General features: G+C 33.3%; 51 protein-coding genes (1 of these 51 running past the window's edge). 19 read left to right on the top strand and 32 right to left on the bottom strand.

Features of this window, described 5'->3' with window-relative positions; all coding sequences use genetic code 11:
• Positions 1-52: 52 nt before the first annotated feature.
• Positions 53-337 carry a hypothetical protein gene (locus tag ACEN2I_RS01325; RefSeq protein WP_441764317.1) on the bottom strand — a complete coding sequence of 95 codons (285 nt, stop codon included), beginning with the start codon at positions 335-337 and terminating at the stop codon, positions 53-55.
• 132 nt (positions 338-469) lie between these two features.
• On the bottom strand, positions 470-949 hold the full coding sequence (locus tag ACEN2I_RS01320; protein WP_441764316.1) for a Dps family protein: 480 nt from the start codon (positions 947-949) through the stop codon (positions 470-472).
• A gap of 109 nt (positions 950-1,058) precedes the next feature.
• Here ACEN2I_RS01320 and ACEN2I_RS01315 point away from each other — a divergent pair, with 109 nt between their 5' ends.
• Entirely contained in the window at positions 1,059-2,000 is a 942-nt protein-coding gene (locus tag ACEN2I_RS01315) for a LysR substrate-binding domain-containing protein (RefSeq protein WP_441764315.1), read from the top strand.
• Between the two features lie 95 nt (positions 2,001-2,095).
• Here ACEN2I_RS01315 and ACEN2I_RS01310 read toward each other — a convergent pair whose 3' ends face one another.
• The 8 genes from ACEN2I_RS01310 to ACEN2I_RS01275 all read right to left on the bottom strand — a co-directional run bounded on the left by ACEN2I_RS01310 (position 2,096) and on the right by ACEN2I_RS01275 (position 12,026).
• On the bottom strand, positions 2,096-2,836 hold the full coding sequence (locus ACEN2I_RS01310; protein ID WP_441764314.1) for a rhamnogalacturonan acetylesterase: 741 nt from the start codon (positions 2,834-2,836) through the stop codon (positions 2,096-2,098).
• Between the two features lie 18 nt (positions 2,837-2,854).
• Positions 2,855-4,204, bottom strand: a complete 1,350-nt coding sequence (locus ACEN2I_RS01305) for a glycoside hydrolase family 28 protein (RefSeq protein WP_441764313.1) — start codon at positions 4,202-4,204, stop codon at positions 2,855-2,857.
• A gap of 45 nt (positions 4,205-4,249) precedes the next feature.
• Positions 4,250-5,350, bottom strand: a complete 1,101-nt coding sequence (pelA, locus tag ACEN2I_RS01300; protein WP_441764312.1) for a pectate lyase — start codon at positions 5,348-5,350, stop codon at positions 4,250-4,252.
• A 37-nt stretch (positions 5,351-5,387) separates the two neighbouring features.
• Positions 5,388-6,971 carry a glycoside hydrolase family 43 protein gene (locus ACEN2I_RS01295; RefSeq protein WP_441764311.1) on the bottom strand — a complete coding sequence of 528 codons (1,584 nt, stop codon included), beginning with the start codon at positions 6,969-6,971 and terminating at the stop codon, positions 5,388-5,390.
• A gap of 73 nt (positions 6,972-7,044) precedes the next feature.
• Complete coding sequence (locus tag ACEN2I_RS01290) at positions 7,045-8,271, bottom strand: glycoside hydrolase family 88/105 protein (RefSeq protein ID WP_441764310.1); 1,227 nt, start codon at positions 8,269-8,271, stop codon at positions 7,045-7,047.
• A 30-nt stretch (positions 8,272-8,301) separates the two neighbouring features.
• Positions 8,302-9,519 carry a glycoside hydrolase family 88/105 protein gene (locus ACEN2I_RS01285; protein ID WP_441764309.1) on the bottom strand — a complete coding sequence of 406 codons (1,218 nt, stop codon included), beginning with the start codon at positions 9,517-9,519 and terminating at the stop codon, positions 8,302-8,304.
• A 24-nt stretch (positions 9,520-9,543) separates the two neighbouring features.
• Positions 9,544-10,482 carry an alpha/beta hydrolase fold domain-containing protein gene (locus ACEN2I_RS01280; protein WP_441764308.1) on the bottom strand — a complete coding sequence of 313 codons (939 nt, stop codon included), beginning with the start codon at positions 10,480-10,482 and terminating at the stop codon, positions 9,544-9,546.
• A gap of 104 nt (positions 10,483-10,586) precedes the next feature.
• Complete coding sequence (locus ACEN2I_RS01275) at positions 10,587-12,026, bottom strand: glycoside hydrolase family 28 protein (RefSeq protein WP_441764307.1); 1,440 nt, start codon at positions 12,024-12,026, stop codon at positions 10,587-10,589.
• 284 nt (positions 12,027-12,310) lie between these two features.
• On the opposite strand from ACEN2I_RS01275, the gene ACEN2I_RS01270 reads away from it, so the two are divergent.
• Complete coding sequence (locus ACEN2I_RS01270; protein WP_441764306.1) at positions 12,311-13,339, top strand: LacI family DNA-binding transcriptional regulator; 1,029 nt, start codon at positions 12,311-12,313, stop codon at positions 13,337-13,339.
• 28 nt (positions 13,340-13,367) lie between these two features.
• Here the strand turns inward: ACEN2I_RS01270 and ACEN2I_RS01265 are convergent, their stop codons facing one another.
• The 8 genes from ACEN2I_RS01265 to ACEN2I_RS01230 form a co-directional block, all read right to left on the bottom strand.
• Positions 13,368-14,984, bottom strand: coding sequence for a UxaA family hydrolase (locus tag ACEN2I_RS01265; RefSeq protein WP_441764305.1), 1,617 nt, complete (start codon positions 14,982-14,984; stop codon positions 13,368-13,370).
• Positions 14,985-15,014: 30 nt separating this feature from the next.
• Entirely contained in the window at positions 15,015-16,457 is a 1,443-nt protein-coding gene (locus tag ACEN2I_RS01260) for a tagaturonate reductase (protein WP_441764304.1), read from the bottom strand.
• Positions 16,458-16,665: 208 nt separating this feature from the next.
• On the bottom strand, positions 16,666-17,337 hold the full coding sequence (locus tag ACEN2I_RS01255) for a bifunctional 4-hydroxy-2-oxoglutarate aldolase/2-dehydro-3-deoxy-phosphogluconate aldolase (protein WP_441764303.1): 672 nt from the start codon (positions 17,335-17,337) through the stop codon (positions 16,666-16,668).
• Positions 17,338-17,345: 8 nt separating this feature from the next.
• Complete coding sequence (locus ACEN2I_RS01250) at positions 17,346-18,368, bottom strand: PfkB family carbohydrate kinase (protein WP_441764302.1); 1,023 nt, start codon at positions 18,366-18,368, stop codon at positions 17,346-17,348.
• Between the two features lie 10 nt (positions 18,369-18,378).
• Positions 18,379-19,785 carry a glucuronate isomerase gene (gene uxaC / locus ACEN2I_RS01245; protein ID WP_441764301.1) on the bottom strand — a complete coding sequence of 469 codons (1,407 nt, stop codon included), beginning with the start codon at positions 19,783-19,785 and terminating at the stop codon, positions 18,379-18,381.
• 22 nt (positions 19,786-19,807) lie between these two features.
• Positions 19,808-20,599, bottom strand: a complete 792-nt coding sequence (locus tag ACEN2I_RS01240; RefSeq protein ID WP_441764300.1) for a gluconate 5-dehydrogenase — start codon at positions 20,597-20,599, stop codon at positions 19,808-19,810.
• A 5-nt stretch (positions 20,600-20,604) separates the two neighbouring features.
• Positions 20,605-21,444, bottom strand: a complete 840-nt coding sequence (kduI, locus tag ACEN2I_RS01235) for a 5-dehydro-4-deoxy-D-glucuronate isomerase (protein ID WP_441764299.1) — start codon at positions 21,442-21,444, stop codon at positions 20,605-20,607.
• A gap of 122 nt (positions 21,445-21,566) precedes the next feature.
• Positions 21,567-23,012, bottom strand: a complete 1,446-nt coding sequence (locus ACEN2I_RS01230) for an MFS transporter (RefSeq protein ID WP_441764298.1) — start codon at positions 23,010-23,012, stop codon at positions 21,567-21,569.
• 517 nt (positions 23,013-23,529) lie between these two features.
• Here ACEN2I_RS01230 and ACEN2I_RS01225 point away from each other — a divergent pair.
• The 3 genes from ACEN2I_RS01225 to ACEN2I_RS01215 all read left to right on the top strand — a co-directional run bounded on the left by ACEN2I_RS01225 (position 23,530) and on the right by ACEN2I_RS01215 (position 25,911).
• Positions 23,530-24,411 (top strand): alpha/beta hydrolase, encoded by an 882-nt coding sequence (locus ACEN2I_RS01225; protein WP_441764297.1) that lies wholly within the window; start codon positions 23,530-23,532, stop codon positions 24,409-24,411.
• Between the two features lie 84 nt (positions 24,412-24,495).
• On the top strand, positions 24,496-24,798 hold the full coding sequence (locus ACEN2I_RS01220; RefSeq protein ID WP_441764296.1) for an ArsR/SmtB family transcription factor: 303 nt from the start codon (positions 24,496-24,498) through the stop codon (positions 24,796-24,798).
• A 6-nt stretch (positions 24,799-24,804) separates the two neighbouring features.
• On the top strand, positions 24,805-25,911 hold the full coding sequence (locus tag ACEN2I_RS01215; protein ID WP_441764295.1) for an NADH:flavin oxidoreductase: 1,107 nt from the start codon (positions 24,805-24,807) through the stop codon (positions 25,909-25,911).
• Between the two features lie 99 nt (positions 25,912-26,010).
• On the opposite strand, the gene ACEN2I_RS01210 is transcribed toward ACEN2I_RS01215, so the two are convergent.
• The 4 genes from ACEN2I_RS01210 to ACEN2I_RS01195 all read right to left on the bottom strand — a co-directional run bounded on the left by ACEN2I_RS01210 (position 26,011) and on the right by ACEN2I_RS01195 (position 32,094).
• Positions 26,011-27,156 (bottom strand): acyltransferase family protein, encoded by a 1,146-nt coding sequence (locus ACEN2I_RS01210; protein WP_441764294.1) that lies wholly within the window; start codon positions 27,154-27,156, stop codon positions 26,011-26,013.
• 103 nt (positions 27,157-27,259) lie between these two features.
• Positions 27,260-27,907 (bottom strand): DUF1349 domain-containing protein, encoded by a 648-nt coding sequence (locus tag ACEN2I_RS01205; RefSeq protein ID WP_441764293.1) that lies wholly within the window; start codon positions 27,905-27,907, stop codon positions 27,260-27,262.
• Between the two features lie 117 nt (positions 27,908-28,024).
• Positions 28,025-30,241 (bottom strand): glycoside hydrolase family 3 C-terminal domain-containing protein, encoded by a 2,217-nt coding sequence (locus ACEN2I_RS01200; RefSeq protein ID WP_441764292.1) that lies wholly within the window; start codon positions 30,239-30,241, stop codon positions 28,025-28,027.
• 209 nt (positions 30,242-30,450) lie between these two features.
• Positions 30,451-32,094 (bottom strand): DUF6377 domain-containing protein, encoded by a 1,644-nt coding sequence (locus ACEN2I_RS01195; RefSeq protein WP_441764291.1) that lies wholly within the window; start codon positions 32,092-32,094, stop codon positions 30,451-30,453.
• Positions 32,095-32,269: 175 nt separating this feature from the next.
• Between ACEN2I_RS01195 and ACEN2I_RS01190 the strand changes: the two genes are divergently transcribed.
• Entirely contained in the window at positions 32,270-33,136 is an 867-nt protein-coding gene (locus ACEN2I_RS01190) for an EamA family transporter (protein WP_441764290.1), read from the top strand.
• Here the strand turns inward: ACEN2I_RS01190 and ACEN2I_RS01185 are convergent.
• The 5 genes from ACEN2I_RS01185 to ACEN2I_RS01165 all read right to left on the bottom strand — a co-directional run bounded on the left by ACEN2I_RS01185 (position 33,133) and on the right by ACEN2I_RS01165 (position 41,391).
• Positions 33,133-35,394: an acyl-CoA dehydrogenase family protein gene (locus ACEN2I_RS01185; RefSeq protein WP_441764289.1), complete on the bottom strand. Its 2,262-nt coding sequence runs from the start codon at positions 35,392-35,394 to the stop codon at positions 33,133-33,135. The genes ACEN2I_RS01190 and ACEN2I_RS01185 overlap by 4 nt on opposite strands.
• Positions 35,395-35,533: 139 nt before the next feature.
• A complete protein-coding gene (locus ACEN2I_RS01180) occupies positions 35,534-37,405 on the bottom strand; it encodes a M1 family metallopeptidase (protein WP_441764288.1) in 1,872 nt (623 codons plus the stop codon).
• A gap of 243 nt (positions 37,406-37,648) precedes the next feature.
• Positions 37,649-39,109 (bottom strand): glycosyltransferase, encoded by a 1,461-nt coding sequence (locus ACEN2I_RS01175; protein ID WP_441764287.1) that lies wholly within the window; start codon positions 39,107-39,109, stop codon positions 37,649-37,651.
• Positions 39,110-39,427: 318 nt separating this feature from the next.
• The gene (locus ACEN2I_RS01170) at positions 39,428-41,008 is read right to left on the bottom strand and encodes an NADP-dependent glyceraldehyde-3-phosphate dehydrogenase (protein WP_441764286.1); all 1,581 of its coding nucleotides are present in this window, start codon (positions 41,006-41,008) and stop codon (positions 39,428-39,430) included.
• A 71-nt stretch (positions 41,009-41,079) separates the two neighbouring features.
• Positions 41,080-41,391 carry a rhodanese-like domain-containing protein gene (locus tag ACEN2I_RS01165; protein ID WP_441764285.1) on the bottom strand — a complete coding sequence of 104 codons (312 nt, stop codon included), beginning with the start codon at positions 41,389-41,391 and terminating at the stop codon, positions 41,080-41,082.
• A gap of 373 nt (positions 41,392-41,764) precedes the next feature.
• Here ACEN2I_RS01165 and ACEN2I_RS01160 point away from each other — a divergent pair, with 373 nt between their 5' ends.
• Entirely contained in the window at positions 41,765-42,391 is a 627-nt protein-coding gene (locus tag ACEN2I_RS01160; RefSeq protein ID WP_441764284.1) for a Crp/Fnr family transcriptional regulator, read from the top strand.
• 243 nt (positions 42,392-42,634) lie between these two features.
• Positions 42,635-43,420 carry a sulfite exporter TauE/SafE family protein gene (locus ACEN2I_RS01155; RefSeq protein ID WP_441764283.1) on the top strand — a complete coding sequence of 262 codons (786 nt, stop codon included), beginning with the start codon at positions 42,635-42,637 and terminating at the stop codon, positions 43,418-43,420.
• A 206-nt stretch (positions 43,421-43,626) separates the two neighbouring features.
• On the opposite strand, the gene ACEN2I_RS01150 is transcribed toward ACEN2I_RS01155, so the two are convergent.
• From ACEN2I_RS01150 to ACEN2I_RS01130, 5 genes are all read right to left on the bottom strand, one after another.
• The gene (locus ACEN2I_RS01150) at positions 43,627-44,013 is read right to left on the bottom strand and encodes a helix-turn-helix transcriptional regulator (RefSeq protein WP_441764282.1); all 387 of its coding nucleotides are present in this window, start codon (positions 44,011-44,013) and stop codon (positions 43,627-43,629) included.
• A gap of 231 nt (positions 44,014-44,244) precedes the next feature.
• A complete protein-coding gene (locus ACEN2I_RS01145) occupies positions 44,245-44,649 on the bottom strand; it encodes a hypothetical protein (RefSeq protein WP_441764281.1) in 405 nt (134 codons plus the stop codon).
• Positions 44,650-44,995: 346 nt separating this feature from the next.
• Entirely contained in the window at positions 44,996-46,072 is a 1,077-nt protein-coding gene (gene cydB / locus ACEN2I_RS01140) for a cytochrome d ubiquinol oxidase subunit II (protein WP_441764280.1), read from the bottom strand.
• Positions 46,073-46,074: 2 nt separating this feature from the next.
• Positions 46,075-47,421 carry a cytochrome ubiquinol oxidase subunit I gene (locus tag ACEN2I_RS01135; RefSeq protein ID WP_441764279.1) on the bottom strand — a complete coding sequence of 449 codons (1,347 nt, stop codon included), beginning with the start codon at positions 47,419-47,421 and terminating at the stop codon, positions 46,075-46,077.
• A gap of 194 nt (positions 47,422-47,615) precedes the next feature.
• Complete coding sequence (locus tag ACEN2I_RS01130) at positions 47,616-48,209, bottom strand: HD domain-containing protein (protein WP_441764278.1); 594 nt, start codon at positions 48,207-48,209, stop codon at positions 47,616-47,618.
• A gap of 418 nt (positions 48,210-48,627) precedes the next feature.
• On the opposite strand from ACEN2I_RS01130, the gene ACEN2I_RS01125 reads away from it, so the two are divergent.
• The 11 genes from ACEN2I_RS01125 to ACEN2I_RS01075 all read left to right on the top strand — a co-directional run.
• The gene (locus ACEN2I_RS01125; RefSeq protein ID WP_441764277.1) at positions 48,628-50,046 is read left to right on the top strand and encodes an MBL fold metallo-hydrolase; all 1,419 of its coding nucleotides are present in this window, start codon (positions 48,628-48,630) and stop codon (positions 50,044-50,046) included.
• A 156-nt stretch (positions 50,047-50,202) separates the two neighbouring features.
• Positions 50,203-50,772: a YeeE/YedE family protein gene (locus ACEN2I_RS01120; RefSeq protein WP_441764276.1), complete on the top strand. Its 570-nt coding sequence runs from the start codon at positions 50,203-50,205 to the stop codon at positions 50,770-50,772.
• Between the two features lie 10 nt (positions 50,773-50,782).
• Positions 50,783-51,262, top strand: coding sequence for a DUF6691 family protein (locus tag ACEN2I_RS01115; protein ID WP_441764275.1), 480 nt, complete (start codon positions 50,783-50,785; stop codon positions 51,260-51,262).
• 2 nt (positions 51,263-51,264) lie between these two features.
• On the top strand, positions 51,265-51,783 hold the full coding sequence (locus ACEN2I_RS01110) for a GNAT family N-acetyltransferase (protein ID WP_441764274.1): 519 nt from the start codon (positions 51,265-51,267) through the stop codon (positions 51,781-51,783).
• Positions 51,784-52,113: 330 nt separating this feature from the next.
• Entirely contained in the window at positions 52,114-52,575 is a 462-nt protein-coding gene (locus ACEN2I_RS01105) for a MarR family winged helix-turn-helix transcriptional regulator (RefSeq protein WP_441764273.1), read from the top strand.
• 4 nt (positions 52,576-52,579) lie between these two features.
• Positions 52,580-53,212, top strand: a complete 633-nt coding sequence (locus ACEN2I_RS01100; protein WP_441764272.1) for an NAD(P)H-dependent oxidoreductase — start codon at positions 52,580-52,582, stop codon at positions 53,210-53,212.
• Positions 53,213-53,243: 31 nt separating this feature from the next.
• Entirely contained in the window at positions 53,244-53,810 is a 567-nt protein-coding gene (locus tag ACEN2I_RS01095; protein ID WP_441764271.1) for a YceI family protein, read from the top strand.
• A gap of 234 nt (positions 53,811-54,044) precedes the next feature.
• Entirely contained in the window at positions 54,045-55,322 is a 1,278-nt protein-coding gene (locus ACEN2I_RS01090) for a hypothetical protein (protein WP_441764270.1), read from the top strand.
• A gap of 304 nt (positions 55,323-55,626) precedes the next feature.
• On the top strand, positions 55,627-57,027 hold the full coding sequence (locus ACEN2I_RS01085; RefSeq protein ID WP_441764432.1) for an anthranilate synthase component I family protein: 1,401 nt from the start codon (positions 55,627-55,629) through the stop codon (positions 57,025-57,027).
• A 101-nt stretch (positions 57,028-57,128) separates the two neighbouring features.
• Complete coding sequence (locus tag ACEN2I_RS01080; protein WP_441764269.1) at positions 57,129-57,578, top strand: hypothetical protein; 450 nt, start codon at positions 57,129-57,131, stop codon at positions 57,576-57,578.
• Between the two features lie 67 nt (positions 57,579-57,645).
• On the top strand, positions 57,646-57,671 hold the start of the coding sequence (locus ACEN2I_RS01075) for an anthranilate synthase component II (protein WP_441764268.1). 541 nt of this gene lie beyond the right edge of the window; 26 of the gene's 567 nt are visible here — the first part of the coding sequence; it begins with the start codon at positions 57,646-57,648; its stop codon lies off the right edge, out of view.

Here is a 57,671-nt window from a genome sequence, read left to right as displayed (position 1 = left end):
AGAATCTACTGCATTTTCTATAAATACAGTTAGTTTAAAATAATCGGAAGTATTATGCCAAATTTGGAGGGGGAGCAAATATGCTTGGAGAAATATTGTCTAGTTTTACAATATTTTCAGATGCTATTGTCTTTTTTTGAATATAAACCGGCATTGCAACTTCGTGTTGAAGTATTGCGGCATAAACGGCAGCCTTAAGTTCTTTATGAGAATGCTCTTCTTCAGAAAAACTGAAAAACATAGACGTATCATTGCTTTTCTTCATCAAGGTCACAACAGTTGGCGTTGCTAAGAAAGCAATAAATATGAATAATAATATGCGAGCGACTAATTTCATTGTGACAAAAATAACTTTTAACAAATAGAATCAAAGTATCAAGCTAAAAATTTTATAGAAATTTAACATTTATAAAAAAACAGAAAAATCAAATCTGACTCTTCTGTTTGTAATTATTTACTATACAGTAATTTAAAGCTCTTCTTCAAGCCAAGCATTCATCATCCAAATGGTTTTTTCCTGCTCTGCAATAAAGTCACTCATCATCGAATTAGTTCCTTCATCATTAATTTCTCCGGATTTATTCAAAATCTCCCGTTCAATTTTAAGCAAATCCGATAAAGAATGTACTATCAATTGAACTGCTTTTTCATCATTCGAAATATTTTTCCCAACTGTTAGTTTGTTGTTTTTAATATAATCTTCAAAAGTATGTAATGGTGTTCCTCCAATAGTCAAAACCCTTTCAGCAATCATATCAATCTTTAATTGAGAATCAGTGTATAACTCTTCAAATTTCACATGTAGATCGAAAAAGCGTTTCCCACGAATATTCCAATGAATTCCTCTTAAGTTTTGATAATAAACTTGAAAATTGGACAGCAAAACATTTAACTGTTTTACTAATAATTCTGATTCTTTTACTGGTAATCCTAAAATATTTGTTTTCATCTTATATTAATTTTATAGTATGTTTTTTACAAATTTAAAATAACTTCTTCGAAATAATTATAAAAAAAAATTATATTTTCTTATTTTTGCATCACAAAATACTATCAAAATGACTATTACTCAATTACAATATGTTTTAGCAGTAGCCGAACATAAAAATTTTACATTGGCTGCAGAAAAATGTTTCGTGACGCAGCCTACTTTAAGCATGCAGATTCAGAAAATTGAAGAAGAACTTAATATTTTAATTTTCGACAGAAGTAAAAAGCCTATTCAGCTTACAGATATTGGTCAAAAAATTGTAAATCAGGCAAAAAATATTGTTAATGAAGCTGACAGAATAAAAGACATTGTTGAACAGCAAAAAGGATTCATTGGAGGAGAGTTTCGTTTAGGAATTATTCCTACTATTATGCCTACCCTTTTACCCATGTTTCTAAGTAATTTTATAAAAAAATATCCGAAAGTAAAACTTTTAATTGAAGAGCTAAATACAGATGAGATCATTACAAAGCTAAAAAACGGTCATTTAGACGCTGCCATTGCCGCAACGCCTCTTGAAGATGAAAAAATTAAAGAAATCGTCCTTTATTTTGAGCCTTTTGTAGCTTACATCCCTGAACATCATTCCAGTTTTCAAAAAAATGAAATAGAAGTTTCTGATTTAAATATCAATGAAATTTTGCTTTTACAGGATGGCCATTGCTTTAGAGACGGAATTTTGAACTTGTGCAAAAATGGAACTGATATTGACCAAAATAATTTTCAGATTCAAAGTGGAAGTTTCGAAACATTAATAAAATTAGCCGATGAAGGTCTGGGAACAACGCTGCTTCCGTACTTACATACAATGGATTTAAAAGAAACTGATAAATTAAAACTACGTAATTTTAAAGAGCCAAAACCAGCAAGAGAAGTTAGTTTAATTTATCCGAAAAGTGAATTAAAAATGCAGATTATCGATGCTTTAAGAAGTACAATTGCCGGTGTAATAAAAGGTGCAATTGTTTTTCAGAATGTTCAAATTATTAGTCCATTACAAAAGAAATAAAAATAAAACTTAGTCCCTTTAAATAAAAAAATCGTATCCTAAACTTTACAAAAAAGTTAAACGGATACGATTTTTATTTTAGAATATTTAAATTTCTATTTAATTCCTTTCTTAAGTTTTTCAACAGAAGGATCTTCTAAAAGTTTTATTTGATTAACCACTATTTGAGCAATTTCTGTTGCGCCTTTTAACGAAAGATGCGTATCATCATCTTTAGCCTCTTTATAATATGGGGTTTCACCTGCTTTAAAATGCAAATGCAATTGTTTTGATTTCTCAGGACCATAAGATTGTTCCAGCAACTCTGTATAATACTCCAAATCAATAAAAGGAACTTTAAACTCCTGAGCCACTAATCTCGCTTCTAATGGATAATCCCCATGAGTAGCTATTAAAACCCCTTTTTCATTAAAATTTCTTCTTGCAATAGAGCTTAACAAAATAGGAATAGCTCCTTTAGAACGAGTTTCTTTTACAAAACGAATTAAATTATGTCTGTATGCTGTATGTGGATTTGTATAACGCAATGAATCCATATTTTTTTCATCATTATGACCAAACTCAATAAAAACATAATCTCCTTTTTTAAGCTTTCCATACACTTCGTCCCAATGTTTTTCATCAATAAAACTTCTCGTACTTCTTCCATTTAAAGCTTTATTTTCGATTATAACATCGTCTTTAAAAAAAGACTGTAACACTTGAGCCCACCCATGTTCAGGGTTTTTATCCGGATCTTTTTTGTTTGCCATTGTCGAATCTCCAATGGTGTAAACAGTAGTTTTTTGTGAAAAACAAGCTGCTGAAACCAACAGAATTAAAATATACTTTTTCATTTTTTTTATTTTATTAATCTATTTTGCTGCTGAAGGAACTGTAGCTTTCTCTCCAATGAAGACTTCATTAAGAATTACATTTTCAGCATTTGTAGTTGATATGGCGTTTTTAGCCCATTTTATTTCGATGTTGTTCAACGAAATATTTTTGATTTTTTTATCTGGAAATCCCTGGATAACGATTCCTGAAGCTGATGCTTTGTTACATGAAATATCAGAGAAAGAAACATTTGATATCTCAGACTGAAACCCTTTACCTTCTCCGTGATAATTAGCCGTTATATAAAGACAATCTTCGACTTCATCCAATTGAATATTTCGAACAAAAATATTTTTTATAAAACCTCCTCTGTCTGCGTTGGTTTTTAAATAAATTCCTCTTTTCAAATAACCAACTGTTTTGCAATTTTCAACAAACACATTTTGTACTCCGGCAGACATTTCGCTGCCTATAACTACTCCGTGTAGCCCCTTGAAATTGCAGTTTCTAATAACAATGTTTTCACTTGGTGTAACCGAATTAGCTCTTCCTTCATGATCTCTCCCCGCTTTTATCGCTACATTATCGTCACCGTTGTTGAACGTCACATTTTCGATCAAAACATCTTTGGCATACTCAGGATCTATTCCGTCATTATTATAATTTAATGATTTATAACTTATTCCTCTAACTGTTATACTTTCTGATTTTAGCAAATGAAGGCACCAAAAAGGAGAGTTCTCAATACGGATATCTTCAACCAAAATGTTTTTACAGTTAAAAAACTGAATCATTTGCGGACGCAAAAAGTAACCTTCACCAAATTTTCTGTCTTTTAATGGAACAGTGTTATGATTCATTTCACGGCTCAGCTCTTTACCTTTTGCTTCTTGTGCTTTAAAAGTTTTCCAGGTCCTGCCTCCTTCCCCATCAATTATTCCTTCACCAGTTAAAGCAATATTTTTGCAATCATAGGCATAAATTAATGGACTGTAATTATAAAGCATTGTACCTTCCCAACTGGTTAAAACCATAGGCAGATAATCTTCAGGTTTATCACTAAATTTAATTTTTGCGTCTTTTTCGATCTTTAAATTGACATTGCTCACAAAATGGATTGGACCGTTTAAAAGATAAACTCCCTTTGGAACTACAATTGTTCCGCCGTTATTCTTTTTGCACAAAGCCATTGCCTCATCAAAAAAAGGCTTGCTATTGGAAATAGAATCACCTTTAGCTCCCAATTTTACAACGTTAATTTGAAAAGAAGGGATTTTAGGTAACTGAATTCTATTAACAATAGAATCTACTTTTGCTCTTGGAAAATTATGATCCTGAGCAAAAGTAATTGTTGAACATAATGCCAGGAAAAAAAGCCTAATATTCATGATTTTTTATTTTTATAAGCAAGATCTTTATTCATTCTCTAAGAATTATTCTGAATCCGTTTTCTCTAAATTGTTTTTTTTTGCCCATTTTTTATATTTTTTCAAAACTTCCTTTGGTTCATTAGAATACCATGAATATCCATTTCTTCTCTCTTCTCCAATATCCGTTATAAATCTCTTTTTGATTCCGTCGCGGTCACAAAAAATTGCTTCATTAGTGTCAAGCTCAGCAAATCTTGGCCATATAGGCGCTACATCTTCTGTAGGATACATTTTTTTACCTATAATTTTACCATCTTCATCATATATACGCTCTTCTCTAAGATTAGTAATTTTTGTTTTTTCGAACCAGTCATAAGCACTTTTAACAGCTGTTTTCACTTCTGGTGACGGATTTTCAATAGACATTAATAATAATACTACTTTGGCAGATTCTTTACCACTTAACGAAGCAAGTTCATATGCTCTTGCATCAGCAGGTGCAAAAGTAACTTCATCATGCTGTGCGCACCATACCGTTAAAACACCATTTTGTTTATACTGTGTCTTTAAAATGCAATCAATCCCTTTTTCGAAAGCAATTTTAGCTTTATCAACAGTTTCCTTTGGAGGTTTAATACTATAGTAGTTTGTTTCATTACCTATTTCTCTCAATACATTCAAAACATCAACCATTGCATTATCGTTATAAGTGATATGCGTATAATATCCTTTTTTTAATGGAAAGAATTGAGGCCATCCACCATTAGGATATTGTGCTGAAAGTAAATAATCAATTGCTCTTAAAAATGAATCTTTATATTTTTCTTCTTTTGTCTGAGCATACATTTTAGATACAAAAAGTATTTCCTGTGTTGTTGCTCTATTGTCTATGGTACAATCTTTTCCTGTAGGTTTTAGCGCTATTAACTTTTCTTTCTCTTCTTCTGTCAATTCTTTTAACATTTGAATGTTTTTTGGCCAACCACCAATATCTCTTTGGTAAAGCAAGACATTTTCACCTATTTTTTTACCCTCCTCAGAACCAAACCAGGCAGAGTAACTTTTTATAATTAAATCCGGCCACTTTTTGGCCTTTTCTTGTCCGTTAACATAATAGTTGCTACAGATCAAAAGTAATAATACAGTTTTTTTAAGTTGATTCATTAATTAGTTAATTTAGTTATTTATTTATATAGTTTTTTTAGTTTTCATTACTTACTCTGAACCAATCTATAGCAACATTTCCAGCATCATTTATAATACCTTCCCTAAGTGCCAAAAAACCTATTTTAGCACCTATCCACTTACCTTCTCTTGCTGTAAAACTTTCGCCAACAGGATTAAATTTTTGTCCATCTTCACTATAAAGGAAATTACAAATTCCACCTGCTTTGACTTTGACTTGCAGGTAAATTGTATTCTCCTTCACTGTAATTTTCTTACTCTCAGATTCGATTCCTTTTTTATCAGATTTTAAAGCTGTTTTTTGTGAGAGAAATAATTTTCCATCCTCTTGTTTCAGACATAAAAAGCTATAATCCAATCCCATAATTAACAATCCGGTATATTCGCCATCAAATCTTGAATTGAACGTAATTTTTGTTGTAGCCGTAAACTCATTTGCCGGGAGTTTTTGCAAAAGTAAATTGGGAACATCAAACAGATTGTTGTAATCTTTTGGAGCAGGAATGCAATTTAAATTATAATATCCCATTGTAGTCGGAAATCCCCAGGTTATTTGCGGGTTTGAATGCCACTGCCATTGAAGCCCAAGTTTAGGATTATTAAATTCATCGCTTTCAGGTGGAGTTTCAATAGGGAATGTTTTTTTACCGACATTCGGTTTTTTATAAACCATAACTGGCTCACCAATACCGTCATTATCTTGATCAATTCCAATTACAGGCCAATCATTTTGCCACTTCATAGGCTGCAAATGAACTACTCTGCCATAAGCAAACTGATCCTGAAAATGAATAAACCAATCTTCTCCGGTCTGTGTCTGAACCCACCCCCCCTGATGAGGACCATTTACAGACGATTTTCCCTGATCCATTACTTTCCTTTTTTCATAGGGACCATATATATGTTTAGATCTTAAAACCGTTTGCCATCCCGTTGCTACACCTCCTGCTGGAGCGAATATATAATAATAACCGTTTCTTTTGTAAAACTTAGGTCCCTCAATAGTTGGTTCATCTTTATGACCGTCAATAATCATAACGTCATCATTATTTGCTAATAAGCCATCTGGGGTCATTGAACAAACTGCCAATGCACTTTTTATACCTGCACGGCTGCCTGCAAAGGCATAACCTAAATAGGCTTTACCATCCTCATCCCACAAGGGCGTCGGATCAATCAAGCCTTTTCCTTCTTTTACCATAATTGGTTCTGACCAGGGACCCTGCGCTTTTTTTGCTTTAACAACATAAATTCCAAAATCTGGATCAGGATAATAAATAAAAAATTCATTATTATGAAAACGAATACATGGAGCCCAGACACCATTTCCGTGTTGAACTTCATTGTAAACTTCCAAAGGTTTTTGTTTAGAAAGTGCATACCCAATTAATTTCCAGTTAACCAAATCTTTTGAGTGAAGAATCGGCAAGCCCGGAATACAATTGAAAGATGAGGCTGTCATATAATAATCATCCCCAACCCTTATGACATCCGGATCTGAATAATCAGCGTATAAAATAGGATTTTTATATGTCCCATCACCTTGATCAGCAACCCAGACTTTCGAGTAATTATTTTCGTTCTTATCTTGTGCAGTCATATTTAGCATATGACTACTACAAAAAACTAAAACGGCAATTTTAATAATTTTCATTTCCAAAAGGATATATTTCTTATCTGTTTAATTCTAATGCAGCTAAAATAAAGGGCCCTGTAGCTTTTGGGTCGTTATCTTTCCTTTTTTCATTTACATAATATTCGTAAGAACCATCTCTGTATGGATTACCTCCCAAGCCAGCAACCTGACAAGCCTGAGTTAAGGTAATTGTTCCATCAGCATCTACTTTCATTAATTGTGTAGTTAAACCATCAAAAGCTTTATTCGCTAATTTTTTAAATTTTGAAGGTAAATATCCTTTATTAGCACCTTTTGCAAATGCATAAGCAAACATTGATGATCCTGACGCCTCTAAATAATTTCCTTCTTTACCCATTTTATCTGTTACCTGATACCATAAACCTGATTTATCCTGATACTTCGCTAAACTTTCTGAAACATTATTCAAATACAAAACCAATTCTTTTTGTTTAGGATGATCCTTTGGAAAATAATCCAGTGCATCAACCAAAGCCATAACATACCAGCCTAGAGCTCTTGACCAGAAGTTTGGTGAATTTCCTGTTACTTTATCAGCCCACGGCATTTGTTTACTTTCGTCCCAGCCGTGATACAATAAACCAGTTTTTGGATCAGTTGCATGTAATTGGATTTGTTCGAATTGATGCGCAATATCATCAAGATTTTTTCCATTTTCAAAAGTAGCTGTGTATTGAGCATAAAAAGGTTCACCCATATACAAGCCATCTAACCACATTTGATTAGGATAGATTTTTTTGTGCCAAAATCCACCAGATTGCGTTCTTGGCTGTTCTGTTAATTGCTGACGCAATAATTGCATTGCTTTTAAATATTTGTGTTCTTTGGTTTTGTCGTAGGCATTAAAAAGTAGACGACCAGCCACAATCATATCAATATTGTGTTTTTCTATTTCATACGTTTTGATAGTCCCGTCATTTTCAACTAAAGCATCTAAATATCCCTGAACATAGGAGGCGTATTTTGGATCTGGATTTTTTTTATATAGTTCTTCGAATGAATATAAAACAAGACCATGAACATAGTCCCATTTTGGTGCTTTAGAATCGTCAATTTGCCAGGATTCCGGATGACGTTTCATCAAAGTCAAAGCCATTTTATCAGACCATTTCAAATCTTTAGAAACTATTGTTTCAGAATCTGCACTTTTTGCTGCCTCAGACGATCCCGTTTTACAACTAAAAAATGCGAGTGAAACAAAAAGTGTTACGGCTTTTAAAGTGTTGTGTGTGTTGTTTAACATAGTAATTATTTTAACTTTTTTTGGAATTTTTTATTTATCTAATTCTATGGCAGCCAATAAAAAAGCTCCTAAGCCATGAGAATTATCAGTTACAATTTTTTCATTCATATAATATTCAAATGAACCATCCCGGTAAGGATCACCTCCTAATCCGGCACTTTGACAAACTTGTGCAATATGAATCTCACCGTCCTTGTCAACACTAATAAGGCTGTTTATTAAACCATTGAAGCCTTTTTCAGCAACTTTTTCAAATTTAGCTGGCAAATATCCTTTATGAACTCCTTTTGATAAAAAATAAACTAACATTGACGAACCAGAAGATTCCAAATAATTGCCTTTTTTATTTTTCAAATTTGGAATTTGATACCACAATCCAGATTGGTCCTGATATTTAGTAACTGCAAGTGCTAATTCATTTAAATACCCTATTAATTCATTTCGCTTTGGATGGTCTTTTGGAAAATAATCTAATGCGTCAACTAATGCCATACCATACCATCCGAGAGCTCTTAACCAAATATTAGGAGCTGTACCAGTTTCTTTATTTGCCCATGGCATTTGTTTGCTTTCATCCCAAGCATGAAAATAAAGTTTTGTTTTTTTATCAAACGAATGCTTATTCAGCAGCTCAAATTGAAGCGCTACATCATTTAATTTATCTTCATTTTCAAATTCAGCATTATATCTTGCATAAAAAGGCTCTCCCATATACAAACCATCTAACCACATTTGATTCGGATAGATTTTTTTGTGCCAAAATCCGCCAGATGATGTTCTTGGGTAATCGTTAAAATTGTTTCTTAATGTTTTAAGGGCAGTTAAATACTTTACGTCTTTTGTATTATCATACAAATCAAAAAATATTTTTCCTGCGTTTATATTATCAAGACTATGATTTTTAGGATCGAACTTTTTAATAGTGCCATCATTTTCAACAAAAGTATCTGCATAACCTTTTACATAGTCATAATATTTTATATCATTGGTTTTATTGTACAGTCTTTGATAAGCTAACAAAATCATACCAATTTTGTAGTCCCATTTGGGAGCTTCGTGTCCATCAATTCTCCATGCTTCAGGATTTCTTTTCATTATCGACAATGCCATTCTTTCTGACCATTTTAACTGCTCTGAAATACTCAATGCATTTTGAATATTACCCTGAGCCATAGCCTTGCCGTAACCAAAAATCAACAAAACAATTATACTTACATAAAAATTAAATTTTAAAAAGGATCTCTTCATTCTATGATGCCTATTAATTATTACTTATTTAAATATTTTATCCAGAAATTGGGTCGCATAAAGAACTGTTTCATCAAACCATGGATTAAAAAACCAAAATGAATGAGGAGTATCTTTAATTGTATGGACTTCACTATAAATTTTATATTTATTTAAAATCGAGATCATGTCGTCTCGACCTGCATGAAACCGGTTAATACTGCAGTTAACAAACAATATTGGTGGTGCATGTTTATCTGTATGCGTTAAAGCCGAAGCATTTTTCCAGTTTACTGGATTTTCATCAGAAGTTCCATCAAGCCAAAAAGCAGCCATATCTCCCTCTGATGATTCCGGATGTTTAAAAGCTAAAACTCCGTCTACATCAATAATAGCCTGAACTTTTGATGATGATTTACTTTTATTATTTACATCTTCAAAAGCTGTTTTTTTATTTGTTGTACCAATCAAAGCTGCCATTTGACCTCCTGAAGAACATCCTAAAACAGCAACTTTGTCTGGATCTACATTATATTTTTTAGCATTATCTTTTATAAACTTAATAGCATTTTTAATATCATAAACTCCTTGCGGATATTTAGCTTCCAATGAAAGCGTATATTCTATGGCAAAACATGAATAGCCATTTGAAGCAATTTCCTGCGCCATTACTTTCATGTGACTTTTATTTCCAGATCTCCAGCCACCTCCGTGAATCATTACCACTGCAGGATTTTTCTTTTTTGTCTCATTAAAATAAGCGTCCAAATGCAGTATTCTGTTTTTATTTTGTCCATAAACAGCATCAATAATTTCAGTAACATTGGTGTTTTTTAATTCCGGAGCTATTTCTATGAAAGGATATTTTTTTATCAGCTTTGTATAGGTGTTTTTTACAGTATATGAAGAATCAATACTATAATTGCTTTGTGCAAAAAAAGTATTTGAGAAAAAAAACAGTCCTAATAAAAAGATATTCTTCATAACAAAAAAACTAAAATTTAGTTAAGAAAGGAGTTTGGCTAAATACCAAACTCCTTTTTAAATAATTCAAATGATAATAAAGCAATCAAATAATAATTTCAATTTTATTCTTTAATTGATTCTACTTTTTTGTCATTGATATAGGTATTTATAAAATTAAAATTCTTAATATTTTTCAATAAGTATATGGAATCCGCTTTTTCGATGACTACATTTTTTAGCGTTACGTTTTCCACAGGAGAATTTTCATATCCTTCTGCCCTAATTCCATATTGACCTGCCTTTTTCACTTTTACATTCTCTAAACTTATATTTCTGATAACCGGAATAAAATTTCCTGTTTGCGAGCCGTAAACATTATAAAACATATTTAGTTTTAAAACGCATTCTTTAACTGTTCCTACTTGCAGATTTCTTACATAAACATCTTCAATAATCCCTCCTCGTTTAGAATTTGTTTTAATACGAATCGCCCTGTCTAAATTTGGACTATCCATAATACAATTTTCAACAAAAACATTATTAACGCCTCCAGATATTTCACTTCCAATTACAACACCTCCGTGACCATCAATCATTTTACAGTTCTGCACAATAATATTTTTACTAGGGATTCCAACTCTTCTTCCGTCAGCATCTCTTCCTGATTTTATAGCTATACAATCATCCCCGGTATTAAATACACAATTTCTAATTATTACATTTTGCGAATATTCTGGATCACAGCCATCGTTATTAGGACCGTGGCTATTTATCGTAACCCCGTCAATAATTATGTTATTGGATTTCATTGGATGCAAAATCCAGAAAGGGGCATTAACTACCTTGACATCTTTTATTAAAACAGTATTACATTCAAAAAACTCAATAAAATTAGGTCGCAAATAACGACCTTCTCCAAAAACTCTTTCTGTAACCGGGACTCCCTTTTCAGCCATATCAACTAAAACTTCACGATTGTCAGGATCATTTTGCGAAGGAATCCCTTTTTCCCAGCCATATGTTTTACCACCTGACCAAACCCACCAATTATTCGTATTAGCCTGACCATTCAAAGTACCATTACCCGTTATAGCTACATTAGTTTTATTTTTAGCATAAATAAGTGGCGAATAATTCATCAACTCTGTACCTTCCCAAGAAGTATGAACTATAGGATAATCTTTTGGATTTGTACTAAACAGAATTTCAGCATTATCTTCCAGATGTAAATTCACATTACTCTCTAAATGTATGGGTCCAGTTAAAAATTTACCATTTGGAACAATTACTCTACCACCACCTCTTTCTGCACATTCTTTTATAGCTTTTTCAAAAGCTAACGTATTAAATGTTATTCCATCATCAATTGCCCCATAATCTTTAATATTATAATTATTATCTAAAAATTTAGTTTTGACAATATTTTTAGCAATCGAATCCATTTTTTTCCAAGGATTAAAACTTGAAACATCTTTTGTTTTAATACCACATGATAAAAAACACAAAGCAAACGCTGAAAGAAGAAAAACCAAATTATATTTTAAAGCTTTATATATAATCATTTGTTAAAATTTCTATTTTTAAAATTAGGTTCATTACCTATGTAATCGATTACACGAAAATAGATAAATTGATCCAATAGAGCAAATTATTTTCTAAATAATTTATATAATCAATTTTAATTGTAAAATTAATTTACACTTATTACAAAAATTTATATAAATTTTTATTATTGTATCAGCATTCTAACTAAACAAAAGAATTTAGGTAATCGATAACATTTTATATTGGAATATCCAAAAAAAATGTATTTTTGTGTTAAAATAAACAAAATAATTTTTTTTTAATGAGTGAAAAAATAACCATATATGATATTGCCAAAAAGCTAAACATCACTGCTGCAACGGTTTCAAGAGCATTAAATAACAATCCTAAAATAAAAGAAAGTACAAGAGAGTTAGTCCTTGAAACAGCTGCTTCGATGAACTACAAACAAAACAAATTAGCTCTTGCTTTAAAAAGTGGAAAAAGTAATAATATTGGTGTGATTGTTCCCCGCGTTGACAGTAATTTTTTCGCATCTGTAATTAGAGGCATTGAAGAAGAACTTTACCCACATGGTTATCAAGTAATTATTTGTCAAACTCATGAAAATCCTAAGAGAGAAAACGAAAATCTTTATACTTTAATTGATGCTCAGGTTGATGGAATTTTAATGTCTGTTACTGATGTTACGAATGAAAATGATAGTGCTTTTCACAATGTGTTACAAAAAAATGTACCCTTGATATTTTTCGATAGAAGTAAACATATAGATGGTGTAAGTTCAGTCACTATTAATGACTTCAAAGGGGGATACATTGCTACGAAACAATTAATTAATCAGGGATGCAGATACATCGCACATTTATCAGGAGATCAATCTTTGGAAATTTTTAAAAATAGATTTTTAGGATACAAACAAGCCTTATCAGATAGTGGAATCCAATTTAACGAAAAATATGTCATTCAGTCTAAAAGTAGTGTGGAAGCAGGGAAAAACGCAATTAATATTCTATTAGAACTTGAAACTCCACCCGATGCCATATTTTCTTCAAGTGATTTTGCTGCGTTGGGAGCTATTCAGGAATTAAAAGAAAGAAATATAAATATACCGGGAGAGTTTTGCGTTGCTGGCTTTAGTAATGAGCCTTTTACTAAATTCATGGAGCTTTCTATAACTTCTGTTGACCAGTCACCACTTGAAATGGGAAGAATGGCTGCTCGTGTTTTCTTAGAGCAGGTAGGTAAAACGGATGCGGTTAAAATCGAAAAAAAGGTAGTACTTGCACCAGAATTACACATCCGTAAATCTTCAACAAGAACTACCTTTTAATAGGTTTTTTATTTACTAATAAGCTTTATTAAAGCGAAACACCTCTTTTCCAAGGGATAAAATCATTTTGATTTAAAATTGCTGCTTTAGTTTTGATTGTTCCACTAGCAACATCAATAATAAATTCTAACATTTCATCTGCCATTTCATTAATTGATTTCTCACCCGTGATAATTCCACCAGTGTCAATATCAATAATATCAGACATTTTTGTAGCCAATTGAGTGTTAGATGACACCTTTACAACCGGTGCTATTGGATTTCCTGTTGGAGTTCCTAAACCTGTTGTAAACAATACCATATTTGCTCCTGATCCTACCATTGCAGTTGTACATTCTACGTCATTTCCAGGAGTACATAGTAATGTAAAACCTGGTTCATTGATATATTCTCCGTAATCATAAACACCTACGATTGGTGAAGTTCCTCCTTTTTTAGCAGCACCTGCAGATTTCATTGCATCTGTAATCAAACCGTCTTTAATGTTACCTGGAGATGGATTCATATCAAATCCAGAACCTGCATCTACAACTGTTTTTTCGTACCACTGCATTAACTCTAAGAAACGTTTTCCATCTTTATCATCTACGCAACGGTTTACCAATTCTTGTTCTACTCCACATAATTCAGGGAATTCAGAAAGAATTGTAGTTCCTCCTAAAGCAACCAAGTTATCAGATAACACTCCTAATGTTGGGTTAGCAGAAATTCCTGAAAATCCGTCAGATCCACCACACTCCAAACCAATTCTTAATTTTGATAATGGAGCAGGTTTTCTTTCAATTTTATTAGCTTCTTTGATCGCTGCAAATGAATCTTTTACTACAGTACTCAACATTTCTTCGATAGTACCGATTTGTTGTTGGTCGTAAATCAAAACCGGTTTGTTGTAGTCTGGATTAATTGCTTTCATCGCATCCTGAAAAATAGAAATTTGCAAATTTTGACAACCTAAACTTAAAACAGTAGCACCAGCAACATTTGGATTGTTTACATAACCAGCTAATAATTTAGCCAAACTATGAGAATCCTGACGAATACCTCCACAACCACCTTGATGTTGGATAAATTTTACTTCAATATTTTCAAACAAATCTACTTCGGTTGATTTTTCAACAACATCTGCAGCTCCTTTTTCAGTATTAACTAAAGAACGAAGTAACAACTGGTAATCGTTTTCTTTAGGTTTAGACAATTCCTTTTCGAAAATACCTTTTAAGATTTCAATATTTCTGTTTTCACAAAATACCAATGGGAAGAACAACCAAACATTTTCAGTTCCAACTTGTCCATCTTCTCTATGATAACCCATAAAGGTTCTGTCTTTCCATTTATCTACATTAGGAACATTCCATCCAATAGATTCTGTTTTAGCAGTTACTTTTGCACTTTCATGTTTTACATTTTCAGTAGAAAGTAATCCTCCTTTTGCAATTGGAGCACTCGCTTTTCCTACCAAAACTCCATACATAATAATGCGTTCTCCTTGTTCAAAAGGATACATCGCAATTTTATGTTTCATTTTCACATCAGACACGATAGTAATTTCCTCTCCTTCAAAGTTAATAACTTCGCCTGCAACCAGATTAACCAATGCAACAGCTACATTATCAGAAGGGTTTACTTTTATTAATTTTTTTTGCATGATAATAATTTTAGAAAGTATATATTCTAATTAATATTGTTTGCTGAAATTAGCATATCCTTTTTCAATTCCATTGGCTTCAATTTCAGTTAAAGCTACTACTAATGCTTCCGATAAACCGTTAATTTTTGTTAAATCTTCACCCCAGAATTCTGTGTTAGATAAAACATTAGCAACAACTGAATTTAAATCCCCTAATTGCCAAGCATTTTTAAATGCTTCTACTAATTCAGGAGTATCTTTTACCGGTAATACTTCGTTATTCCATGTTCCTTTGTAAAATTGGATTAAAGAAGCCAATGAAAAAGTCAAATTAACAGGCAATTTTTTGTTTGCATTATAATATCCTAATAAACTTGGCAAAACTCTTACTTTGAATTTTGAGATAGAATTTAAAGCAATATCAGCAAGTGCATGTTTGATAAATGGATTTTTAAAACGATCCATTACCTCTTCAGCATAGGCAGTGATTTCATGTTTGTCCATAGCAAGTGTTTCGCTAATTTCACTAATAACATTGTTTACAAACGGCCCAGTAAAATCTCCGTTAACAGTTTCCATTACTAATTTGTTACCGTATAACAATGAAAAAGGAACCATTGCAGTATGCGCACCGTTCAAGATACGAACTTTGATCATTTTGAAAGGACGTATATCATCAACAATTTTCACATTCAAATCTGTTTTATGAAATGGCAATTTTGCTTTTAAATCTTCACCTCCTTCAATAGCCCAAAGGAAAAATGGTTCAGCAGCAACAATTAAATTATCCTGATAGTCTAATTTGTTATTGTATTCTTCAATTTCAGCTCTTGGATATCCAGGAACAATTCTGTCAACCAAAGTACTGTGGTAAGAACAAGCATCTGAAACCCAAGTTTTAAATGCATCTTCTAATTTCCATAGATCAACATATTGCAAGATGATTTTTTTCAGAGTCTCAGAGTTATAATCAATCAATTCACAAGGAATGATGGTCAATCCTTTAGAAGCATCTCCGTTAAAATGTTTGAATCTTTCGTATAATAAAACAGTCAGCTTTGCAGGAAATGAAGCTGGTGGCTGCATATCCGGTGTATCACTTTCAACAAATTCAATTCCGGCTTCTGTGGTATTTGAAACAATAAACTGAAGTTCTTCTTCTTTGGCTAAAGCTAAATAATCTGCAAACTCAGTATATGGGTTTACACCTTTTACAATATTACTAATTAGCTCAATATCTTGTATTTTTTCACCCTTTTTGATACCGTTCATAAACAATGTGTAAAGACCATCCTGATCGTTAATCATGTTTACCATACCATCTTTTAATGGCTGAACAATTGCAATACCAGCATTGAAATCTACTTCTTTATTTAGTTTGTGAAAAGCGTAATCAACGAAAGCTCTTAAGAAATTACCTTCTCCAAATTGAACTACTTTTATTGGAAACTTCTCTTCTAATCCTGTATTTATTCTATTTAATTTTTTCATTTAATTCTTTTGTAAAAGTGTTATAAACAACCCTGATAATACCTTATTCGTTTCTATTATTGTAAAAGAAACATTACACTTGTAAATTTTAAAATAAAGCTTGCTGTGAGGAGTGACAAGCTTTATTTTCAAGCGTAATGTTCAATTACAACCTTTAAAACTCTAAAAAAAACTGCCTTTTAATAAGGAATTAAAAACTGATTATTCCCTATTTATTTCTTATATCTTTTATGATGCTCAAAACATCACTTACTTTATTTTTTAAACCTTCGTAATCTTGTTTCTCTAACAATTCTTTAGAAATTAGCTGAGAGCCAAGACCAACACAAGTTGCCCCTGCATTTAACCATGAAGATAAACTTTCAACAGTTGGATAAACACCGCCTGTAGGCATAATATTTGTCCATGGGCAAGGTCCTTTTATTGCTTTAATAAACTCTGGTCCATAAATATCAGCTGGAAATAATTTTACGATTTCGCAACCTAATTCTTCAGCTTTTGCAATTTCTGTAAGCGTACCACAGCCTGGTGACCATAATACTTTACGACGATTACAAGCAATTGCAATGTCTTCTCTAAAAACCGGTGTTACAATAAAATTAGCTCCTAAACTCATATATACAGAAGCTGCTGCAGCATCAGTAATAGAACCAACTCCCAACATCATACCCGGTAATTCTGCCAAAGCATACTTGTTTAACGCACCAAAAACTTCATGAGCAAAATCTCCTCTGCTGGTAAATTCCATTAATCTGGATCCACCATCATAACAAGCTTTTAATACTTTTTTACTGATTTCAATATCGGAATGAAAAAACAACGGAACCATTCCATTATCTTTCATCATCTGAGCGACTTCAATTCTTGAATACTTTGCCATATTTTTATTTATCTTGATACTAATCCGGCAGAGTTTCCTCCGGCCATATTTTCAACTTCTTTTAACGTAACTAAATTATAATCTCCGGCAATAGTATGTTTTAAGCAACAAGCCGCTACTGCAAAATCTAATGCTTTTTGTTTGTTTTCTTTATATTCAACTAATCCGTAAATTAATCCACCCATAAAGGCATCTCCACTACCTACTCTGTCAATTACTGGAGTAACTTCTTGTACAGCTGCATTAAAAATAGTTTTTCCGTTACATAAAACACCGCCAATTCTTTGGTGAGAAGCACTAACAGAGTAACGTAATGTCGTCGCTACTGTTTTTAAATTAGGACATAGCTCATACAATTTTGAATATAAAGCAGGTAATGATTTTTCGTCCTGGTAATCAGGATTTACTTTAGGAATTCCCAACATAAAATAAGCAGTATCAATATCTCCTAAGATAACATTGCTATATTTCAATAATTCAGGCATAACTTCACTCGGAGTTTTGCCATATTGCCATAATTTTGATCTGTAATTCAAATCACATGAAATAGTTAATCCTAATTCGTGTGCAATCTGAACTGCTTCCAGACAGGCTTCTGCAGCACTTTGAGAAATTGCAGCTGTAATTCCGCTAAAGTGGAACCAAGTTGCTCCTTCTAATACTTTTTTCCAATCAATACTACCTTTCTGAATAGTTGCCATCGAGCTGTGCGCGCGATCATATACCACATTGCTTCCTCTGGTTCCGGCTCCTGTTTCTAAATAATAAGTTCCTAAGCGTTCTCCGCCATAAACAATATTTTTAGACTCAACATTCATTTTACGCATTTCCTGTACTGCACAGAAACCAATTTCGTTTTCGGGTAATCTGGTAACAAACTCAGCATCAATTCCATAATTCGCCAAAGAAACACAAACATTGAATTCACCTCCACCGTAAGATGCCGTAAATGCTTTAGCCTGAGAAAAACGCAAATGTCTTTCTGTAGAAAAACGCAACATTATTTCGCCGAATGCAACTACTTTATTCATTATAACTTAATTAAAATTTAAAATATTCTTTTGCATTGTTATACGAAATATCAGAAACCATTTTTCCAATCCATTCCATATCAGCAGGAAGTTCTCCTCTTTGGATTTCATCTCCTAAAAGATTACAAAGAATTCTACGGAAATATTCATGTCTTGGAAACGACAGGAAACTTCTTGAATCCGTCAACATTCCTACGAAACAACTAATTAATCCCATGTTCGAAAGAGCGTTTAATTGTTTAGTCATTCCATCTTTCTGATCCAAAAACCACCATCCTGATCCAAACTGAACTTTTCCTCTCACGCTTCCGTCATTAAAGTTACCAATCATGGTAGCCATTACTTCGTTATCAGCAGGATTTAAGTTATAAATAATCGTTTTCGTCAATTTATCTTTACTATCTAATGCGTTTAAGAAAGAAGATAATTTTTGAGCCTGTGGATAATCTCCAATAGAATCCCAACCTGTATCAGGTCCTAAAATTCTATGCATACGAGCATTATTGTTACGTAAAGCTCCTAAGTGAAATTGCTGAACCCATCCAAGTTCATGGTATGTTTCAGATAAAAACAACAATACAGCACTTTGGAATTTCAAAACTTCTTCAGGGGTTATTGCCTGATTTTCTCTTTTCTTTTTGAAAATTGCATTTACTTCAGATTCAGTAAAGTTTTCAAAATAAATCTGATCTAATCCGTGATCACTTAATTTACAGCCATTTTCATTAAAGAAATCTATTCTTTTTCTTAATGCATCACGTAAATCAGCATATGTATTAATTGCTACTCCGGACACATCCCCCAATGTGTCCAGGTAAGCATTGTAACCATCATTTGAAATCAAAATGGCTTTATCAGGCCTGAAAGCCGTACTCATTTTAGTTTCAAAAGGGTTTTTATTTAATTTTTGGTGAAACTCCAAAGTATCAATTGGATCTTCGGTAGTACAAACCAGTTCTGCATTTACTTTTTTAAGTAAGTTGCGCGTACTGTATTCAGCTGAATTTACTTTTGCAGAAGCTTGTTCGTAAATACTTTCAGCAGATTTTTCGTTTAATAACTCGGTAATATCAAAATAACGGGCTAATTCTAAGTGAGTCCAGTGATACAATGGATTACGCATTGTATAAGGAACTGTTTTAGCCCAGTTTAGAAACTTATCTTTATCAGAACCATTTCCTGTAATAAATTGTTCATTCACTCCTAATGTACGCATTGCACGCCATTTGTAATGATCACCGTTAATCCATACATTTGTAATATTATCGAAAATTTTATCTTCTGCAATAAACTGTGGATTTAAATGATTATGATAATCAATTATAGGTTGATTTTTAGAGTAATTGTGGTATAATTCTTCAGCGAATTTATTTTCAAGTAAAAAATTATCGTTTATGAATGTCTTATTCGAGCTCATGTTTTAAATATAAAATAGAATATTATTCTTCGTTAGATGGTTTTCCAATTGTTGCCAGAATTCCTCCATCAACATATAAAATATGACCGTTTACAAAATCACTAGCTTTGGAAGATAAAAATATTGCAGCACCAGCTAAATCACTTGGATCTCCCCATTTTGCAGCCGGTGTACGACTAATGATAAAATCATTAAACGGATTTCCATCTACTCTAATTGGTTTTGTTTGTTCAGTAGCAAAATAACCCGGACCAATTCCGTTTATCTGAACATTGTATTTTGCCCATTCCGTTGCCATATTTTTAGTTAGCATTTTCAAACCTCCTTTTGCAGCGGCGTAAGCAGAAACGGTATTACGTCCTAATTCGCTCATCATTGAGCAAATATTGATTATTTTTCCTTGTCTTCTCTCTATCATTCCTTTGGCAACATGCTTTGAAACAATAAAAGGACTTACTAAATCAATATCAATCACTTCTCTGAAATCAGCAACTTCCATTTCCAACAAGGGAACTCTTTTAATGATTCCGGCATTGTTAATTAGAATATCAATTGAGCCCACTTCACTTTCAATTTTTTGAACAGCTGTTTTAACTTCTTCTTCTACGGTTACATTAAATTTATAACCTACAGCATTGATTCCTTCATTTTGAAGTTGTTTTACAGCATCATCAATTTTTTGTTGAGAAGAATTTCCATTCACTACAATTGTTGCTCCTGCCTGACCCAATCCTTTTGCCATTGCCATTCCGAGTCCGTGTGTACTTCCTGTAATAAGGGCAACTTTTCCTTTTATATCAAATAAATCCATCATGATTCTTATCTTAAATCTGTGATTTTACATACATCCATATCTCCGTAATCTAAGTTCTCGCCAGCCATTCCCCAGATAAAAGTGTAATTACTGGTTCCGGAACCTGAGTGAATAGACCAGGGTGGTGAAATAACTGCCTGGTGATTATTCATCCAGATATGTCTTGTTTCCTGCGGCTGTCCCATAAAATGACATACAGCTTGATTTTCAGGAATATCCAAGTAGAAATAAACTTCCATACGACGATCGTGAACGTGAGCAGGCATTGTGTTCCAAACGCTTCCCGGTCTTAATTCCGTCATACCCATTTGTAGTTGACAAGTGGTTACAACGCTTCCAATAATCATTTGATTTACAGTACGGTGATTTGCCGTTTCCATAGTTCCTAATTCTAATTTATTTGCTTCAGCTAAGCTTACTTTTACTGTTGGGTATGTAGTATGTGCCGGAGCAGAATTCAAATAAAATTTGGCAGGATTATTTTTATCATCGCTTTTAAAAATCACTTCTTTGTTTCCACTACCGATATACAAAGCATCTTTAAAACCTAATTGATAAGATGTTCCTTCAACAACCACAGAACCATTTCCTCCAACATTTATTATTCCTAATTCTCTTCGTTCTAAAAAATAAGGTGCTTTAAGCGGATCAATTGTTTCCAATGTTAAATCACCTTTTACAGGAACTGCAGAACCAGTAATATATCTATCATAATGAGAGTAAACAAAAACCATTTCATCTTCCTGCATCAAATCATCAATCAGAAATTCATTTCTCAGCTCCTGAGTATCATATTTCTTTACTGCTTCTGGGCTTGATGCGTATCTGGAACTATATTTTGTCATATTTTTTATTTTAATGTAATCGATTGCACAAAATTATATTTTTATATTTACATTTCATAGTACAAATAAAAAATTATTTGTGTGTTTTTTACACTTAAATTTTTTATTTAAATTATTAGTTTTTAAAGGTCTGTAATAGGAACATATTTAGGAACCAAAGATTTCATAACAATCCACCCTGTTAAGTAACAAACTGCGCATATTGAAAAAATTATAAAATAGCCTGCCTCAATTCCTTCAAAGCCCATAAAGGACATATTTGTATCTTTACTATAATCAAATAATAATCCTGAACCTTTATTTATTATAGTAGAACCAATTCCTCCAGCTAAACCTCCTATACCCGTAATGGTTGCAATTGCTTTTTTCGGAAACATATCACCAACAGTTGTAAATATATTAGCTGACCACGATTGATGAGCTGCACCTGCAATACCAATTATAATTACCGGTAACCAATAACTTATATGCCCTAATGGCTGTGCCACTAAAGCTAATAATGGGAAAAACGCAAAAATCAACATTGCCCTCATTCTGCCTTCATAAGGATTCATCCCTTTCTTTTCAACAAAATAAGTTGGGAGCCATCCTCCAATAATAGAAAGTAAGGTAATCATATACAATACAAACAAAGGAAGAGCAGATTCAGTCGAGTCCATTCCGTAAACAGAACTTAAATAAGCCGGAGTCCAGAACAAAAAGAACCACCAAACACCATCTGTCATAAATTTTCCAAAAGCAAAAGCCCATGTTTGTTTATATTTAAAGCAATCGACAAAAGATACTTTTGTTTTGGTTTCAGCAACATATCCTTCAACTTTACTATCTGCAATATCATCCTGTTGAATGTATTCTAATTCTGCAGCAGAAACTCTTTTATGATTTTCAGGTTTTTCATACATGAACATCCAAAACCCCATCCATATAAAACCTAAAGCCCCAATGATAATAAAAGCCATTTCCCAACCAAAGGCCTCTGCTATAAACGGAATCGTAATTGGTGCAGCCAAAGCACCAACAGTAGCACCTGCATTAAAAATACTTGTTGAAAACGCTCTGTCTTTTTTAGGAAAATATTCTGCTGTAGTTTTAATAGCAGCAGGGAAATTTCCGGCTTCTCCAACAGCCAATACAAAACGGGCAAAAATAAACAAAGTAACACTCACGTTGATTACCATTGCCGTATCGTTTACTGCATGGATCGTTTCTTTTGCCCCTTCAAAGCCAACAAACCAATTTCCAGTTATAATTCCTGAAGTTGCAATTCCGCAAAATGCATGCAGGCACGCACCTAATGACCAAATTCCAATAGCCCACAAAAATCCTTTTTTGGTATCCAGCCAATCCACAAATCTTCCTGCAAATAATAAGGATACAGCATAAAAGATAGAAAACAAAGCAGTAATATTTCCATAATCATTATTGGTCCAGTGAAATTCTGGTGCAATAAAATCGCTCCATGTCAACGAAAGAACTTGTCTGTCTAAATAATTAATAGTAGTTGCAAAAAACAGTAATGCGCATATACTCCAGCGATAATTTCCAATAGATTTGTTGGTTTGACTCATAGTAACTATGTTTGTTTGGTTTTAAAACCTTTTAAATTAATTTAAAAACAAAATGTTTTTGAATTTCAGATAAATAGGTTTTTATTATTAATTATAAATTTCAAAAATAGAATTAATTACAATAAAAACCTAAAAATGTAATCGATTGCACAAATATAAGTTTAAATACTTATATTCCAAATAAATTACTTAAAAAATTATTTAACCCTGTAAATTAAATATATATTACAAAAAATCACATATAAAATTACATAATAAACAATACATTTGTTAAATCAAACATTTCACAAAATCCTTTTAGCGCATTGATATAATATCAAATAAAAGTTATCATCAAGGAGTTTTATTATTGATTTCTCATCAAATAATCCATCCTTTTGAATTATGTGTTAACAAAAAATATCCAGTCACTACAAATTAGTTAAGTATTTAAAAATCTAATACCATTTTAAAATTGAAAACATTCGTAAAAATTTATTTTGAAAAAAGCTTTTACTTGTTCATTTTGTTATTTGGAATGATAACAAATTTGCATTCGCAAAATGAAATTTTGCCACTTTGGAATAAAATACCTGACGAAATAAGTGCTTCTGATTATAACGAAAAGGATGTTGTAAAAGAGGGCAAAATTCAAAGTGCAAGTTTTGTTTCAATACCAACATTAAGTGTTTTTCTTCCAAAAGAAACAAAGCTTAATCAAACTGCAATCCTTATTTTTCCCGGTGGCGGATATTCCCATTTATCCATGGACAAAGAAGGAACTAAAGTAGCAGAATGGCTTACTAATTTAGGAATCGCTGCTTTTGTTTTAAAATACAGATTGCCTAGTGATTTAATCATGAAAAACAAATCAATTGGACCTTTACAGGATGCTCAGGAAGCTGTTCGTTACGTTAGATCTAATGCTGCAAAGTGGAATATTGACCCTTATAAAATTGGCACCATAGGCTTTTCGGCCGGTGGACATTTAGCATCAACATTAGCAACACATTTTGATGACAAAATATATGAATCAAAAAGCACTATCAGTGCACGACCTGATTTCTCAATTTTAATTTACCCTGTCATATCTATGGAAAATGGTATTACACATAAAGGCTCACAAACAAGTTTATTAGGAAAAGATCCATCACAGAAATGTATTGATGATTTTTCTAACGAAAAAAAAATTACATCAGAAACTCCTCCAACATTTTTAGTGCATGCTTCAGATGATAGTGCTGTTTTACCTGAAAACAGCATCAATTATTATTTAGCTTTAAGGAAAAAAGATATTTCTGCAGAGTTACATATTTATGAAACAGGCGGCCATGGTTTTGGTTTAGGAGTAAAAGACACCAGTCAATTTTGGACAAATGACTGCAAAGAATGGTTGAAAATTAATCATTATATTTTCTAAAATTAAAATCTGTTAATCTCATAAAGTTTTCTGAAATTATTTTTTATTAATTGATATATCGGGAAAAGTCGATATATTTGCGGTATGGAACATATAGAAATATTTAAGGCCCTCTCAAATAAATCCAGATTACAAATGCTGGAGTGGCTAAAAGAACCCGAACTTAACTTTCCGGATCAACTCCATCATGCAGGATTTGAACACGGGGTTTGTGTTGGACAAATACAAGCCAAAGCGGGACTTACACAATCTACAGTTTCTGAATACCTGTCTATTTTGCAACGCGCAGGATTTATAGATTCTAAACGTGTTGGGCAATGGACATACTACAAACGCAACGAAGGTGCCTTTGAAGCACTCAGTAAATTAATTCAAACAAAATTGTAAATTACTATGAGTACAAACAACCTGTTTTCGCCATTTAACTTAAAAACGTTAAATCTTAAGAACCGAATCGTAATGGCGCCAATGACACGCTCATTTTCTCCAAACGGAATTCCAACAAACAATGTCGCTTCTTATTACCAAAAAAGAGCTGAAGGCGAAGTTGGATTAATATTATCTGAAGGAACTGTAATCGACAGACCTTCATCATCAAACGACGCCAATGTTCCTCATTTTTATGGCGATGAATCTTTAAAAGGCTGGAAGAAAGTAATTGAAGAAGTTCATGCTGCCGGAGGTTCGATGGGTCCACAAATATGGCACATGGGAATTATGGACAATCATCATTCTGGATGGATTCCGCCAGTTCCTTTTGAAGGTCCGTCCGGATTAAACCGACCAGATTTCAGCAATGGAAATACCATGACACAAAAAGATATTGAAGATACTATAATCGCATTTGGTAAAGCTGCAGCTGATGCTAAAAGATTAGGGTTTGATACGATCGAAATTCACGGTGCTCACGGCTATTTAATCGACCAGTTTTTTAGAGCCGAAACTAATTTACGTTCTGATATTTATGGTGGGAAAACATTACCGGAACGTGATCGTTTTGCTATTGAAGTAATTAAAGAAATTAGAAAACAGGTTGGTAATGATTTTGCAGTGATCATGCGTTTTTCGCAATTTAAACCTTCAGATTATAATTATAAGCTGGCAAAAAATCCTCACGAATTGGAAGCTTGGCTTACACCTCTTGTTGACGCAGGAGTTGATATTTTACACTGTTCTCAACGTCGTTTTTGGGAACCGGAATTTGAAGATTCTGATTTGAACTTTGCCGGATGGGCTAAAAAAGTTACAGGAGCACCAACTATCACTGTAGGTTCTGTTGGACTTTCAGGAGATTTCTTTGGTGCTTTTGCAGGAGAAAGTTCACAGCCAACTTCATTAGAAGAATTAAACAGACGTTTCGACAGAGGCGATTTTGATTTGGTTGCCGTTGGGAGACCTCTTTTATCTGATCCAAATTGGGTTGCAAAAATCAAAGCAGGTAAAACTGAGCAGTTAAAAGGTTTCAGCAAGGAAGCGTTAGGTGAATTAGTTTTGGAATAATTATAAAGTAAACTGATTAAAATTAAAATAGAAAGGGATGAAACAGTTTTCATCCCTTTTAAATATCTGTAACTAATAAATATAAAACTTAAAAAACATCTATTCTGTAACAGTAACTTTGCGCTTTTGAAATCTATTCTGAAGCCAGTTTCTAACCGGTTCATCGTAAAACTTCAAACATAAGCAGGCAATTACAATACTGGCAATTAAAATGGCAATTCCAAGTAGACAGCCATCTTTTAGTGAAACTTTATTATCTACAACCCAGGCTGTATACCAATAAATAAGTGGATAATGTGTAATATAAAGCGGATATGAAATATCGCCCAAGGCTTTACAGATTTTAAGTGAAAATGGATTTTTTATTTCGCCACCTGCACCTATTGACACTAGTAAAGGGAAGATCAGAATAATACAAAAAGATTCGTATAAACCGTTCATCCAAAGATTGTTTTCATCTCCAATTCTTGGCATCATAAGAACTATTGCTATCAATAAACTAGAAATCCAGAAAGCGCCCTTTATATGAATTAATTTTCCTAATCGGGAAAGCAAAATTCCGGCAAAAAAAGGATACAATAAACGTGTAAATCCAACATTCATTTGTTCGAGATTCAAAGACCAGCCTCCAATAACATCTCCTTTTGGGCCAAAGACCGTATAATTAATCAGCACTCCGGCAAAAATTAAAACAAAGAATCCAATTAATTTATTTGAAAATTTACGAAAAAACAAAGCATATAAAATGTTTGCAATGTATTCGAAAAAAAGTGACCAGGCAGGTCCGTCAAGCGGATGCATTTCACCCCATCCCCTAATTTCCATAGATGGCGGAATAGGAATCAACGTAAAACCAATAATCATGGTTAAAATCACTTTCCACACTTCCATTCCGGCAATCATCGGAAACAAAATATCCGATGCCTGAAAATAATAAAAAATCGCTCCAATTATCATTCCCATAATAACCATGGGCTGCAGGCGAATCAAACGACGTTTATAAAATTCCCATTGAGTCATTTTCCCCCAACGGTCATCATACGCATACGCAACAACAAATCCGGATAAAAGAAAAAAGAAATCCACGGCCAAATAACCGTGATTGATAATTTGTTTAAAGCGATTTCCGCCGCTAAAAGCTTCAAAAATGTGAAATGCAACAACTAATATTGCCGCAACTCCACGTAAACCGTCGAGAATTTCATAATGTTTTTTTGGTGTAATATCAGTAGAAATTTTACTCATAAATTGTTCATTTTAGATTGCAGATTTTTGATTTTAGATTGCTTGGAATTTGGACTCAAGCGGTAGCGAACAGGCGAAGCAATTTAAAAAATTTGGAATTTACTTATTGATGATTTTTCAGCCATTCCAATCTGCGTTGATCCGGTAAATGTGTTACTTTGAAGTTTTCGAATTTAGCTTCAAAACCTTTTCCATCGGGTGAAGCGGCCATTAAACCAACCATAACCGGCATATTATCTTGTAAAGGCGCATTTCTGGTCAGAATATAATTTTTATCATCAAAAGAGTAAAATACTTCAACGGCATCTAATCTTCTCACTACTTTTATCCACACGAATGGCGGTGCTTTTTCTAAAGTTAATACACTCCAGTCGCTTTTATCGTGCGTTACAACCGTACTTATATTGAATTTTCCATCCACAAATTCAACTCCGGTTTTGATGTAATTTTTTTCATCTATCCGAATCATCAAGCCCATTTGGTCAAAACGGGCACTGTAATTTCCGGTCAATTTTACTTTAGCTTCAAATTCACCTCCATAAGTCGCGTAATAAAACGGTGCATCATCTACCGTAAATCCGTAATGCGAAATACGCCAGTAATCACTATTTGCCGTAACATTCATGATTAAGACATTGTTTTTAATTTCCCATTTTTCAGGTTCATTAAACCATTGCATTTTATTCAGACTTTGCGCCGAGAGGTTTTGCATTAAAAAGAAAACTGTTGCAAATAAAATTATTCGTTTCATAATTATTTTTTATAAGATTTAAAACTTCTAATATTTTACATCTAAGTATTTATAAAAGTAAAGCTGCAACTTTTACAATTACAGCTTTCAACCAACCAATTTAGAAAATTATTGAAATTATTGAAGTGAAAAACTCACTTTGGATTTTATGTCAGTCGATGATGCTCCAACGATAGCTTCAAAACTACCTGGCTCAGCAACCCAGTCATGTTTTTCGTCATCAAAAAAGCTTAAAGCTGTTTTATCAATTGTAAATGTTACTGTTTTTTCTTCTCCTGCTTTAAGCAAAATTTTCTCAAAGCCTTTCAATTCTTTTATTGGACGAACTAATGAAGATTTTAAATCACTTATATAAAGCTGAATAATTTCTGAACCTTCACGACTTCCTTTATTTTTTACCTTTACAGAAAATGTAATTTGATCTCCGGCAGACATTTGTTTTTTATCAGCAGTAACTTTTCCATATTCAAAAGTCGTGTAACTTAATCCGTGCCCAAAAGAAAACAAGGGTTTTGCTTTTTGTTTATCAGCCCAACGATAGCCTACAAAAATGCTTTCCTTATATGTAACCTCATCCCCTCCCGGAAATTCTCCTAATGCATGCGCTCCGTTATCAGATAATTTTACTGGAAAAGTAAAAATTAATTTTCCGGAAGGGTTTACATCCCCCATCACAACATTGGCTAAAGCAGTTCCCGCTTCTGTGCCTAAGAACCATCCCTGCACAATTCCCGGAACCTCTTTTACCCACGGCATCGACACGGCATTTCCTGAAATATTTACAAAAACTATGTTTTTATTTACTTTAACCAATTCAGTAATTAATTTATCCTGACCGTATGGTAAGCCTAATTCTTTACGATCGTAACCTTCGTCATCCTGATTTGGACTTTTATTTAAACCTCCAATAAAAAGAACAATATCAGCATCTTTTGCAATTTTTAAAGCTTCTGCAGTTAGTTCAGCAGGAGAACGTTTTTCTTCTAAACTTACTTTTGCAATAACTCCGTTGTAATTACTTGTAGGATCTCCAACATACCCCCGAGCATAAACAATCTCGGCTTGATTGCCAATTCTTTTCTTTAATCCTTCAAGCGGTGTAATTTCATATCTTGCTTTAAGCGAAGAACTTCCTCCACCAACAGTCATCATTTTAATGGCATTTTCACCAATAACCGCAATCTTTTTAGTTTTAGAAAGATTGATTGGCAAAATATTATTGTTGTTTTGTAGCAATACAATTCCTTCTTCAGCGATTTTCAAACCTGCTTTAGCATGTTCTTCAGTTCCGAAAGATCCAAAAGATCTGTTTTTATCCATCGTTGTTAAGAAAGATAAACGTAAAATACGACGTACTTTTTCGTCTAATTCTTTAGTGCCGATTTCACCTTTTTCAATCATAACAGAATATGGCTTTGCCAGATAATAGTTATCATAGGCATTGCTGGTTCCCCATGAAAGCCCGTTTGTCCAGGAACCAAATTCCATATCCAAACCGTTATGAATGGCTTGTTTAGTATCATGAACTCCGCCCCAGTCTGAGATTACAACACCTTTGAACCCCCATTCTCCACGAAGGATATCATTCAGTAAAAACTCATTATGACAACATTGCTGTCCTTTGTATTTGTTGTAAGATCCCATAATTGCCCATGCATCACCTTCCTGAACTGCTGCTTTAAAAGCAGGCAGATAAATCTCGTATAAAGCACGATCATCAACAATTACATTTACTGAATTACGATTGGTTTCCTGATTGTTTAAGGCAAAATGTTTTACGCAGGCAGCAACTCCAATTGACTGAACTCCTTTGATATATGGAACAACCATTTTTGAAGTTAAGAATGGATCTTCTCCCATATATTCGAAGTTACGACCGTTTAATGGAGTTCTGTAAATATTAACTCCTGGACCTAACAATACATTTTTGTTACGATAACGTGCTTCTTCTCCAATTGATTTACCATATAACGAAGCTAATTCTTTATTCCATGTTGCAGAAAGTGCCGTAAGTGCCGGAAATGCGATACAAGAATCATTCGTCCAGCCTGCTTGATCCCATTCGTCCCATTTTACTTCCGTCCGAATTCCGTGAGGACCATCTGTCATCCAGTTTTCAGGAATCCCCAAACGAGGCACCCCTGGTGAACTAAATTTAGACTGTGCATGAATCATAGCAATTTTTTCATCTGTAGTCATTCTTGAAATCGCATCTTCTACACGCTCATTAATTGGCTTTTTATCATCCAGATAAATTGGAATTTTGTTTTGTGCATTAATACCAAATGAATTGAGTAACAGTAAAACAGCTATTACTTTAACGTTCTTAAACATACCTTCTTAATTTATTAGTCATTAGTTAGACACTATTTAGATTGAAACAACTTAAAATGCTCTCTAAATAATATGGTAAAGCTAAAACGATATAGTGTCCGGAATAATTCTAGATAAAAAAAAGTAGTAATAAAAAAAATCAAGTGCCTTATATTCAGTAAATTAAACTATTTCAACCATTAAAAAAAGTAGTGATTTTAAAATAAAAATTAGGCTTTTTGAGAAATTAAACCTATTTTCATAACCATTTCTTCAAAATCATTTCGGGATACTATAGCCTTATTTCTGGCTCTGGTTCGATAATTATAAATCGTGCTTAATGAGTAACGGAGAAAAGCAGCAATTTTTACACTATCGGTTATTCCGAGTCTGATGAGTGCAAAAATTCGAAGTTCTGTATTAAGTAATTCTCCTTGTTTCAATACAATTTGCTCTTCATTAATAAGCAAGGCATTGAAGTCTTTTACAAAAGTGGGATATAAGTTTAAAAAGATACTATCGAAATTCTTATATAATTCTTGCAGTTCATTATCAACCAAAGTTGTCGATTTCAACATTCTGTACATCTCCTCAAATTGTTTCGCCGTTGCTTTTTTATTTAAAATAACACGGTAATTTTCTAACTTATTGATGTAAGCCGAACATAGGTTAAAAAAATGTGCAATATATTCTTCCTTGATATGATTTGACTCTGATAACTGGGCATTACGTTCCTGAAGCTGATCATTGGCTTCAGTAATATCTTTGTTTAATTTGACTAATTTTTGGCTGGTTTCATAAAGTTCTCCACGAATCCTGGACACTTTTTTCATTTGCTTGTAAACGTAAATTACGGCAACAATTAAAAATAACGATAACAAACTAATACATAAAAGATAAAGCTTAAGTTCAGTTTTTCTTTGGGCTTCACGTTCCAGATAAGCTGTATTAATAATCGAATAAACCTGTGACATAAGGAGGGTGCGGAATTGTACATTGCAATATAATGCATCTTCAATTGCTGATTGTGTGAGTTTATAAGCCATATCGACATCTCCCAAATCATAAAAAACCATAGCCAATTCCTGAAGCGAAGCATTGTCTTTTATGGCTTGTTTAATATCTGATGTAGCTGAAAGTGCATAATATTTTTTAACTGAATCTATCTGATTCGTTTTTTTTGAAATATTTCCCAAAAGGTAGGTAATCATGGCATATTGCGGATTATCGTCTTTTCTGCCTTTCAATAAAGTCAATAATTGTTTTTCAGCTATATCAAATTGCCTTCCATAAATATTTTTCAGAATTTTATTGATTTTATAATCTAACGAACTGGGGTTTAAAACTCCCAACAGCGAATCATGATATTTAGTAATTTGTCCAATTAGTTCTCTACTGCGGCTGTTTGCGTTATAATGTTCATAAAACTCGCGATATGTAATATAATAATTAGGCAGCAATGATTTTGCCAATTTCTTTTTATTGATCTTCTTTAAAATAGCTTCAGATTCACGATATTTTCCTGATGAAGAATATAGATTTGCCAAGTGTAATTGTGCCAGATTGAACAAATCTTTTTTATGAAGTTCATCAGCGATTTTCAGATTTTTCTTTACATAAAAAATAGCAGAATCTGAATTGAATTTCTGATACTCTTTATATAGCGCCTCATTATAATTATACTCTTGCTCCTTTGAAAGGTCTTGTGATTTTATTTTTTTAAAATTTAAAATCCTTTCTTCTTTTAGCTGCACATACTTTTTTTTATTCGCTAATGCGTGATTTAATTTTGCCAAAATAATTTCAATATTATCCGATGCCTGGACAGGATGAACTAAAAAGATTAATACAAGAAGAGACAAAAACTTTTTCAAAACAATAAAAGATAAATAGAATGTGACTTACAAATATATAATAAAGTGACAAGACAAAGGAATTATTTTGAGTCATAAAAGTGAACTATATTAAGAAAATCAATAGTTTTTAAAAAATATTTTTAAAATAAATCCATTACATTTTTTGTAGATTTGCAGGTTTTCGCAAAGTTTTATGAAAATTAAGCAAATAAATATTCCGCCTATACCTGCTGTTCTTTTATCTATAATTAGTGTTCAGTCCGGGGCTGCTATAGCAAAAACTTTGTTCCCATCTATCGGGGCAGCGGAAACTGCATCTCTCAGAATTGGTATTTCGACACTTATCTTATTAGCCGTTTACAGACCTGATTTAAAAAAAATCACACCTGAGCAATGGAAAATTGTTATTCCGTATGGTTTATCATTAGGAGCCATGAATTTAGTTTTTTATATGGCAATAGAAAGAATTCCAATTGGTTTAGCAGTAACTTTAGAATTCATAGGACCTTTGTCAGTAGCCGTTTTTGGTTCAAAACATTTTATTGATTATTGCTGGGTTTTACTTGCCGGTGCTGGAATCGTTTTAATAGCTCCATGGACAAACACCAAAATAGATTCATTAGGAGTTATTTTTGCTCTTATAGCTGGGGTACTTTGGGGAGCTTATATCATTCTGGGTGGAAGAATTTCAAAAATTATGAATGACGGAGATGCAGTAACTACCGGGATGCTCTTTGCTGCTTTATTAATTCTCCCTTTTGGATTTTATGAAAATGGTTTCTGTAATCTAACACCTCAACTTCTAGGTTTAGGAACAGCACTTGCACTTTTGTCCAGCGCCATTCCGTTTACTTTAGAAATAAAGGCTCTGGGACAGCTTCCTGCCAGAACCTTTAGTATTTTAATGAGTTTAGAACCTGCCGCAGCCTCTATTTGTGCACTTATTTTTTTACAGGAACACCTTACTTTTTATGAAGTATTGGCGGTAGTCTTTGTTATAATTGCATCAATTGGCTCTACACTAACTTCTTCTAAGAAACAAGCCAGTTCCAACATTTAATAAAAAGCAATTGGAGCTGCCAGACAGCTTTCCGGAATATCAAATGCATTTACCAACGAAACAGCATCTGGCCTGATATCCCAACAAAGTTGATTGACCATTTTACGTATTGCTTTGGTTTTCACAGCGTCCATATAACTATCTTCTAAATACCAGGCTTTGTTTTTTTCTATTTGTGAAAGTGCAAACAGCTGATTTAATTTCACCAATATCTCTTTTGTTTTAACATCTTCTACTTTTGAAATTCCCACTTGAAATTGTTCCAAAACAACTCTTTCCAGGTAAGCTTGAGCTACATCAATCATTTGATGCTGCACCACATTAAAAGCATCATACGCTTCTAAACCGCTATCGATTAATTTTTTGATACGATTGGCAGCTGAAGCCAATATTGTTTTTTCTCTATGCTGAAAAGCCTGTAAATGAAATTGACTATCTAATAAATGTTCCTCATCAGTTCGTCGGGTTGCAATTGGATTTTTTTCAGAAATAGCTGTTCTCGCATTTTCAAAAACATAATTAATCATGCCTAGTGATCCCATTTCTCCAAACGATTTTCTGAATTCAGATAAGCGATTTTTGGCAACCAATTGCATCAGGACAGTATTATCACCTTCAAAAGTAGTATAAATTTCCGTGTCATTTTTTAAAGCGTCAATTCGGTTTTCAGATAAATAGCCTTTTCCTCCACACGCTTCTCGGCATTCCTGCAAAATATCTCTCGTACTCCAGGTTGAGTATGATTTCATTCCGGCAGCTAAAGCTTCAATTTCCTGCATTTCCGACTCGGTTTTTTTTAAAAAACGGCTGGTCAGATACTGCAAACCAAAATGCACAGCATAGGTTTTCGCTAAATGGGGAAGCAATCTTCGCTGGTGCATTCTGTAATTTAAAATCGGCACTTCAGAACCACCTTCCGGACCAAATTGTCGGCGTTCATCACTATAACGAATGGCAATCGTAAGCCCTGATTTAGCAGCAGATAATGCCGAACGCGGAATACCTATACGTCCGCCAACCAAAGTACCTAACATCGTGAAAAAACGCCTGTTATCACTCGGAATCGGACTCTCGAATTCTCCTTTATCATTTACAGAAGCAAATCTGTCAAGCATATTTTCTTTTGGAATCACAACATTATCAAAAATAATTGTTCCGTTGTCTACTCCGTTAAGTCCCATTTTATGTCCACAATCCCCAATCGTAATTCCGTTAAACGTATTTCCGTTTGTATCACGCAAAGGAACTACAAAAGCATTTACACCATAATCATGATCGTCGATAATTAGTTTTGCAAAAACGGTCGCCATTTGTCCGTGAACGGCAGCGTTACCAATATATTCTTTTTGTGCTTTTTTGTGAGGTGTATGGATTATAAAAGTCTTATCATTATGGCTATATGTTGCAGTCGTTTCAAGTCCTTTTACGTTTGAACCATGATGGGTTTCGGTCATGGCAAAACAGCCAGGTATTTTTAATGAACCAATATCCTTTAAATATTTTGCATAGTGTTTTTCGGTTCCCAAAGACTGAACGCTCATCCCCCAAAGCCCAAACTGAACACCAAATTTTATTACCAGACTTAAATCATGATAACTCAGCGTTTCCATAACGGCAAAATAATCGGCTATGTTTTCACCTCCTCCGTATTGCTTTGGATATGCCATATTACCCAAGTTTTCTTCTGCCAGAATTTTGCACCAATCGTATACTTTTTGGCGGTATACAAGGATATCAGTCGAAGTTTCATAGGCAAATTCAGGTCTTGAAATAACTTCTTTTACTTTTTTGATAATACTGGCCTGTTCTCCATCCAAAATTGCAGTTAGCTTTTGAATATCAAAATTATCTGTAGTTTTAGTTGTAGCTGTAAGGGAATTACTCTTAGTTTTGAAATTCTGAATTAATTCTTCGCCTAAAACCCCCAGATCATTTTCCAGCTTTGCAAAATCTGATTCTAATGACGAAATATCAAGGTCTTTACCTGACAGTGCTATGGCGATATCAAAAATTGATTTTATTGACGATTTATCTTTAATGCTATTCTCCACATCCAATTTCCACTGTGCAAGTTCATTTCGAGAAGGCGGATTCGAAATATCAACTTTAGACAGAATATATTGTTTTTCTTCCGATGAGATTAAATTTAGTGAGTTGATAAATCCTTTTAGAGTGTCAAACTCATACTTAGTCAATAAATCATCGGACCAAACAAGATATAGAAGTGGTATAAAAGCTTTAATTTTTGAATTCTCCATAGTGAACTAAATTATTAATTTGTCTGATGTTAAATTAATATAATAAATTGACCTGCTCTAAAAAATACATTCAATTAAGATTTTTTTCACATTTATAAAATAAAAAAAGACGGTTTTTATGTAGTCTAAATTTTTCTTTTTATTTCGCTGACCATGTATTATTCTCTGGTGTGGCATCCATAAAGATTCCGCCATCCAATTGTACTTTTTTAATCTGTTTTTTGTTTTTTAAATCAATAACAGCTGTTTTTTGATTCTTTTCCCAAATAGCAGGAGTTTGATGTAATGTCTCTTTTGAATCATCAGCATAGAAAATATTTACATCAAAAGGAATCGCAAAACCACCCACATTTTCAATAGAAATTGTTTTTACATCCACTTTTTTAACCGAAAGATCAATATAGTTATTGGTAAAAAACCAGTTATTAAAATACCAATTCAGATTTTTTCCTGAAGCAGTATTAAATGAATTAAAGAAGTCCCAGGGAATAGGATGCTTTCCGTTCCAGTTTTCCATATAAGCATGTAAAGATTTTTTGAACAAATCATCCCCAAGCAGATTTTTTAAAGCAATGTACGAAAGTGATGCTTTTCCGTATGAGTTATTTCCGTAACCTGCATCTGAAAGCTGAGATGACATTGTAATGATGGGTTGATCTTCTTCAGTTGAAGGATCATTTATATAACCACTTACTCTGAATTCTTTATAAAATTTATCTGCAGCTTCTTTACCATGTTCTGCAATTCCGATTAAGTATTCAAAAGTTGTTGCCCAGCCTTCATCCATAAAAGCATAACGGGTTTCGTTAATTCCCATATAAAAAGGAAAATAAGTATGCGCTACCTCATGATCCTGAACCAATTGTGCGAAAACAGGATCATCTGTTTGCGAATCATTACACATCATTGGGTATTCCATATCGGCAAAACCCTGAAAAGCCGTCATTTTAGAAAATGGATACGGAACTCCCGGCCAATTAGTAGAAAACCAATCTAAAGCGTATTGATTGTTTTTAACCGAATTTACAAAATCAGTTCCTGTTACATGGTATGCAGCCTGAACACTTGCTCTTCGATTTGTTTTTTTATCTACTAAAACACTGCTCGCATCCCATAAATAATGATCACTTAATCCGAAACATACATCTGAAATGTGTTTCGCTTCAAATTTCCAAATATTCCAGTCATTTTGTTTCGTTACGGAGCCGCTTTTCATTTCCTGCTCATTGGCAATATGCAAAATTTCATCTGTTGCATACGATTTTTTCAAACGTGCTGCAAATTCAGACTGAAGAACCTCATCCGGATTCAAAAGATCACCTGTTGCATATACCACGTAATTTTTGGGTGCTTTAACCGAATAAAAATAATCATTAAAATCATTATAAAATTCTAAACGATTGGTATGCGGCAACCTGTCCCATTTGTTGTAATCATCAAAAACTGATATACGAGGATAACTGTATGCCACATAAAAAGTCGTCGCATCGATCTGACCTTCTCTTTCACTTTCTTTAGATAATGGGTAATTCCAGTCGATATTAAACGTAATTTTAGAATTAGGCAATAATGCTTTTTTCAATTTTACATTACCAACAGTTCCCCATTTTCTGCCATCTTCTTTATAGACTTCGCCGTCAATTTTTAAAGAAGTTATGGTTAAACCTGCTGTTAAAAAATCTTCACTAAAATATCCTACTCTTGGTGCTGAAGGTTTATGCTGATTGTTTACAAAACGAATTGCTATATTTCTAAGTGTATCTTTACTATTGTTTTGATATTCTATAGTTTCAGTACCTGTAACTATTCTTGTTTTTGGATCAACAGCTATTTCCATAGTGTATTTCCCATGATTCTGCCAGTAATTTTTACCTGGTTTTCCATCCATCGAACGAGTTCCTTTTGCGTAAGCTTCTTTAATATTTCGTGGCATATAAAGTTCTTGCGCAATGCCAATTTGTGCTATAAACAATAAGCCAAATAACACAATTAGTAGTGATTTTTTTTCCATAAATGTTTTTCGATTTTTATGATTGATACTATTATATGTAGGTCGTTAATTTTAAGAATTATTGCATTTTTTCTCAAAAATAAACTTTAAACCTGGTTTTATAACATAATTTTTGTTCAAAATCATTTTTAGATACCATTAAAACAAAAAGTCAATCTATTCCATAAGGAACAAATTGACTTTGCGTTTTGAACAGCCAAATATAATAACTGTCTTTTTTAAATTTTTATAACTATAGAAATTTTATTTTTTTTCTGCTAATCCACGAGTCAGCCAGCCTCTTTTGTTTGCTGTAACCAATGCATAAGGAGCGATCCAGAACAATGTAAAAGTATAAAAAATACTATATGAATAAGCCCAGAATGATTCTGACAGGCTGTATCTTTTTGCATAGAATATAACCGGAAAACTTGACACTATTAATATACCTAAAAGTGTTGAACTTAAAAACAGTAATGGATGTGTAAATATAAGAAAGAACATAAATAGTAAAAATGGAAAAGTTAAAAGGATTCTAAGCGATTGATTTATAAACAAAAGTCTGGCACCAAACTTCGATTCATCTCTAAAATCTTTGAAAACATATTTAGCCATCATAATATTTTCTCTCACATTACTTCTTCCCCATCTGATAAACATTTTATACAAACCTTTATATTCTTCGGGTACACTTGTTAATACAACGGCATTTTTTTGAAATAAAACTTTATAGCCTTGCTTTAGTATCATATTAGTCATCGCCCTGTCTTCGCCAATATCAGAAGGTTCGCCCATAAACGTTTGGTTTATCCATTCTGAAAGGCAGCCAAAAACGGCCGTTTTTCTATAAGCTGCTGCTGCCCCGGGTGTACACAATACAGAACCCAGCATACTTTCTGCAGAACGAACAAATTCAAAACTCATTACAAAACTTACATTCAGCATTTTTGGAAGTATTGCTTTTTTATTGTTTAAAACCTGAACATTTCCTGCTACTGCACCACATTTTTCATTTACAACAAATGGGGTAACTAAATTTCGCAGCGTATCTCTTTTTACAATTGAATCACTATCAACTGTTACAAAAATCTCTCCGGTCCCCAGTTCAAATCCTCGGTAAAGCGCATGACGTTTCCCTCTGTTTTCAGGTTGCTGAAAAATAGTTAAACGATCCCCTAATTTTATTTTCGCCTGCTGCATCCAATACCAGGTATCATCTTTGCTCCCGTCATCAATAGCCAGTATCTGCATTTTTTGTTCCGGAAAATCACTATCTGCAAGACTTAATAAAGTATCCCAAACCAACTTGCCTTCATTATACGCAGGAACGATTATAGTACAGGTTGGTAATAAATCATCTGTAACCGACTCCATAGGTTTATAGCGAAAATACAGATATAAGTTATACAGAAAAACACTGGTTTGAAAAAAGAATAACAAAACCGTCAATATCAAAAAAGGAAATCCCCATGTCGAATTTATTCTTTCGAAGTGAAACTGATCAAAGTCTTCCTGAAATTCAAAAACAAAAAAAGCTCCAGTCAGCATCAGTAAAAAACTACCCGCCATTACTGCAAAACTCAATAGATTTACAGTTCTTTTCTTCTGTTTTTTTGATTTACTACGAAAATTAAAAATTGAACTGTTTATAGAAAGTTCATCGTTGTAGGTGTCATTTAGGCCTGAGGTATAAAATTGTTTGGAGTAAATTGTTTCGTTTTTCATTCTGGGTTGTATTATTTACTAACTAAATCGGCTCTTATTTATAATTATCTTCTTTTATCATTTGAAGACAATTAATACAATTTACCCTTAGCAAGGCACATGCCATTTCAACCCAGACCTGATATTAAGCAAATTACAATATTCAGACTTATTCTATATGTATACTTTTTACACACTTTGCTACACACTATACACTTTTTTAAATGCTTTCAATAAGAAAAATAAGTGATAACAAGTTTTCTTTACACTTCAAAAGAAAAAACCATCTTACTCTAAAAGAAAAAGATGGTTTTGAAATTGAATATATAACCTTAAAAATTATAAAATATAATCCGTATTGATAAAATTAGATTCTTTGCTGTTTAATAACTCTTGCAGAATTTCATTATTGTAATCAATATCTTTTGAAGCCACGAACGTACGAATTGAGAACGAACGCAATGCATCCGGAATACTCAATGTCCCTACCGCGGAGTCTTTACGCCCTGTAAAAGGAAATGCATCAGGACCTCTCTGGCAAGAACTGTTCAGGTTCACTCTGCAAACCAAATTTACCAAGGCATCAATAAGCGGTGCCAGTGTTTTAATATCCTTTCCAAATAAACTTACTTGCTGTCCGTAATTTGATTCGGCCATATCATCAAGAGGTTCACTGATATCCCTGAAAGAAATAATTGGCACTACAGGTCCAAATTGTTCTTCGTGGTACACTCGCATTTCTTTATTTATAGGGTATAGAACTGCCGGAAAAATATAATTCTCAGAATGTTTTCCTCCTTTTTCGTTTAATATTTTTGCTCCTTTACTTGTAGCATCGTCAATTAATCCCTGAATATAAGAAGGTTTTTCTGCTTCAGGAAGCGGCGTTAATGAAACTCCTTTTTCCCAGGGATTTCCAAACACCAGGGCATCCACTTTTTCTGAAAAACGCTTATTAAATTCATCAGCAATTGATTCGTGTACGTATAAAACCTTTAAAGCAGTGCAACGCTGGCCGTTAAAAGATAATGAACCGGTAATACATTCCTGAATAGCCAAATCCAGGTCTGCATCCGGTAAAATAATCGCCGGATTTTTAGCTTCCAGACCTAAAATCAAACGCAGTCTGTTTTTGTTAGGATGCTGATCCTGCAAAGCAATAGCAGACTTACTGTTTCCAATTAATGCTAAAACATCAATTTTTCCTGATTTCATGATTGGCGAAGCTACTTCTCGGCCTCTTCCGTACACAATATTGATAACCCCTTTTGGAAAACTGCTTCTGAAAGCTTCCAACAATGGAGTTATGCATAAAACACCATGTTTTGCAGGTTTAAAAATTACGGCATTCCCCATAATCAAAGCCGGAATCAATAATGAAAATGTTTCGTTTAGAGGATAATTATAGGGTCCAAGACAAAGAACAACTCCAAGTGGTCCACGACGAATCATTGCATTTACACCCTGAACTTTCGTGAATTTAGAACTGCGTCCGTTTAATTCCTTGTAGCTATCAATAGTATCCTCAATATATTCTACTGTTCTGTCAAATTCTTTTTGCGAATCGCCAAGGTTTTTTCCAATTTCCCACATCAAAAGCTTAACTACTTCTTCGCGGGTCTCTTTCATTTGTCTTACGAAATTCTCCATGCATTTAATGCGATCAATCACTTTCATGGTTGGCCATAATCCCTGACCTTTATCATATGCACTAACGGCTGCCTCAACAACCTCAGCAGCTTCTTTTTCTCCCATGAACGGAATAGATCCAAGTAATGTTGGGGTGTATTTCTCAGTAGATGATATTGTAGAAAAGACTGGCGTAGTTTGTCCTGTCCATTGTTTTAATTCTCCGTTTACAAGATAGGTATCTTGATTTATAAGGGTGTTAAATTGATATTCCTCGGGTATAAAACTCATAATTTGGTAATTTTTGTTTGGTTATTTAATAGTTTTAAATGAAAAAAGAGGCTTTATCGCCTCTTTCATTTTTATGGATTTACGGTATCACCTTCCCAATTCAGAATTCCGCCAAGCAGATTATAGGCATTCTCAAAACCTAATTCATTCATAATCTGACATGCTTTTGCACTCCTTGCTCCTGAACGGCAATACACATAATAATTTTTATTTTTATCTAATTCTTCTATTTCATAAATAAAAGCCTGGCCTTTATTGATGTCAATATTTACAGCATTTTCAATATAGCCGTCGTTAAACTCGTCTTCAGTTCTTACATCTAGTATTACTGCATTTTCGTCAGCCTGAAACTGAGCAACCCAATCTTCTTGTGATAAATTCATAGTATTGTGTTTTTTGTAAAATTAAAGGTTTTCACTACATAAAATACGTGCAAAATACGATTTCGATTATTATTCTCAGAAAACGTTTTAGAGAACGTAAAATTGTTAGTGTTTTACAAATTTACTTACTATTTTTAAAAAATCAGCCTATAAAATCGATAGAAAATAGGTTTTTTTCATTTTAGAAATTCCTGTCTTAAAAATAGTTTTCTCACAATTTATACCATTTCAATCTCTTATCTTTACAGCAAATTACAGCTTTAAACTCTTTTTAATAAAACAAAGAAGCCAAATAACGTATGTCAGTTCGAGCCTAGTTGAGAAACTTTGAGTATCGCTACTTGAGATAAACTGACAAAATCTAATACTACCAATGCAAAATTCATTAAAAGCCATCTTTCCTAACTTCTCCAGCGAACTAATCGAAACTATTGAAGAAAATGGAAGCTATCAGGATTTCGAAGCCGGAACTATTTTGATGCGCACCGGACAATACATCAAAAATACGGTTTTGATTACCAAAGGAAAAATCAAAATTTATCGTGAAGGTGACGATGGAGGTGAGTTTCTAATGTATTACTTACATCCCGGACAAGCTTGTGCAATCTCGATGATCTGTACCGCCAAAAGCGAAAAAAGCCAAATTATGGCCAAAGTTATCGAAGATGTTTCTGTTATAATGATTCCCCTGCAAATGATGGATAAATGGATGATGGAACACAGAACTTGGTACGAATTTGTAATTGATACCTACCGCAGCCGTTTCGAAGAAGTACTCGAAGTCGTGGACAATATCGCATTCCGATCTATGGATGAACGTTTGGAATTTTATCTAAAACGTCACTCAGATTCCTGTGGCTGTTCTGAAGTCAATCTATCACATCAGGAAATTGCATCCGAATTAAATACCTCACGAGAAGTCGTTTCGAGATTACTTAAAAAAATGGAACAACGTGGTCTGGTTAAATTAAACCGAAACCAAATTGAGCTTTTGAAATAGAAAATAGCAAATTTTCTTAACACATAGGAACATAGCTTTAGTATCCAATCAAAGTCGTTTTACTTTGCATGAATTCACATAGCTCTGTGTAAATAATTTGTTATTTATTTTAACCTCAAAACTTAGAAAACAATTCTACACTTCTATGTGTTAAAATTTATTACACCAAGAAAAAGATCATATGTGATAAATGTTACTGTAGATTTCTTTTTATCAAACCACCTTTGCATAAAAACAACTGCAATGGAATATTTAGGCTATTTTGCTTCGATCATAATTGGTATCTCGCTGGGCCTGATTGGCGGAGGGGGTTCTATACTTACAATTCCAATTTTAGTATATCTATTCAAGGTAAATCCGGAGCAGGCAACATCCTACTCTCTGTTTATTGTTGGTTTAACCTCAATGTTGGGGAGTTATAGTCATCACAAAATGGGGAATTTAAAACTCAAATCTGCTTTGTATTTTGCAGTTCCGTCTGTAGTATCCATTTTGATTATTCGCGAAGTTATTTTTCCACAAATTGCTTCCACTCTATTTTCAATTGCATCTTATTCGGTTTCAAAAGACTTCCTTATTATGATAGTCTTCTCTATATTGATGATTACAGCAGCAATTTCGATGATTCGAAAAAACCAACCCGAAATAAAAGCAGCCGAAACGAATTATATACAATTAAGTCTAATAGGTTTCGTAGTCGGAATCGTAACGGGTTTTTTGGGTGCCGGAGGTGGATTCTTAATTATTCCTGCGCTGCTCTTTTTCGCCAAATTACCAATGAAACAAGCTGTTGGAACCTCATTGTTAATCATCACGATCAATTCCACAATAGGTTTTGTAGGTGATTTATACATAGGATCGCCAATAGATTATCCTTTTTTATTAGGCATTTCGGCAATGGCACTTTTAGGAATGTTAATCGGAAGTCAGCTTTCCAAAAAAATCGACGGAGCCAGATTAAAACCGCTTTTTGGCTGGTTTGTACTCGTTATGGGATTCTACATTATTACCAAAGAAGTTTTCTTTTAAATTTATTTCGGGCGTTGCCTCCGGCCGGGCTATCCGCTATATTCCCAATTAACAAAAACTACGGCGAAAAAGCCTTGTTTTTCTAAATTGGGAGATCCCGCTCTTATCCCTAACGCGCGCCAAAGTATAATGATATTTAGATTTCAAAAAAATAGCCCAAAAGTAAATTTGGGCCAAAAACAGAACGCATTTTAATTGGAGTAACTTCAGATTTCCCCATATTTTTCCTTATAACGTCCAAGCTCAATTTCTGTCCTGTTTAAAAGCTTTTCTAATAATCTGATTTTATCTTCGTAAAGTTCTTTTAATGTAGAAGTGTTTTCTGTGTTAATCAAAATACTTCCATTATTATTTCCGTTGATTCTATTAAAATTATTAAAGTACCGATCGTAATTAAAACTGATAATATCTTCAACACTTACATCAAGAATTTTCCCTATTTCGACCAGTTTTTCGTAACTCAAAGAAGTCTTTCCTTTTTCAATTTTACTATAACCAGCCTGAGTTACACCTAATTTTTCTGCCATATATTCCTGAGTGTAGTTTTTTAACTCTCTAATATTTTTGATTTTGTTTTTAATTGTTGTGGGCATATTTTTTTGATTTGGAGTCAGGTATAACTAAAACAGCCCGCCATTAAAATTTTAACAGCATAACTATACCTTATTTGGGATATTCTAAAACTGCATATTGTTAGGAATAGTAATGCAGTAGTTCATTGTTTTTTTTTTGTAGTGATAAAATAACCATACATCAAGGCTGCCATCATGAAAACTAAATCATAATGAGAAATTCCGAATAAATACATGTTTAATTCTTTTTATTTAAGCAGTCTTTTTTATATTTCTTTCAAACTGAAAATCTAAGTAATGATCTATCTGTTTGCCTATGAGAAATCTGTCTTTTGATGCAATTTTAATCCTTATTTCTTTTTTGTAAATATCTTTTACAAATACGAAATATACAAATTCTGATGGCTCATCCAATCTTGCGATTATAATAAAAGTATAGCACAAAAGCGTTGGGATAATATAGTATAAATCGACCAGACTCGAAAAAATCATACAATAATAAGCTATGGTAGTTACAGTAATAAAGGCAAGATTTTCGAGAAAATATTTTTTCTTTTTTTTAAGCAGTCCAAGTTCTTTAATTTCATCAAAGTGATACTGCCAGTTTTTAGATTTGTAGTGAAATTTAATCTCGTTTGTAAAAATTGTTATGAACATAATAATAAGTAAATGATAATAAAAGTTTGCGTAAAATTTTCCTTCAGGAAATCTTCAGTAAAAATTCTTAGATACGCAATATTAAGCATTACCTTCTTTTTTTTCTTACAACTCAAATTATAGAATATAACCAATAGTTGTAATTAAATACTTAGAAAAATTAACAAAAACCTGAACTTAATTTTATTTTTTTATCTTATTTTACTTAGCTTATAAAATATATTTTTGGGTACTTACAGAATGGTTATACCTTTAGTTTTTTTTGTGTTTTAAAACTAACTAACGGCTATTCATATAATTAATCCGTAAAATTTTTTTCAAATAGTGGTTAAAAAAAATAAACCATTTAATGCTCCCCATACCCAACATCATCCATCTTTCCGCTAAAAACGCGATATTGTATAATAAAATATACAATCACCAAAAACAAAGCGATAAAAAACCAGCTCAGACCCGCATTTAGTCCATATTCTCCTGCAGCAGTATTATAAATCGTTAAGGACGGATTTACATTATTAGTCGAAGGCAAAACATTCGGAAAAATCGAAACGGCTGTTGAGGCAAATCCACCCACTAAAAACAAAGTGGAGAATAGAAATCCCAGACCATCTTTTTTATACGAACGTACTTTAAACAATCCTAAAACACCTACAAAAGTCATTACAGGAAAAAAACACAAAATCGGGTTTTCTACAAAATTACGAAATGGCTCAGGCTCGATAAAATGCCATATCCCCAAAGAAATAAAAACTAAAATTAACAGAACAATATTCAGCTTAAAAACTACATTTTTAAGGTGTGTATTTAAAGACGAATTGGTTTTAAAAACAATCCAGTTTGCTCCGTGAATAGTTAAAGCGACAACACTCACAATTCCAAGGAAAAGTGTGAACCAGTCAATAATTCCCAATTCATTTGCCTGCGGGCTAAACGTTGGATTCCACAAGGGCAAAAAGAAAAAATGAGGTTCCTGAGTAGAAACGCCGTTCTCTACCATTCCCAGATTAACGCCGCGAACAACATTCCCCAAAGCAATTCCGAAGAACAATGCCAGAAGCAAACTCGCAATTCCGAACGCCTTATCCCAAATTGCTTCCCACATCGGATGATGAACCTGTCCACGCATTTCCAATCCAATCGCCCGGAAAATCAACAGCCATAAAATCATAATCAATGGCAGATAAAAACCACTAAAAGAAGAGGCGTATAAAGTTGGGAAAGCAAAAAACAAAACACCACCAGCAGCGATAATCCAAACTTCATTGGCATCCCAAAAAGGACCAATTGCGTTTGTGATTGCTTTTTTATCTTTTTCTGTATTGGCAAAAAACAAATGAATAATTCCTGCTCCAAAATCGTAACCGTCTAAAACTATATAAACGGCTAGAATTCCCATTAAAACTACGTACCAAAAAAATTCCATACCTATATTTTTTCTGTTGAAAGCTCCACGTGATGAGGCCCTTTGTTGATAATTTTTCCAATCAAAAGTAAAAACAGCATTCCGAGTAAAAGATACAATCCTATAAAACCTAATAAGGTAAACAAGGTATTCCCGGAAGAAACCGTTGGTGATGCACCGGAAGCTGTTCGCATTAAATTGTAAACTAACCATGGCTGCCTGCCTAATTCAGCAGTGTACCAGCCTGTTGTATTGGCAATATACGGAAAGGGCATCATAAACATCAGCGACCATAAAATCCATTTGGTTTGATATAATTTGCCCCGAATCAATTGAAAAAGTGCGAGAACCATCAAACCGATAAATACGGTTCCGAGTCCCACCATAATATGATAGGCATAATACAATCCTGAAATATTCGTTGGATGGAGATCTTCTTCAAACTGGTCTAAACCTTTAATTTCCTGATTCCAGTTTCCATAGGTCAGAAAACTCAATATATTAGGAACAGCAATTTTATTATCGAGTTTTTTGTCTTTTACATCGGGCTGTCCTATTAAGACAATTTCAGAACCTTTCTTTTCGGTATGAAAAATTCCTTCCATAGCTGCAAAAGTCACTGGCTGGTATTTCACCACGTTTTTAGCAAGTAAATCCCCTGTTGGAACAGCAACAATAATACTTGAAATCAATCCGAAAATGACTCCGGTTTTTAGAAACAATCTCCCAAAAGAAACATTCTTCTGACTCAAAATATAAAAAGCGCCAATTCCTGCTACGACAAAAGAACTCGTTACCAAAGAAGCTGCCTGATTGTGCAAATAAGAAGGCCAAAGCCAGGGATTCAGAAACAGTGCTTTAAAATTAGTAAGGACAAATTTTCCGTTTTCGAGAATTTCATAACCAACCGGATTCTGCATCCACGAATGTGTCGCAATAATTAAATATCCGCTTGCCCAGGAACCAATCATAATAAGCACTCCGGTTACAAAATGCCATTTATGTCCTAATATTTTTTCTCCAAATAAAAATATTCCTAAAAAGGAAGATTCTAAAAAGAAAGAAAACATGCCTTCCATCGCCAGAGTCTGACCAATAATACCGCCGGTTAACTCAGAAAATTTAGCCCAGTTGGTTCCAAACTGAAATTCCATCGGAATTCCGGTCACAACGCCCATCGCAAAATTCAGGGCGAAAATCTTCATCCAGAAATGAGTGGCGTGATTGTATTGTTCGTCTTTCGTTTTTAAGTATTTCCATTTGAAATAAACAATGATCAGCGAAAGACCCATTGTAAGTTGTGGAAAAAGATAGTGAAAAGTAATGGTGAAGGCGAATTGCATTCGGTCATAAAAAAGCATTTCTTCCATAGAGTCGTAATTGTTTTATGAAGTCCCACAAATTTACCCATTAAAACCCGAATTACTACCTTAAAAAAAGAGTTAATTTGTAAAGTTTTAAACCATATAAGTTATATGAGTTTTAAAACTAATGTCACCCTGAGCGGAGTCGAAGGCTTAGACATTACTAAAGGCTTCGACTCCGCTCAGCCAGACAGCACGTATCATTCCTTCTTCAAAATTCCTTTTGCAACACTATCGTTTATCAAACCTTCAGCGTAAGTCCATAATGTTTTTGATCCTTCTTTTATAACGCTCTTTTTTTCATAGACTTTTTGATAAGGCACATCAAATTCTTTCCAGGTTCCTCCATTATTAGAAGTATTCTGAAGTAGAGGTTCTAATCTGTCTATCGATTTTGCAAACTTGGCTTCATTGGTTTCACCCGCTACAAATTCTTCCCAAATGGCGATCATATCTTCTGCTTGTTTCTTTGGAAGCAACCCAAAAATACGATTCGCAGCCAATCGTTCTTCATCAGTATTATCGTGGCTTTTTTGTGTGTCATATATGAAAACATCTCCAGAATCAATTTCTACAATATCATGAATCAGAACCATTTTAACTACTCTCAAAATATTAATTGGCTCGTCTGAATGTCCTGCCAGTACAATTGCCATCAAAGCCAAATGCCAGCTGTGTTCAGCATCGTTTTCATTTCGATCGCTATTAAAGAGTTTTGTTTTTCGCTGAATGTATTTGACTTTATCAATTTCTTTTATAAAAGCAATTTGATCCAATAAGTCTGTTGTGTTCATATTTGTTATTCTTGTAAAGTTGTAAAATTACGTAGATTTTTTTTCCACCATATAAGTTATATAAGTTCATTTTACTTTTTCGCATATACATCAGCTTACATTTAGATCCTATAAGTTTAATTATCCCGAATCCTTTTTAATTTACTTATATTTTAAAAACACTCAAACGTTTTTTTCTATATAACCTAAAGAATTAGATTTAATTTTGAGGGCGATTTAAAAACACATATTCCACATTTAAATTATATGAGCTCATGTAATTTCGGCATGATTTAAACTCCAACTTATAATTGCTTATATCACTTATATGGTAAAATAGTCAAACGTTTTTTTTAAAGTCAAATTTCTGTAACATTAGTCACTTAGTTTCCAAAAAAACAGAGTTACCTTTGTCAAACATTATTTTAGATTTTAAATCATGAAAATTGAACAAATTTACACCGGCTGTCTAGCACAGGGTGCTTATTATATTACCTCAAATGGTGAAGCGGCTATTATTGATCCGTTAAGAGAAATTCAACCGTATCTGGATCGTTTAGAACGTGATCAGGTAAAGTTGAAATATATTTTTGAAACGCATTTTCACGCTGATTTCGTTTCAGGCCATGTTGATTTAAGCAAAGAAACTGAAGCACCAATCGTTTACGGTCCTAATGCAACTCCTGAATTTGAATGTATTATTGCCAAAGACGGGCAAGAATTCAAAGTTGGTAATATTACAATCAAAGCCTTGCACACTCCAGGTCATACTATGGAGAGCACCACGTATTTATTAGTTGATGAAAGCGGAAAAGATCATGCTGTTTTTTCGGGAGACACGTTATTTATAGGTGATGTTGGACGCCCGGATTTAGCTCAGAAAGCAGCTTCAATGACGCAAGATCAACTGGCCGGAATTTTATATCATTCGTTACGAGACAAAATTATGACTTTGGCAGATGATGTAATCGTTTATCCGGCGCACGGTGCCGGAAGTGCCTGCGGGAAAAACATGAGCAAAGAAACTGTTTCAACAATAGGGAATCAAAAAGAAACTAATTATGCGTTGCGTGCCGATATGACCGAAGCTGAATTTATTACTGAAGTTACTGACGGACTTTTACCTCCTCCAGCCTATTTCAGCATGAACGTTGCCATGAATAAAAACGGCTATGAAAGTTTTGAATCTGTTTTAAATAACGGTATGAAAGCTATTAATGTTACAGAATTTGAGGCTGTTGCCGAAGAAACCGGAGCATTAATTTTAGACACCCGAAAAAACGGCGATTTTTATAAAGGATTTATTCCGCAGTCGATTAATATAGGCATCAACGGCGATTTTGCTCCGTGGGTGGGCACTTTAGTTGCCAATGTAAAACAGCCTATCATTTTAGTAACCGAAGTTGGTTTGGAAGAAGAAACTGTTACACGCTTAAGCCGTGTGGGCTTCGATTCAATTATTGGGCATTTGGATGGCGGTTTTGAAGCATGGGAAAAGGCTGGTTTTGAAATCGATACGGTACACCGAATTACAGCAGCGCAATTTGCAAACGAATTCAGACCTGAACAAAACATAGTAATTGACATTCGAAAAGAAACCGAATATAGCGCAGAGCATATTGACGAAGCTTACAACAAACCGTTGGCTTTTATTAATGACTGGGTAAAAGACATCGAACCGAATGAGCATTTTTACCTGCATTGCGCTGGAGGTTACAGAAGTATGATTGCAGCGTCTATTTTGCAGGCTCGCGGTTTCAGAAATTTTACCGAAATTGAAGGAGGTTTTGGAGCAATAGCAAAAACATCTATTCCAAAATCTGATTTTGTTTGCCAAAGTAAAGTTTTGAAAGCATGAACATAATTTTTCAATCATATAAGTGCTATAAGTTCATTTAATTTAGCTGTGTTTAACTTTAAAATGATTAAACATATATAAGTTCAGCGCGATTTAAACTTCAGCTTATAATTACTATGTAACTTCTATCGTAAAAAAAACATTTAATATTAAAACATGAGTATAATAGATATTGTAAAAGAACCTTGGCCTTGGTACATTGCAGGTCCGCTGATTGGGCTGACTGTGCCTGTATTATTAATTATCGGAAATAAATCATTCGGAATTAGTTCATCATTACGACATATTTGTGCAGCTTGTATTCCGGCAGATATTTCGTTTTTTAAATACGACTGGAAAAAAGAAAGCTGGAATTTATTTTTCGTTTTCGGAATTTTCCTTGGTGGTGTTATCGCAGCTTATTTTTTAGCCAATCCAAATCCGGTTGAGATTACACCTCAGCTTTCAGCACAATTGGCTTCTTACGGAATAACCGATAATTCTGGTTTATTGCCAAAAGAACTTTTTTCGTGGGAAAGTTTATTGACTCTTCGTGGTTTTATCATGATTGTCGTTGGCGGATTTTTAGTTGGTTTCGGAACACGTTACGCAGGCGGTTGTACGAGCGGACATGCGATTATGGGAATTTCAAATTTACAATGGCCTTCATTGGTAGCGACAATCTGTTTTATGATTGGCGGTTTTATGATGGCTAATTTGATTCTGCCATATATTCTCTCACTTTAAAATTTTAAAAATGACTCATTTAGAAAACAAAAATACCGATACAGAAGGAATCAATGGTAGCCAATTGAAAGATTCCGGATTATCGAACTTTAAATATCTTTTAGTTGGAATCTTTTTCGGAATTGTATTCGTAAAAGCCGAAATCATCAGCTGGTTCCGCATTCAGGAAATGTTTCAATTACAATCTTTCTTTATGTATGGCGTAATTGGAAGTGCCGTTGTAGTGGGTATAATTTCAGTTCAGATCATTAAACGATTTAATATTAAAACCATTCAGGGCGAAAAAATCGAAATTCAGCCAAAGATTTTTAACAAAGGGCAAATTTATGGAGGATTGCTATTTGGTTTTGGCTGGGCAATTACCGGGGCTTGTCCTGGTCCATTGTTTGCTCAAATTGGAACTGGAGTTAGTGTAATTGTGGTGACTTTAGTTAGTGCAATTGCCGGAACATGGTTTTATGGTTTTATTAAAGACAAATTGCCTCACTAAAAATGAATACACCTGCAGAATTATCATTACGAAAAGGAAATCTTTCAGAAGTACCTGAAATTTGGGAAATTATAAAAGATGCCATCGAACAAAGACGCTTAGAAGGGAGTACACAGTGGCAAGACGGCTATCCTAACAAACTTTCGATTGAAAACGATATCAATAATGGTTTTGGATATGTACTAACCGAAAACGAAACTATTGTATGTTATGCGGCCATTATTTTCGATATAGAACCTGCTTACGAAGCTATCGAAGGAAAATGGCTTTCTAATGGCAATTATGTTGTAGTACATCGTGTAGCAGTTTCAAAATTGGCAAAAGGTAAAGGTATTGCTACTAAACTTTTTGAAAAAATAGAGAATTTAGCAATCCAGCAAAATGTCTACAGTATCAAAGTAGATACTAATTTTGACAATATTCCAATGCTAAAAATAATAGACAAATTAGAGTATACTTATTGTGGCGAAGTCTATTTTAGAGGCGGAGCGCGAAGGGCATACGAGAAAAAACTAAAATAATAGTTATCCGTTTATGATTACGAATTAAACCCGACAGTTAAAACTTGTCGGGTTTCTTATTTCCTATGGCCGCGTGAGGGATAGAAGCAAGCTATTATAAATAATAAAATAATAGCGGTTTTGCAATGATGACTCACAGCTTTAAAAAATAGTAAATATCTATTAATTAATACTTTACTTTTAAAAATAACCTAATTTTATTCTTGATCCCACACTAATTACACTAACTAAAATTTTTGCTAATTGAATTAACGAAAAATTAACACGACATTTGTATATACAACTATCAAAAGTTATACATTTGTATATACAAATTATACACTTACGACTATGACAATTGAAGAGGTTATAAAAAGTACAGTTAAGATGGATAATGCGAAAAAAGTTATTCTGAATATCATGTACACGCAAAATGTGATTCAGGATCATTTTAACGAGTTGATAAAACCGTATGATCTGTCTGGAGAACAATATAATGTACTGCGTATATTAAGAGGACAAAAAGGAAATCCAGCCAACATGTGTGTGATACAGGAACGTATGCTCGCTAAAACAAGTAATACAACACGCCTGGTCGACAAATTATTATTGAAAGATTATGTTACACGTAATGTCTGTCCTGATAATAGACGAAAAATTGAAGTTACAATTACACAAAAAGGCTTAGATGTACTAAAAGAATTAGATCCAAAAGTAGATGAGCACGAGCAAACATTTGCAAACAATATAAGCCCTGAAGAATTAGAATTATTAAATATATTATTAGAAAAATACCGAACCCAACAAAATTAATATTATGAGTACATTATTAGACAATTTAAATTGGAGATACGCAACTAAAAAGTACGATGCTACTAAAAAAATTTCTGCTGCTGATTTAAATACCATCAAAGAAGCTGTAAGATTAAGCGCATCTTCTTATGGATTACAATTATACAAAGTAATAATTGTTGAAAATCCTGAAATTAGAAAAAAATTAAAAGAGGCTGCTTATGGTCAGACTCAAATTACTGATGCTTCGCAAATATTTGTTTTTGCAAGCCAAACAACAGTAGATGATTCACATATTGATGGATATATTCAAAACATTTCTAAAATAAGAAATGTTCCGGCAGAAGCATTATCTGGTTTTGGAGACTATATGAAAGGAGCCATTACTCCAATGTCTGATGACACCAAGAAAATCTGGACGGCTAAACAAACTTATATTGCTTTAGGAAATTTACTAAGTGCTGCAGCAGAATTAAAAATTGATGCAACACCAATGGAAGGTTTCAATCCTGCTGCTTTTAACGAAATCTTAGGTTTAGACAAATTAGGCTTAACTGCCTCTGTAATTGCAGCTGTAGGTTACAGACATACAGAAGATGATACACAACACTACTTAAAAGTTAGAAAATCACAAGAAGAATTATTTATCACTATATAATTATTATTAATCCAAAATCAATTTTAACAAAATGAAAAATTTTAAAACAATTGCAATAGCATTATTCTTAGCAGTGGCTAGCGTTTCTGTAAACGCACAAACAAAGAAAATCGACGTAAAAGCAAGTACTATCAAATGGGTAGGTAAAAAAGTAACCGGAGAACACTCAGGAACTGTAAACTTTAAAGACGGAGCAGTAGTTTTCAAAGGAAAAAAATTAGTGGGAGGAAGTTTTACAGTAGACATGACTTCTTTAACTTCTACTGATTTAACTGGAGAATACCAAGGAAAATTGAATGGTCACTTGAAAGCTGACGATTTCTTTGGAACTGACAAATTCCCAACTGCAAAATTAGTTTTCAAAACTATTGGAGCTAAAGCAACTGATGTTTATACAGTAACTGCTGATTTAACTATCAAAGGAATTACTAAACCAGTAACTTTTGACATCACTGTAGCAGGAAATACAGCTACAACTGAATTTAAAGTTGACAGAACTAAATACGATATCAAATACAACTCTGGTAATTTCTTCGAAAACTTAGGAGATAAAACTATCAATGACGATTTCGAATTGACTGTAGCCTTAAAATTCTAATATTTCAGACTTACTAATTTGAAATTCAGGAAACCCCAACAATTTAGATTGTTGGGGTTTGTTTTTTTTATAAAAGATCGATAAAAAACATATTATACCTGACAAAAAACACAATAGTAACGTTCTTAAAGATTATCTAACGCTATCATAATACAATAGAATATTTTGATTAACATTTGGCATCTAATTTTGACTTCATTAAAAAAACAAAACTAGGAATCAAAAATGATAGTTATGAAAACAAAAATACACATCACAATTATAATACTTTTATCAACTTTTTTTCTTCAGGCACAACAACAAAAAGGAATAATCGGAACCTCAAACTGGATGAACAACTGGACCAATTTTAATCCAGCTAAAATAGAATACAACGAGGCTACAAATATAATAGCAGGTACAATAGATAAAGACACTAAACTAACCAAACGAAACACCTATCAATTAGTAGGTATTGTATATGTAACGAATAATGCAGTCCTCACAATAGAACCCGGAACAATTATTAGAGGTGACGATAAAACTTGTGGCACCTTGGTAATTACAAACGGAGCAAAAATTATGGCAGAAGGTTTAGAAACAGATCCCATAATTTTCACTTCCAATAAAGAAACAACAGAAAGAAGACCAGGAGATTGGGGTGGAATTATTGTTCTTGGCAAAGCACCAATCAATAAATTAGGAGGTATAAATACACTGCCTTTTGATTTAGATCCACTACTCAACCATTACGGAGGTCAGGATCCCGAAGACAATTCCGGAATTTTAAAATATGTCCGTATTGAATATTCAGGAAGAAAATTAAGTGCTGCAAAGGAACTTAACGGACTTTCATTAGCCGGAGTTGGCAGAAAAACAATTTTAAACAACATTCAGATCAGTTACTCTAATGATGATTCTTTTGAATGTTATGGCGGCGATATAAATATGAATAATTTAATTTCATACCGAACTACTGATGATGATTTTGATTTTACACAAGGGGCACAAATCAATATCAGTAACAGTATTGCTATCCGCCATCCTTTTTCTTCAGATATTTCCGGCTCAAGATGTTTTGAAGTAGATTCGTATGACAAAATTGAAAACACCGATATGACCAAGAAAATGACCAAAATAAACGCCAACAATATCACATTGGTAAATCTGGAAGAAAACAATCAGGGTTTGGTAAGAGAGTCATTACATATTAAAGAAAATACTTTTTTTAACTTATCAAACAGTATTATTTCCGGCTTTACTCCTTTTGCTTTATTAGAAGGGAATATTGGAAATGGAGACGTTAATTTGTCTAAAATTACCTTCAAAAATTTGATTGTTAACAATTGCAATGGTGAAATTACCAGCGAATCAGCCAGTAACAATTCCGGAATTAAGAATTACTATAACAAACCGGAAAATGCTTTAGAATTTACAAAAATTAAAAATAGTAATTTGTTTGCAATGCCTAATATTAAAGGGAATCCTGATTTTAGAATGAACGTAAACAATACTGTTGCAAGTGGCAATTAAGCGACTAAAAAACATTCTTTTAAATTAAAATTTAACAAATTTACGAATTAAGTATTTTTTTTTTTTAGTTTTAATGTATTCTAATTCAAATTACATTTATATATTTGCCATATCAAAATGAGATTATGAAAATTACAATGAACAATACTTGGTGGTGGAAGAATTTACGTCAAACGTCGTGAACAAAGCTTCCTATGGTACTGTAAAACTATAAATATAAAAGGCTTGTCATCACGACAAGCCTTTTTTTTTGGTCTTAAATCAAATGAACAACAAACATTACAAATTAAAAAAAAGAAATACATTGAAACCTTTTATACTAAACACGCACTACAAACAAATTCTGGCAGACACCATTACGCCGGTTAGTATTTATTTTAAAATCAGGGATAAATTTCCAAATAGTTTGTTGCTTGAAAGCAGCGACTATCACGGAAATGACAACAGTTTCTCCTACATCTGCTGCAATCCGATTGCAACGATTAAAATCGAAAACGAAATCATTTCTAAAACTTTCCCTGATAGAACTACAGAGCAAATTTCAATTGATGCTTCAACTAATATTCCAGAAGTAATTCAGGAATTTTCAGGTCAGTTTAAATCAGAGAAAAATGATTTTAAATTCATCAATAATGGTTTGTTTGGATATATTTCGTATGATGCTGTTCGTTATTTCGAAAAGGTTGAAATTGCAAAAAAAGACAGTGCCACTTTAATTCCGGATGTATTTTACGCGGTTTATCAAAACATTATTGCCATCAATCATTTTAAAAACGAAGCATATATTTTCTGTCATAGTGTTGATGGAAGAAACAATATCTCTGAAATAGAACAATTATTACAATCCAGAAATATTGCTTCGTATAAATTCACAAAAGAAGGCGAAGGTTTCTCTAACTTAACCGACGATGAATTTAAACACAATGTGGCTTTAGCCAAAAAACACTGTTTCCGCGGCGATGTTTTTCAATTGGTTTTATCACGTCGTTTTACACAAGGTTTTAAAGGAGATGAATTTAATGTGTATCGTGCATTGAGAAGTATCAATCCTTCTCCGTATTTATTCTTTTTTGATTATGGTGATTTTAAAATTTTTGGATCCTCACCAGAAGCACAAATCATCGTAAAACACAGAAAAGCCGAAATTCACCCAATTGCCGGAACATTTAGAAGAACCGGTGATGATGAAAAAGATGCTGAATTAGCAAAAAAACTATCCGAAGATAAAAAAGAAAACAGCGAACACGTGATGTTGGTCGATTTGGCCAGAAACGATTTAAGCCGAAACGGCCATGCCGTAAATGTAGAAAGATACCGCGAAGTTCAGTTTTTCTCACACGTGATTCACCTGGTTTCAAAAGTTACGGGACAATTACACGATAAAGCAACCACTATGCAGGTGGTTGCCGATACTTTTCCTGCCGGAACTTTAAGCGGTGCACCAAAACACAGAGCCATGCAATTAATTGAGGATTACGAAAAAACAAATCGTAATTTTTACGGAGGCGCAATCGGATTCATGGATTTTGAAGGGAACTTTAATCACGCGATTATGATTCGGACTTTCCTGAGCAAAAATCATCAATTGCATTGCCAAGCCGGAGCCGGAATTGTTGCCAGCTCTGACGAAGAAAGCGAAATGCAGGAAGTGTATAATAAATTAAGAGCGTTGAATACGGCTTTGGAAATGGCAGAGAAAATATAATTTAAAAATTTAATTTCTGGTTTTCTTTGTTTCAGGTTTCAAGTTGTTGAAACGTTAAACAAAAAACTTAAAAAGCTAAAACTTGAAACTTTAAAAAAAACATGAAGAAAATAATTCCCTTTTTGATTGCAATTTTACTTTTTGCTTCTTGTGAAAATAAGAAAGAAATAACACCTATTCCGTTAACGGGAACCTGGCGATTGATATCAGCTGAAACGACAGAAAAAGATTCAACTTTCTCAACTTTCAATCCAAAAACAAAAATGATTAAAATTATAAATAATTCTCATTTTGCTTTTTTTAATCACGATATGGAAAATGGAAAAGATAGTACAAATGTCGTTTTCTTTGGCGGAGGCGGAAAATATACTTTGAAAGACAGTATTTATACAGAAAATCTGGAATATTTCAATAACCGTCAATGGGAAAATGGCAAGTTTGAGTTTGTAGTGAAAGTTAAAAACGACACGTTAACCCAAAAAGGAATCGAAAAAGTAGAAAAATTAGGAATCAATCGAATTATCACTGAAAAGTACGTTCGGGAAAAATAAAAAATAGTTTCAGGTTTTCTTTGTTTCAAGTTGAAACCTGAAACTTGAAATATAAAAAAACAAAAAAATGAAAAAAATATTAGTTATAGACAA

The organism is Flavobacterium sp. W22_SRS_FK3, from assembly GCF_052113665.1.
Taxonomy (GTDB): domain Bacteria; phylum Bacteroidota; class Bacteroidia; order Flavobacteriales; family Flavobacteriaceae; genus Flavobacterium.
This window is presented reverse-complemented; position numbering and strand designations above follow the sequence as displayed.

Coding starts and splice junctions, on each gene's coding strand:
- ACEN2I_RS01100 (WP_441764272.1), top strand. CDS start 52,580: ATGAGTACATTATTAGACAATTTAAATTGGAGATACGCAACTAAAAAG.
- ACEN2I_RS01105 (WP_441764273.1), top strand. CDS start 52,114: ATGACAATTGAAGAGGTTATAAAAAGTACAGTTAAGATGGATAATGCG.
- ACEN2I_RS01185 (WP_441764289.1), bottom strand. CDS start 35,394: ATGGAGAATTCAAAAATTAAAGCTTTTATACCACTTCTATATCTTGTT.
- ACEN2I_RS01090 (WP_441764270.1), top strand. CDS start 54,045: ATGAAAACAAAAATACACATCACAATTATAATACTTTTATCAACTTTT.
- ACEN2I_RS01275 (WP_441764307.1), bottom strand. CDS start 12,026: ATGATTATATATAAAGCTTTAAAATATAATTTGGTTTTTCTTCTTTCA.
- ACEN2I_RS01215 (WP_441764295.1), top strand. CDS start 24,805: ATGAGTACAAACAACCTGTTTTCGCCATTTAACTTAAAAACGTTAAAT.
- ACEN2I_RS01170 (WP_441764286.1), bottom strand. CDS start 41,008: ATGAGTTTTATACCCGAGGAATATCAATTTAACACCCTTATAAATCAA.
- ACEN2I_RS01280 (WP_441764308.1), bottom strand. CDS start 10,482: ATGAAGAATATCTTTTTATTAGGACTGTTTTTTTTCTCAAATACTTTT.
- ACEN2I_RS01325 (WP_441764317.1), bottom strand. CDS start 337: ATGAAATTAGTCGCTCGCATATTATTATTCATATTTATTGCTTTCTTA.
- ACEN2I_RS01155 (WP_441764283.1), top strand. CDS start 42,635: ATGGAATATTTAGGCTATTTTGCTTCGATCATAATTGGTATCTCGCTG.
- ACEN2I_RS01135 (WP_441764279.1), bottom strand. CDS start 47,421: ATGGAAGAAATGCTTTTTTATGACCGAATGCAATTCGCCTTCACCATT.
- ACEN2I_RS01240 (WP_441764300.1), bottom strand. CDS start 20,599: ATGATGGATTTATTTGATATAAAAGGAAAAGTTGCCCTTATTACAGGA.
- ACEN2I_RS01150 (WP_441764282.1), bottom strand. CDS start 44,013: ATGCCCACAACAATTAAAAACAAAATCAAAAATATTAGAGAGTTAAAA.
- ACEN2I_RS01285 (WP_441764309.1), bottom strand. CDS start 9,519: ATGAAGAGATCCTTTTTAAAATTTAATTTTTATGTAAGTATAATTGTT.
- ACEN2I_RS01310 (WP_441764314.1), bottom strand. CDS start 2,836: ATGAAAAAGTATATTTTAATTCTGTTGGTTTCAGCAGCTTGTTTTTCA.
- ACEN2I_RS01225 (WP_441764297.1), top strand. CDS start 23,530: ATGATAACAAATTTGCATTCGCAAAATGAAATTTTGCCACTTTGGAAT.
- ACEN2I_RS01305 (WP_441764313.1), bottom strand. CDS start 4,204: ATGAATATTAGGCTTTTTTTCCTGGCATTATGTTCAACAATTACTTTT.
- ACEN2I_RS01295 (WP_441764311.1), bottom strand. CDS start 6,971: ATGACTGCACAAGATAAGAACGAAAATAATTACTCGAAAGTCTGGGTT.
- ACEN2I_RS01265 (WP_441764305.1), bottom strand. CDS start 14,984: ATGCAAAAAAAATTAATAAAAGTAAACCCTTCTGATAATGTAGCTGTT.
- ACEN2I_RS01175 (WP_441764287.1), bottom strand. CDS start 39,109: ATGAAAAACGAAACAATTTACTCCAAACAATTTTATACCTCAGGCCTA.
- ACEN2I_RS01290 (WP_441764310.1), bottom strand. CDS start 8,271: ATGTTAAACAACACACACAACACTTTAAAAGCCGTAACACTTTTTGTT.
- ACEN2I_RS01115 (WP_441764275.1), top strand. CDS start 50,783: ATGACTCATTTAGAAAACAAAAATACCGATACAGAAGGAATCAATGGT.
- ACEN2I_RS01250 (WP_441764302.1), bottom strand. CDS start 18,368: ATGAATAAAGTAGTTGCATTCGGCGAAATAATGTTGCGTTTTTCTACA.
- ACEN2I_RS01230 (WP_441764298.1), bottom strand. CDS start 23,012: ATGAGTCAAACCAACAAATCTATTGGAAATTATCGCTGGAGTATATGC.
- ACEN2I_RS01205 (WP_441764293.1), bottom strand. CDS start 27,907: ATGAAACGAATAATTTTATTTGCAACAGTTTTCTTTTTAATGCAAAAC.
- ACEN2I_RS01120 (WP_441764276.1), top strand. CDS start 50,203: ATGAGTATAATAGATATTGTAAAAGAACCTTGGCCTTGGTACATTGCA.
- uxaC (WP_441764301.1), bottom strand. CDS start 19,785: ATGAGCTCGAATAAGACATTCATAAACGATAATTTTTTACTTGAAAAT.
- cydB (WP_441764280.1), bottom strand. CDS start 46,072: ATGGAATTTTTTTGGTACGTAGTTTTAATGGGAATTCTAGCCGTTTAT.
- ACEN2I_RS01260 (WP_441764304.1), bottom strand. CDS start 16,457: ATGAAAAAATTAAATAGAATAAATACAGGATTAGAAGAGAAGTTTCCA.
- pelA (WP_441764312.1), bottom strand. CDS start 5,350: ATGAATCAACTTAAAAAAACTGTATTATTACTTTTGATCTGTAGCAAC.
- ACEN2I_RS01180 (WP_441764288.1), bottom strand. CDS start 37,405: ATGGAAAAAAAATCACTACTAATTGTGTTATTTGGCTTATTGTTTATA.
- ACEN2I_RS01130 (WP_441764278.1), bottom strand. CDS start 48,209: ATGAACACAACAGACTTATTGGATCAAATTGCTTTTATAAAAGAAATT.
- ACEN2I_RS01125 (WP_441764277.1), top strand. CDS start 48,628: ATGAAAATTGAACAAATTTACACCGGCTGTCTAGCACAGGGTGCTTAT.
- ACEN2I_RS01165 (WP_441764285.1), bottom strand. CDS start 41,391: ATGAATTTATCACAAGAAGATTGGGTTGCTCAGTTTCAGGCTGACGAA.
- ACEN2I_RS01210 (WP_441764294.1), bottom strand. CDS start 27,156: ATGAGTAAAATTTCTACTGATATTACACCAAAAAAACATTATGAAATT.
- ACEN2I_RS01255 (WP_441764303.1), bottom strand. CDS start 17,337: ATGGCAAAGTATTCAAGAATTGAAGTCGCTCAGATGATGAAAGATAAT.
- ACEN2I_RS01270 (WP_441764306.1), top strand. CDS start 12,311: ATGAGTGAAAAAATAACCATATATGATATTGCCAAAAAGCTAAACATC.
- ACEN2I_RS01200 (WP_441764292.1), bottom strand. CDS start 30,241: ATGTTTAAGAACGTTAAAGTAATAGCTGTTTTACTGTTACTCAATTCA.
- ACEN2I_RS01320 (WP_441764316.1), bottom strand. CDS start 949: ATGAAAACAAATATTTTAGGATTACCAGTAAAAGAATCAGAATTATTA.
- ACEN2I_RS01145 (WP_441764281.1), bottom strand. CDS start 44,649: ATGTTCATAACAATTTTTACAAACGAGATTAAATTTCACTACAAATCT.
- ACEN2I_RS01080 (WP_441764269.1), top strand. CDS start 57,129: ATGAAGAAAATAATTCCCTTTTTGATTGCAATTTTACTTTTTGCTTCT.
- ACEN2I_RS01160 (WP_441764284.1), top strand. CDS start 41,765: ATGCAAAATTCATTAAAAGCCATCTTTCCTAACTTCTCCAGCGAACTA.
- ACEN2I_RS01315 (WP_441764315.1), top strand. CDS start 1,059: ATGACTATTACTCAATTACAATATGTTTTAGCAGTAGCCGAACATAAA.
- ACEN2I_RS01110 (WP_441764274.1), top strand. CDS start 51,265: ATGAATACACCTGCAGAATTATCATTACGAAAAGGAAATCTTTCAGAA.
- ACEN2I_RS01220 (WP_441764296.1), top strand. CDS start 24,496: ATGGAACATATAGAAATATTTAAGGCCCTCTCAAATAAATCCAGATTA.
- ACEN2I_RS01095 (WP_441764271.1), top strand. CDS start 53,244: ATGAAAAATTTTAAAACAATTGCAATAGCATTATTCTTAGCAGTGGCT.
- kduI (WP_441764299.1), bottom strand. CDS start 21,444: ATGACAAAATATAGTTCCAGATACGCATCAAGCCCAGAAGCAGTAAAG.
- ACEN2I_RS01190 (WP_441764290.1), top strand. CDS start 32,270: ATGAAAATTAAGCAAATAAATATTCCGCCTATACCTGCTGTTCTTTTA.